This is a genomic window from Roseomonas sp. KE2513 (genome assembly GCF_016107305.1).
In the GTDB taxonomy this organism is placed as follows: domain Bacteria; phylum Pseudomonadota; class Alphaproteobacteria; order Acetobacterales; family Acetobacteraceae; genus Roseomonas.
Window position 1 is genome coordinate 1 of sequence record NZ_RCVR01000010.1, and the last position, 56144, is coordinate 56144.

The window sequence follows — 56144 nt, forward strand, 5'->3', positions numbered from 1 at the left end:
GGGTGATTACCTTCACTTCTGAACTTCTGCTCGGCCTGAGATAACTCGCTGCCGTTCAAACCAGAAGAAAGAACCACCGTTCGTCTGGGATCGATATAGGCGCCGATAGCGTCTGGATCAACCCCTCTTTTCGCCTTTCCGGAAGAAAACTTCCGGACCACCAAACATGTAACCGAAGACCTCACGGTCATCCTGCTACCAGCCAGGAAATCCTAACGGACTCACCAACCTTTTTCACAAGCCTCCATCTTCAAGATAATGCCGAAGCATCATCACGAAGCGAGGGAAGGTGAAAGATCGATGACTCCGCTGAACTGCGGAGCGGCGAAATACTTCCGCCGGCGCCGCCTTGCAAGTGCCTTCCGCCATGCTTGCAGGTAAGTCCTGCCGCTCCGTCGACGCAGACCGCCTGCTCAGCGGTCCCGCTCCTCCAGGGCGCGCGCAGCCTGCCTGGCTCGGCGAGCTGCGGTCCTGCTTGCTTCCTTGGCGTTTGTCGCCGGCCGCTCGGCACCGGTTTGCTCATCCTCCACAGGGCGACGGTGCCGGTGCCGCCGAGCGGACGGTGCGCTTCCAACGGTGCTGCTCGCCTCAGTCCGCTCCGCTTCCGCACCTGTGGAAGGCCGCGCGGCAACATGCCGGAGACGGGCGGAGCGAACCTCAGCCCCCTCCCCCGCTGCCCGCGGCCGTGGCCGGGTGGCCGGCGCCGGCTCTGGCGCCGCAGCCTGACGCTCGAAGCGAGGCGCGATGTCGTCGGCGACGTACTGGGCCACGTGCGGGGTGCGGACCACCTCGCGGTAGGTGTCGAGCGGCACGTTCAGGAACTCCTCCGCTCGGCCACCCCGCCGCACCATGCGCAGCCTCCCTGGCGCTGGCGGGTCGCCGCACCAGCGGGCGACGGCGAAATCATTGGAGACCAGGGTCGAGCTGCTGCAGGTCTCCGCCTTAGCGCCGCTGCCAGCGGACACCGCGAGAAGAAGGGCGAGGCCAAGAAGGAGGGGTCGGCTCATCAGGAACTGCTCTGCGGATGAAGGCGCGCAGCCATATCGGGGAAGCGGGGTGCCGGAAAGCCGTAGGTCGTTGATTTAGTGGGTGCCCACCTGCCCTGCCTGGAGGCGGTGGCCCGCCCGCACTACAATCTGTCCCCTGCCGGCTCCAACGGGGCCGCCACCCACGCCCGACACCAGAACCCTCCACCCCGAGCCCATGCCTGCCCAGATCGTCATCACAGAGAAGACCAGCCAGGCGAAAGACGTACGTGCCGCCGTCGGCGCGCGCTACGGCATGATCCTTCCAGCCGAGGGCCACCTCTTCGACCTCGTGGAGCCAGAGGAGGCCATGCCGGAATGGAAGCGCTGGTCCCCCATCCTCCTGCGCCCGGAGGGTCTCTACCCCACCAAGCCGGCCCATGGCGGCAACAAGGCCTCCAAGCTGAAGGCCATCCGCGAGGCCCTGCGCGGGGCGGATTGCGTCTGGCTCGCGACGGACTGCGACCGGGAAGGCCAGTTGATCGGTCAGGAGATCCTGGAGCACCTGAAGTATCGCGGCCGCGTCATGCGGGTGATCTTCACCGCCCAGGATCCGCAGACGATCCGCGAGGCCTTCGCGCGGGCACGCCCCAACGCCGAATACGCGCGCCTCTACGCCGCGGCCGTCGCCCGGCGCCAGGCGGACCAGATCTACAACCTCTCCCTCACCCGTACCGCGACCGTCACCCTCGCCCGCGGGGCCCGCAGCGTCATCGGCGTCGGCCGGGTGAAGACGCCGACGCTGGCCATCGTCTGCCGGCGGGAACTCGAGATCCGCAACTTCGTCCCGCAGGCCTATTTCGAGGTGGTCGCGACCGCCGATGCCGCGGCCGGCTCCCTCCGCCTCCGCCACGCCCCGAAGGAGCGCATCCTCAAGCGCGAGGACGCGGACGCCGTCGCAGCCATCGCGGAGGGCTTCGAAGGGCCGCTGAACGTCCGCGTGGAGGACAAGCGACAGGGCCCGCCCCGGCTGCACGACCTGCCTTCCCTCCAGAAGCTCTGCGGCTCCCGCTTCGGCTGGTCGGCCGCGCACACGCTGGAGGTGGCGCAGCAGCTCTATGACGGTGAGGGCAAAAAGGTCATCACCTATCCCCGCGCCGAGACGCGCTACCTGCCTGAGAACCTTATCCCCGACGTGCCGCGCATCGTGGCGGGCCTGCAGGTCGGCCGCGCCTTCAGCGAAATCCCGGTGCCGCAGCCCCCGGTCGTCCGCCGCGGGGCCTCCGGCCATTTCCACGACAAGGGCTTGGCCGGGGCCAGCCACCACGCCGTCATTCCCAACGTGAACACGGTAGAAACGCTGCGCGCGGTCTGGCCGCGCCTCACTTCGGACGAGCGGAAGCTCTTCGACGTGATCGCGCGCTCCTACCTCGCGGCCGTCATGCCCGATTTCCGTTACCGCCAGACCACCGTCACCATGGACGTGCGCGGCCATGCCTTCCGCGCCGCCGGCCGACAGCCGATCGAGCTGGGCTGGCGCGCCGCCTTCCCCAACTGGCAGCCGGCCGACGAAAAGGGCGAGGACGCACAGCTTCTCCCCCCACTGCGCGACGGCGAGCCCGCCCGGCTGCACGACGCGGCCGTCGAGGCGAAGGAGACGCGTCCGCCGCCGCGGTACAACGAGGGCACGCTGATCGAGGCCATGCAGAACGCCTGGCGCTTCGTGGAGGACGAGGCGCTGCAGGAGCGGCTGAAGGAGGCCAAGGGCATCGGCACGCCCGCCACGCGCGCCGAGATCATCCGGGGCCTGAAGGCGCAGGACTTTCTCGCCATCGACGGCAAGAACATCGTGCCGACGGAACGCGGCCTCTCCCTCCACGCCGTGCTGGAGCGCGCGGACCCCGCCCTCGTCGATCCCGGCGTCACCGCGCAGATGGAACGCCTGCTGGACGAGGTGCTGGTCGGCGAGCAGGAGATGATGGGCGCAATCGACGCCGTCTGCGCCCAGGCCAGCCGCATCATCGGCCGGCTGCAGGAGAATGCGGGCCCGGCCGATCCCGCACTGCTCGGCGGCGCCCGCCGCACGGGCGGCGCGGCCGGGGCGCCGACGCCCGCCATGAAGCGCTTCGTGGACAGCCTCGCCCGCCAGAAGGGGATCAAGCCGCCGCGCGGCTACACCACCTCGGCCGCCGCCTGCCGGGCTTTCCTCGACGAGCACGCCGCCAAGCGCGAGGCGTCGCCGACGGTCGGCGGCGACGCTCAACGATCCGTCCGCCGTGCGCCGCGCCGCGCCGCGCGCCCGGCCGAAGGCGCATCGGATACGCCTACGCCTCGGCAGAGAGGGACGCGGAAAGCAACGGGGAAATCCGCCGCTAGGCCCCGTGCGCGCCAGCCCGCCGCGTCCGGGCCGGAGCTGACGGAGGCTGAGACGCCGCTCCGCATCCCCTTCGGGAACAAGGAAGCGGCCATGAGCCTCGGTGCGCGGTACCGCGCCGGCGGTTGGTATGCTCCTGCCGGCACTGACCTGGACAGCTTCCGCGAGCGCGGGTGGCTCTGAGCGGGGAGTGAGGGAACACAGCGTCGCTGCCCGCTCTCTCTTTACCAAGTCGGCATTCGAAGGAACTTCTTGCAACCCCGCCAAAAGAGCCCATATTGGACGGGTCAGGTTTCGTTGTTTCGGTTTGCTTCCTCTGCCCTCACGGGTGTCAGGTTTGTTTCCGTTTCAAGGCGAAGGTGATCCGCTGGGTAATGTTGCCCCGCGGTTTTTCTTTTTTGATCGGATGCAACATCATGGCGACTGGTACCGTGAAGTGGTTCAACGCGACCAAGGGCTACGGCTTCATCCAGCCCTCCGACGGCTCGAAGGACGTCTTCCTCCACATCTCCGACGTGCAGCGCGCCGGCCTGGACGTGCGTGAGGGCGACAAGCTCGAGTACGACGTGCAGTCGGGCAACAACGGCAAGTTCTCGGCCGGCAACCTCCGCCAGGCCTGAGCCGCAGCGGCCGCCACGCCGGCGGACCAGCCGGCGCGGCGAAAGGCCGCCGTATGAAAAGGCCCTGGGCCGGAGAGATCCGGCCCGGGGCCTTTTGCATGAAGAACCCGTAACGTCAGGACCGCGCGAACCACTCCGGGCAGGGCAGCGGATGCCCATGCGCCTGGGCCTCCGCCCGACGCTCGTTGCTGAGCATGTAGGTGCAGTAATCATCGGCTGCGGCGTCGGCATCCATGTCGGCCGGGATCAGCTCGCTCGCCCTGATCGCGTCCGATATCGCCGCCCAATTGGCGGTCAACGAGATGTCGGACACGTCCGCCCCATTCCCCGTCCCGGCGGAGAGCCGGACCGCATTCACGATGATCGCGGTCTGCACGATCCATAGAAATTGCTCTTGTTTGGTCACAACCCGACTCTTTCCGGTCTCGGATGCGATGAGTCTGCACCGCACGCACAGAGCTGAAAAGCCGCCCTTCGTCCCCCGTGGCGGCTTGTGAACCACCTTTATAAGTAGCCTCGCGCGACGATCTGTCATCCTGTCCATCAGGATCCAAGCATGCGCTTTCTCATCCCGATCGCCCTTCTCGCCGCCCTGGTCGCCTTCCAGCGGCCGGACTGGGTCACGAACCTCGAGAACGGGCTTCGCCACGCGGCGCTCCGCCTCGGCGAGGTAGGCGGCGCCCCTGGGCCGGGGCGCGGCAGCACCGCCGACCGCGCCCCGGCTCGCGAGCCGGACCGCGCCGCCTCGCTCTCTGCGGTCGGCCGGGTGACGGAGGCGCAGGCCGACGCAAGAGGCATTGAAGAACAGCGCGACCTAACCGCCCGGGACCGGGTGCAGGCCCTGCTGCGCGCCGCCGCTGCCACCATGGCCGGCAGCGAGGCGATGGGAGAGCTGCGCAGCCTTCAGGACGCCCGCGCCCGCCTCGCCGAGTTGCGCGATCGTGCGGCGGCCGCCCGCATTGCCGGCAGCGACGCCACCGAGCTGGAGGCCCAGGCCTCCCGCGCCGGCGCCGAGGCCTCCCGCCTCACCGACGCCTTCGTCGCCAGGCTTGGGCAGATCGGTGTCACCATCTCGCGCGAAGCGGCGGAGAAGCTCGCGATCTCCGTCAACGGGGATGACGTGGTTGCCCTTCTTGCGGCCTACGCGAACGTGGAAAAGTTGGAGGCCGATCTCCGCGCGGCCGTTGCAGGCGCCGGCGACAACGAGGCGGTTCTGCGCCGCTACTACGGAATTCACGCCACGCTGCTGGCGGTGCTCGAGACGGTGCAGGCCGAGGCCGTTTCGCGCATCGACAACCTGCTCCTTCCGCGCCTCGACGCGATCGACCGCGAGACGCGGGACCTACGGAACGATGCCCAGGCCCGCCTGCGCCCGATGCGCGACGCGGGCCTGCGCGCCTCGCTCGAGGCCAACCTGCGCACGCAGGACCTGACGCTGCGCGCCACCGACCTCTACCGCCGCCACCTGCAGGACCAGCGGACGAGCCTCACCCAGGCCCTGGACCGGACGCGAGCGGCGCGCGGTGTGGCAGACAACACGGCGCGCACGGCAGCCCTTGCCTACGACGTGGCCGCGCTGATGCGAGCGGAGCGGGACTTCGGCGCCGTGATAGCCATCCGACCGCCTGTAATCCTTCCCTTCGAGGGCGAGGCGCTGCGCCGCGAGTTCGAGGGCCTCTCCCGCCGTCTCGGCGAGCAGCCCACGAGCTAAGCCCCATTCAGCTCCGCGGTGCGGAGAAGATAGTCGCAGCGGCCGTTATTGGCGCCTTCGAGCGCCAGCTCAGGCGCGCCCGGCGGCGCGTCGGTACGGCGCAGCACCGTCTCCCGCGTCACCAGCAGGCCCGGGCGATTGGTAATGAGCCGGAACAGCCCATTCTCCGCCGGCTGCAGCACCGCATCAACGATCTCGCCGCAGACAGCAGGTCCCCCGCGGGTCAGCTCCGCTCTCAGCCCCCGCGCCACCGGCGGCACGCCCGGCAGCGCCACGAGCAGCGAGCCCGGCGGCAGGGTGGGGGCCCGCAACTCCGCCTGGGGCATGGCGGCCGGCGGCGGCTGCTCGGTGGAGCAGGCGGCAAGCCCCGCGAGCGCCACCACCACCGGGATCCATCGGCGCATCAACCCGCTCCTCCGCTCCGCCACCTTACCGGTTTGGTCAGGCCGTGGCCGAATCCCCGGGCGGGGCGGCTTCCAGGCGGTATCCTAGTCCGCGCACCGTCTGGATCACCACCCCCGCCCCCGCCTGCCCCAGTCGCGCCCTGAGACGGTGGACATAGACCTCCACCGCGTTCGGCTGCACCGCCCGATCCAGCCCTGCAAGCCGCGCCTCCAGCGTCTCCTTCGCCACCGGACGCGGAGCGGCCCGGAGCAGCACCTCGAGCAATGTGCGCTCCCGCGGTGGGGGGTCGAAGGGGGCGTCGGCGACGGTCAGCGCGCGCGACAGCGGATCGAGCGAGAGGGCGCCCATCACCAGCGGCGCCGCCCCGCGCCCGCCACGCCGCCGCGCCGCGTTAAGCCGGGCGACAAGCTCCACCAGCGAGACCGGCTTGACCATGTAGTCGTCGGCGCCGAGGTCCAGACCTTCCACCACCTCGGCCACCTCGCCGCGGGCGGTCATCATCAGGACGGGCGGCGCGCCGGGGCGGTGGCGGAGGCGGCGCACGAGATCAATCCCGTCGCCATCCGGCAGCCCACGGTCGAGAACCACGGCGTCGTACTCGCCGGTTGCGAGCGCCGCCTCCGCCTCCTCGATCGAGCCGCCGGTATCCGCCTGCCAGCCCGCCCGCCGCAGCCCCTCCGCCAGCAACTGCGCGAGCCGCGCGTTGTCCTCCACGAGCAGGACCCGCATGCCCTCTTCCCCTCGGCAACCCCGCGGAGAGTGCGTCGGCGCCGGGGGCCGGACAAGCCGCGCCGCCGCCCGATGGGGGCGAGACAAGCTGCGCCCGGCGCGAGTAGCCTCATCCCATGGCCGCAGCTCCCCCGATCGCCGCCCCGGGCAAACCCTATAGCCTCGTCCTCCGCCTGGCCCTCGCCTACGCGGTGATCGGCTTCGGAGCACTGGTGATCGGCGGACTCATCCTGCACCACACCATTAACCGCGTGGTCTGGACCGAACACCAGCGGGGCATCCTCGCCTCCGGCAACGATCTGACCGAGCGGCTGGAGAAGGATGGGCTCGCTGGCCTCTCCCGCCCCATCCGCACGGAGGCTTCGCGCCGCTTCGACACATCGAGCGGCTCGATGCTCTACGCCGTCACCGATGCCCAGGGCCACCGCCTGGCCACCTCCCCCGGCGTACGGGAGCAGCTGCCGCGCGTGGAGGAAGACGGCTCGATCCCTTCCACCTTCAAGATCGGGCAGGACGGCACCCGCCTCTGGGGCGTCACCCGCTGGATCGACACGCCCGATGGCCGCCTGGCGCTCCAGATCGCCCAGGACATGGAGCGCTCCTATATCGTCCTCGACGACGTGCCTGCTGCGGCGTTGGGGCCCATCATGGCCGTGCTGGCGCTCGGCGCCGTGCTTCTCTTCATCGCGAATATCGGGCTGCTGATCCTTCTCTCGGCCCCCCTCCGCCGCGCGGCGCGCGAGGCGGAGCTGATCGGCCATGGCGGCCCGCCCCGGCTCGACGAGAGCGAGATCCCCCTTGAACTCCTGCCCCTGATCGAGGCCGTGAACGGCGCGCTGGACCGCCTCGACGACAGCCTCGAATGGCAGCGCGGCTTCTCGGCCGAGGTCGCGCACGAATTGCGCACTCCGCTCGCCATCATCCAGGCCGAGCTGGACCTGCTCAACGCCGACGAGGTGACGGACCGGCTGCGCCGCGACGTTCAGGAGCTCGCCCAGCTCGTCTCCGACCTGCTGGAGGCCGCCGAGGCCGCCCGCGACATGCCCGTGACCGAGGGTGCCTTCGATCTCGCGGAACTGGCCGCCGACACCGCCCGCCGCTTCGCCCCCATGGCCGAGCGCGAGGGCCATCCCGTGATCGCCCCCGCCAGCGGCGGCCCCATCTGGGTCCGGGGTGAGCGGGAGGCGATCGGCCGGGCACTGCGCAACCTGATGGACAATGCCCTCTCGCACTCGCCACCCGGTGGCGCGGTAACCCTGAGCCTCGGCGCACCCAGGAACGGCATGGCGGTGGTGGAAGTGGCTGACCAGGGCCGCGGCGTGCCGGAAGCCGAGCGGCGAAACGTGTTCCGCCGCCACTGGCGGGCGGGCGACACCCACCGGCGTGGCCTCGGCCTTGGCCTATCGATCGTGGAGCGCATCGTGCACGCCCATGGCGGCACGGCCGAAGTAGGCGATGCACCGGGCGGTGGCGCGGCCTTTTCGCTCCACCTTCCCCTGGCGCCTGCGCCAGCGGTTATTGCGGTGACGCAGGCGCCGGCCAGTCTGTCCGCGGGATGAGGGCTGTTCTTTCCTAATGCCCTTCCTGCGCGTGCAGTCGCCTCGGGTCAGTACCCGAGACGCACCGGCCGCAAGGCACCCCCAAATCAGAAAAAAAGATGATGGCGAGGGATCCGGAAGGAGGAAGAATTCCTTCTTCCTCTCCCCAGCCTCACTCGCGGAACAGTTCCAGGAAGGGCTCGCTCAGTCCTGCGCCGCGCGGTCGATGAAGAGGGCGCCGCCGGTCACCACGCGGGCGCCAGGGTTCAGCCCCTCCGTCACCTGCACCATGCCGTCGGACTGCAGGCCGGTCTTCACGCGGCGCATGATGAAGCGGTCGTCGCCCAGCGCCTCCCAGAGGGAGGTGGTGGCGCCGCGATAGATCAGCGCGCCCGCGGGCACGGCGACTGCCTCGTTCGCGTCGCCGACCGCAATGCGGAAGGAGGCGAACATCTCCGGCTTCAGCAGGTGGTCAGGATCCTGCACGGCGGCGCGCACGGTCAGGCGGCGGGTGGTCGCGTCCAGCGCGCTGGCCACATTGTCGATCCGCGCCTCGAAGCTCCGGCCGGGCAGCGCGTCCACGCTCACCTGCACCACCTGGCCGACGCGGACCAGCGGGGCGTCCATCTCGCGCACGCCAGCCACCAGCCACATCTGGGAGAGATCGGCGATGGTATAGATCGGGTCCGCGCCGCCGGCGTTCAGCCACTGGCCCGGGCCGATGCGGCGCTGCACCACGGTCCCGGCCAGCGGCGCCGTCACGGCCACCACGGCGTTCACGTGACGGGTGCGCTCGATCTCGGCAATGGAAGCAGCGTCGCGGCCGAGCACGCGCAGGCGGTCGCGTGCGGCGGCGAGGGTGGCCTCGGCAGTGCGCTGGTCGGAAAGCGCGTTCGCCAGATCGGCCTGTGCCTGCTCCAGGTCGCGGCGGGCAGCCGCCTTGGCGGCGAAGAGGTCGCGCTGACGGGTCTCGTTGCGGCGGAACAGGTCCACCTGGGTGCGCGCCTTGCCAGCGGCGTCCAGCGCGGAGAGGAGGTCGTTGGCCGCCCCGGTCAGGTCGGTCGTCTCGATCTCGAACAGCACGTCCCCGGCCTGGACCTGCTGGCCGGGCTGGGCCAAGGCGCGGACCACGCGGCCGGTATAAGGCGCGAAGATCGGGGTGGAGCGCTCCTCGTTGAAGGAAATGCGGCCCTCGGCCACGCGCTCGGGCCGAAAGGCGCGCGCCGCCACGGGCTCGACGCGCAGCAGCTTCGCTTCGGTGGAGGAGAGCTTGAAGGAGCCATCCGCCATGCGGCCCGTGTTGGAGGCGGCCTGGGCAGGGGAAAGCACAGCCGGCACCGCGGGCGAGCCGAGTTCCTTATAGGCGTAGAAGCCGCCGGCGCCGATCACGGCAAGACCGGCGAGCAGCAGCGGCAGGCGGCTGCGCGGCCGGGCGGCCGGGGTCTCGGGCACGGCTGGAGCCTGCTGCGGCGCGGCGCCGCCCACAATAGTCTGGACGGAGGCGGCCTCGGCGAGCTGAGGAGGGGTCAGCATGTTCATGGCCAGCACCTGCTACCTGGACAAAGGGGCGGGACGAGCGCGCTCGCCATCCCTGATCGTCTTATGCACCCCCTGCCTTACAAGCGGCTTACACGCCGATTTTCGCTCTTCCAGAGAGGCTTCGAAGGCCTCAGATCGACGCTGCCAGAGGTCGGCAGGGGTGTAGCAGCCCCAAGTTCCGGCTCTCGCCGCGCCATGATCCCCCCGCCCCGGGAGCCACCCCCTTGCGTCACCTCGTTGCTCAGTCACTCGAGCGCCGTCCGCTCGTGCTGCTGTTCTTCGTCGTCTTCATGGTGGTGGGCGTGCTCGGCTTCCAGCACCTGAACATCGAGGCGTATCCGGACCCGGTGCCACCCACCGTGGTGGTCATCACCCAGAACGCCGGCCAGAACGCCGAGGAGATCGAACGCACCATCACGATTCCGATCGAGGTGGCGATGTCGGGCCTGCCCAACCTGACCACGCTGCGCTCCACGAGCCTGTTCGGCCTCTCGGACGTCCGGGTCCAGTTCAACTTCAACTACACCTACGAGGAGGCGGTGCAGCAGGTGCTGAACCGCCTCGGCCAGCTCGGCGCTCTGCCGAACGGCGCCCAGCCCGGCATCTCCCCGGCCTCGCCCATCGGCGAGATCATGCGCTACCGCCTGGTCGGCCCGCCCGGCTATCCGCTGGAGGACCTCAAGACCCTTCAGGAGTGGGTGCTCGATCGCCGCTTCAAGCGCGTGCCAGGCGTGATCGACGTCACCTCCTTCGGCGGCATCTCCAAGACCTACTCGGTCCAGGTCGACCTCGGCCGGATGAACGCCTACGGCCTCTCGCTGCCGGCGGTGGTGGACGCCATCCGCAACGGCTCGGTCAATGTGGGCGCGGGCACGCTGAACGTCGGGCCGCAGTCGGTGGTGGTGCAGGGCATCGGTCTCATCCACTCGCTGGACGACATCCGCAACGTCGTCCTCGGCAGCCAGAACGGCAGCCCCGTTCTCGTCTCGGACGTGGCGACCGTCGGCGTGGGCAACCTGCCGCGCCTCGGCATCGCGGGCCATGAGAACGACGACGACGTGATGCTCGGCACCGTGCTGATGCGGCGCGGCGAGCAGACGCTGCCCACCATCCACGGTGTTCAGGCGGAGGTGAAGCGGATCAACGAGGGCGGCGTCCTGCCCCCCGGTGTGAAGATCGTCCCCCTCTACGACCGCGAGGACCTGGTGAACACGACCACCGTGAAGGTCGTCCACAATATCCTTGAAGGCGTGGCCCTCATCCTCGTCATCCAGTGGCTCTTCCTGGGCGATCTGCGCGGCGCGGCGGTAATCGCCGCTACCATTCCCTTCGCCTTCTTCTTCGCCGTGCTGATGATGATGGCGCGTGGGGAGAGCGCGAACCTGCTCTCCCTCGGCGCGCTCGACTTCGGCCTGCTGGTGGATGCGACGGTCATCATGGTGGAGAACATCTTCCGCCATCTTCATCTCGCCCGCCATCACCTGCCCCCCGGGCAGAAGCCCCGCCCGGTGCCGATGACGGTGCTCAAGGCCGCGAGCGAGGTGGACAACGCCATCCTCTTCTCGATCATGATCATCATCGCGGCCTTCATCCCGCTCTTCGCGATGGGCGGCATCGAAGGCCGCATCTTCGGCCCCATGGCCAAGACCTACGCCTACGCCATCGGTGGCGCGCTGCTGGCCACCTTCACCATCACCCCCGCGCTCGCCGCCACCTTCTTCAAGCCGGAGACGGAGGAGAAGGACACCTTCGCAGTGCGCGGCATCCGCTGGGCCTACACCCGGCTGTTCCACGGGGGCATGCGTCGCCGCGGGCTGACGATGGCCCTGGCCGGCGCCATGCTGCTGGGCAGCGTCGGCGCCATGACCCGCCTGGGCGCCGAGTTCCTGCCGACCCTGGAGGAGGGAAGCATCTGGCTGCGCGCCACCATGCCTTCCACCATCAGCCTCGAGGAGGGCAACCCGACCGCCAACCATATCCGGCGCGTGCTGATGGAGTTCCCGGAGGTGATCACCGTCACCTCCCAGCAGGGTCGGCCGGACGACGGCACGGACAGCGCCGGCTTCTTCAACGCCGAGTTCTTCGTCCCGCTCATCCCGCAGGAGAAGTGGACCACGGCGCCCGACCGTGACGGGCTGGTCGCCGCCATCAGCAAGCGGCTTGACGAAGAGTTCGCGGGCGTCGAGTTCTCCTTCTCCCAGGCCATTTCGGACAACGTCCAGGAGGCGGCCTCGGGCGTGAAGGGCGCCAACGCGGTGAAGGTCATCGGGCCGGATCCCGTGGTCGCCTCCCGCGTGGCCGATGCGATCCGGCGGGAAATGTCGCAGGTGCAGGGCATCGCCGATCTCGGCGTGCTGCTCAGCGTCGGGCAGCAGACCATGTCCATCAGCGTGGACCGTGCGAAGGCCGCGCGGCTGGGTCTGACGGTCAACGACGTGAACACCGCCATCTCCGCCGCCGTAGGCGGGCAGGAGGCCGGCAACTTCTACGAGCCCGGAGGTGACCGGAACTTCCCCATCATCGTCCGTCTCTCCCCGCGATTCCGCGACGGCATGGACGCGATCGGCCGCGTGCCGGTGGGCGGCAACGCCGTGCTGCGGGATGTCGCGCGCATCGAGATGGTCTCCGGCGCCTCCTACATCTACCGCGAGAACTCCTCCCGCTACGTGCCCGTCCGCTTCTCCGTCCGCGGCCGCGACCCGGCCAGCGCGGTTCTTGAGTCGCAGGAACGGGTGTCGCGCAACGTGGACCTGCCCCAGGGCTACCGCCTGGAATGGGTGGGCGAGTTCAAGAACCTGCAGGCGGCCGTCGCCCGGCTGATGGTGGTGGTGCCGATCGCGCTCGCGATCATCGCGGTGCTCCTCTACATCGCCTTCGGACGGCTTAGGGAGACGCTGATGGTCTTCGCCCTCCTGCCGCTCTCAATCTCCGGTGGCGTGCTCGCCCTCACCGTCGCGGGGCTGAACTTCTCCGTCCCGGCCGCGATTGGCTTCCTCGCCCTTCTTGGCATCACGGTGATGGAGGCGATCATCTTCCTCTCTTACTTCAACCAGCTGCGCGAGCAGGAGGGGATGTCCTGGACGCCGGCACTGACCCGCGCGGGCTTCGACCGGCTGCGGCCGGTGATGATGACCTGCTTCGCCTCCTTCTGCGGCCTGCTGCCCATGGCGCTCGCCCACGGCATCGGCGCGGACGTGACGAAGCCGCTCGCGATCGTGGTGGTCGGCGGGATTGGGCTCGTGCCGCTCTTCATCCTCGTCGTGCTGCCGGTGGCGGTGGACCTCACCGGTCGCCGCCGCGCGGCGCGGGAGGAGCGCGCGGAGATCGCCGCCGGCACCCGCACCGCTCCCGCCGAGTGACCACCCCTTCCTCGCCCGCTCGTCCCCGAGGCCTGACACGATGACCCGCCTGCCCCGCCACGCCGCCCGCGCGCTCCTCGCCGCGGGGGCTCTCGCCCCCCTGCTCGCGGCACCCGGCCGCGCGCAGGAGGCCCGGGCCCCCGCCGCCATCACTGCCCCGGCCGCGCCTGCCGCCGCCCCCGTTGGCCGGCCCACCCGTCCTGCCCGCACCCCGCGCAGCACTGCCCCGGCCGAGGCACCGCTGCCGATCCGCGCCCCGGCCTTGACGTTGCCGGAGGCGGAGGCACTGCTCGTGGATCGCAATCTCGCGGTCATCGCCGCCCGCCGCGGCGTGGACATCGCGCGCGCCCAGCGGCTGGTCGCCAACACCAACCCCGCCGGTAGCATCGGCTATGGCCAGACCACCGCGCAGGTGAACGAGGGCGGCCGCTTCCGCAGCTACAACGGCGAGCGCTACGTTTCCCCGCTCAACAACGCCTCACTGAACATCAGCTTCACCATCGAGCGGGGCGGCAAGCGGGAGTTGCGCACCCGCCTCGCGGACGAGCAGATCAGCGTCGCCGAGGCGCAGGTGCTCGATGCGCTGCGGGCCCAGGTCTTCACGCTGCGCCAGTTCTTCATCCAGGCGCTGCAGGCCCGCGCGAACCTCCAGGTGGCGCTGGCCAATCGCAACAGCCTGAATGGCACGGAAAACCTTCTCTCCCGCCAGGTGCGGGAAGGCGCGATCCCGGAATCCGATCTCCTGCGCTTCCAGGCCAGCCGCCTACCCTTCGAGCAGGATGTGGCCAACGCCGCGCAGTCCTACGCCGCCGCCGCCGCCCAGGTCGCGGCGCTCCTCGGGGTGGACGCCAGCCGCACGGCCGAGCCTGCCGCGCGCAACGCGGGGCGCGACCCCGTGCCCTCGATCCTCGCAGGCATGCCCTTCGACCTGCGCGGCCGCTTCGACGCGACGCCGCCGCTGGACCTGACGCGCGAGACCCTGGCCGAGGCGCTGCCGAACCGACCGGACGTGCTCGCCGCCTCCCGTGCCGTGAACGCCGCCGACGCCAACACACGCCTCGCCGAGGCCGGGCGCTCACGCGACGTGTCGATCAACGGCACCGTGACCCGCACGGAACTGAGCCAGGACCTACCGAACGCCAGCCGGCCGCTCCGCGCCAATGACACGCTCGGCATCGGCCTCTCCATCCCGATCTTCACCAGCCGGTTGACGGAGGGGAACATCGCCGTGGCCAGTGCCCAGCGCGGCCAGGCCCAGGCGCAGGCTCAGGCAGCGCTCGCCAATGCCCAGTCGGACCTGGCTGTGGCTTGGTCGGCCTATGTCCAGGCACGATCCCTGCTCGACCTGACCACCGGCAACGCCCTCGGCCGGGCGGAAGAGGCTTACCGCTCGACGGAGGCTGCCTACTCTGCCGGCGGCCGCACCCTGCTCGACACTCTGGACGCGCTTCGCACGCTGAACGCGACACGGGTGGCGGGGAACGCGGCGCGGGCCGCTTACCTCAACGCGCTGGCCGGGCTCGAACTCGCCAGTGGCATCGGGGGCATCGCGCCGCGGCTCTAGCCGCCCGATACGGCGATGGCGCGTGGGGGGTCTTGGAGCAGCCGCCGGGAGATCGTCGTCGTCGGCCGCTGAACGCCCGCGGCGCTACCCCTCGGCCGCCAGCATCGCCGCGTCGATCTGCTGGAGCAGCTGGGGGAAGTCCACGGGCTTGGGGTGGTAGTCGTTGCACCCTGCCTCCAGCATCCTGTCCCGGTCGCCCGACATCGCGTGGGCGGTCAGGGCGATGATCGGGATGCCCGCCGTGTCCGGGTCGGCACGGAGCGTGCGGGCAGCGGTCCAGCCGTCCATCACCGGCAGGTTCATGTCCATCAGCACGACGTCCGGCCGCTCGGCCCGTGCCATGTCCACGCCCTGCTGCCCGTCATGCGCCAGCACCACGTCGAAGCCGCGGCGGCGCAGCCGGCGGGAAAGGAAATCCCAGAGCTCCTCGTGATCCTCCACGAGCAGGATCTTCGTCATCGTGCGGCAGCCTCCGTCTCCGGCTGCAACGGGGGCGGAGGCGCCGGGTTCCCTGCCGCGCGTGCCGCCGCGATACGCCGCAGCTCGGAGAGCAGAGCGTCGGGCGGCTCGTCATCGGCGGGTAGCACGCGCCGGACCTGCCCGCGCAGCGCCTCCAACTCGGCCGGGGCCACCTCTCCCCCCGTCAGCGCGATCACGTGCAGGTGCCGCAGGTCCTCCCGCGCGCGTAGGCCGTGCACCAGCCGCAGCCCCTCCTCCTCCGGCCCGGGCACGGCAACGAGCACGAGGCCGACGGGCGGTGCCGCCGGGTCGGGCGCGGTCAGGCGGGTCATCGCCATCTCCGTGCCGTCCGCCTCCTCTACGGACCAACCCTCGCTCTCGAGCAGGTGGCGGAGCTCGGCCCGTGCCTCGGCCTCGGCCTCCACTACCAGGGCGGCGCCTGGGGCGCGGTAGCGGTCGAGCACGTTTCGCAACCGCTGCCACTGCACGGGCTTGATGAGGTAGTCCGCCGCGCCCAGAGAGACCGCCAGGGCCCGCTCCTGCACGATGGAGACCATCACCACCGGGATCTCAGCCAGATCGGGATCCGCCTTCAGTGCCGTTAGCACGGACCAGCCGTCCATGCGGGGCATCATGACGTCGAGCAGAATCGCGGTCGGGCGAAGCGCCTTCGCCAAGCGTAGCCCCTCTTCCCCGTCATGGGCGCAGCGCACGGCGAAGCCGTCGCGCACCACGAAGCGGGAAAGCAGCTCACGGGACGCCGCATCGTCGTCCACCACGAGGACAAGCCCGGCCTGCGTGCGCTCCTCCGCATCCGGCAGGGAGAGCGCCTCCGCCTGGGGCTCGGGGCCGGTCTCGGTCATGTCCATCGGCACGCGGATGGTGAAGGTGGTTCCCCGCCCCGGCTCGCTCTCCACGGCGATTCCGCCGCCCAGCAGGGTGCAGAAAGCCTTCGTGATGGCGAGCCCCAGGCCCGTGCCGCCGAAGCGGCGCGTGGTGGAGCTGTCCGCCTGGGTGAAGCGGGTGAACAGGCGGGCGAGCTGCTCCTGCGTCATGCCGATGCCGGTGTCGGAGACGCGGAAGGTGATCTCGCGCCGCCCCATCTCATCGCGCCCTTCCGTCGCCGAGAGCGTGACACGGCCCTTCTCCGTGAACTTGTTCGCATTGGAGAGAAGGTTAATCAGGCACTGCCGCAGCTTCACCTGGTCAGAATGCATGGTGCCGAGCCCCTCGGGCACCTGCACCTCCAGCGCGTTGCCCTTACCCTCCATCAGCGCCTGCACCGTCGCCACGGTCTCGGAGACAAGTGTGGAGACCGCAAAATCCTCTGCATGGGTCTCCATCCGCCCGGCCTCGATCTTGGAGAGGTCGAGCACGTCGTTGATGAGGGAGAGGAGGTGGCGCGCGTTGGCGCCGATCTTCCGCAGGTCCTTTGTCAGCGCCTCGCCGCCCTCAAGGTCCTCGGCCTCCTCCTCCAGCATCTCCGAGTAGCCGATCACGGCAGAGAGCGGGGTGCGCAGCTCGTGGCTCATATTAGCGATGAACTGGCTCTTCGCTCGGTTGGCATCCTCGGCCGCCTCACGCGCGAGCGTTGCCTCCTCCTGTGCCTCGCGCAGATCGGTCGCATCGGTGTTGGTGCCGAACCAGCCGGTGATGACGCCCCCGCCATTCTCGTCGGGATCGTCGCGGATCGGCACGGCCCGGCTGAGAAACCAGCGGTAGCCGCCATCGGCGCCGCGAAGCGGGAAGAAGTCCTCCCAGGGCTCGCCCGCCGCGATGGCCGCGCGGAAGCCGGCCTGCACGCGCTCGGCATGGTCGGGGTGCTGCACGGCCACCCAGCCGGAGCCCTTCATCGTCTCGAAGCTGGTGCCGGTGAACTCGTACCAGCGGCGGTTGTACCACTCGATCTCGCCCCCGGCGTCCGCCTGCCAGGCGAGCTGGGGCAGGGAGTTGGCAAGGGTGCGGAAACGCGATTCACTGCGCCGCAGCCGGTCCTCGGCGCGTCGCCGGCGGGTCACATCCGCCAGGATCAGCCCGGCCCCCTCCGCCCCTGCCCCGGAATGCGCGAGGGGGAAGAGCGTGGCCATGAGGTAGTGTCGCTCGCCCGGACGGTCGGGCGGAGCGGTCTCCACCTCCACCTCGGACTGCGCACGGCCGCCATCGAGCACGGCACGCAGCCGCGGAGCGATCCGTTCGCGTACTGCATCTGGCAGCGCGGGCATGGTGCCGCCAGCGGCACCCGACCGCGGCAGGCCCATCGCGCGTTCCCCGATATCCAACAGGGCCTGGTTGGCGTTCACGACACGCATGTCGGCGCCGATGAAGCCGAGGCCGACCGGTGCATTGGTCATCACCGCGTCCAGCAGCGCATTGGCCTGCCGCTCTGCCCGGCGCCGGGACCGGGCGTAGGCACCGAGCAACCCGCAGGCGAGCAGCGCGGCGCCGACCGAGATTCCCCAGAGGAGCAGGCCGCGCCGGTCGCTCGCGCGGTTCAGCGCCTCCACCTGCGTGCGGGCAGCCGCCTGCTGACGCGCCACCTCGGTGCGGATGGCGTCCATCGCCTCGCGCCCCTGGCCGGTCTCCACCTGGGCGCGGGCCTGCTCGTCGCCGCCCGCGCGGCGGAGCGCCACCGAGCGCTCGGCCAGCGCCTCCCGCCGGGCAATCAGCTCGCGCAGGCGGCCCTCGGCCGGCAGACCGGCCGGCCCACGGAGGCGCTCGACGGCCACGAGGCGCTGCTCCACCGCCACGAGCCCTTCCTCGTAGGGCTGCAGGTACTCCTCGCGCCCGACGATAAGGAACCCGCGCTGGCCCGTTTCCACGTCCTTCATGGCCGAGAGCACGCCCTCCAGGCCGACCACCAGCTCGTTCGCGGCATCGATCGCGGCCGCGTCCCGCCCGTTCAGCAGGGTGCCGACGGCGCCGGCGGCGACCGCCAGCAGCGCCAGCAGCGCCGCGACCATTGGAAGGCGTGGCAGCCCCCTGGCGCGGGAGAGAGGGCCGGGTCGGGGAGAGGCATCGGGCACGGGCGTTCCTTCGTTCCGGCGGCGATCGTGCCAGCCCGGCGTCCTGCGTTCACCGGCACCGCCGATGACGTTCCCGCGCGCAACGCCGGAAGGGGCTGGTGGGATGCCGAGGGGCGTGGCACGGCGCGGCCCTGCCCGAATGCCCGCCTGGAACGAATCGCGCCTGATGGCCCCGACCGAACGACGCCTGCCGCCGGCCCCCGCGTCCGGCAACCCCGTGGCAGGGGCGGCGATGCTGGTCTCGGCCGCCATCATCGTCGCCGCCCTCTATTTCGGGCGGGACGTGCTTGTGCCCCTCGTCCTCGCGGTAATTCTCGCCTTCGTCCTCGCGCCGGTCGCGAAGTCGCTGCAACGGGTAGGGCTGGGCAAGGGGCTCTCGGTGCTGGCGGCGGTGCTCGCGGCTTTCCTCGTGCTCGGGGCGATCGGCACGGCCCTCGGCGCGCAGGCGGCGGATCTGGCGGCGGAAATCCCGCGCTACGCAGCCGCCCTCCGCGCGAAGCTCGGTGCCCTGCAGGGCCTGGGCGACCTGCTTCGCCGGGCGCAGGACCTGCTCGGCGGCGGTGCGCCGGCGGCAACTGCCGGCGAAGCCGTGGTCGTCGCCAACAACCGCTCCGACGCGGCGCTGCTTGGCGTGCTCGGCAACGTGCTCGGCCCGCTGCTGCGGCCGCTGGCCACCGCCGGGCTCGTCATCATCTTCAGCATCCTTGTCCTTCTGTACCGCGAGGATCTGCGGGACCGCGCGATCCGCCTCGCCGGCGCGCGCGACCTGCACCGGACGATGACCGCGATGAACGACGCCGCCGGCCGCCTCTCGCGCCTCTTCCTGGCCCAGGTGGCGCTGAACGCCTGCTACGCGGTGGCGATCTCGGGCGTGCTGGCCGCGATCGGTCTGCCAAGCCCGCTGCTCTGGGGCATCCTGGCCGGGCTGATGCGCTTCGTGCCCTTTATCGGCACGCCGATCGCGATCACGCCCCCCCTGCTGCTCGCGGCCGCCATCGACCCCGGCTGGTCCACCGCCGTCGTCGTGCTCGCCGTCTTCCTTCTCTGCGGGCTGGTTATGGGACAGGTGCTCGAGCCGCTTCTCTTCGGGCGCCGCACGGGCCTCTCGCCGCTTTCGGTCGTGCTCGCCGCCAGCTTCTGGGCCTTCCTCTGGGGACCGATCGGCCTTCTCATCTCCACGCCCCTCACCGTTGGGCTCGTGGTCCTCGGCCGCCACGTTCCCCGCTTCGAGTTCTTCGACGTGATGCTCGGCGACCGCCCGCCCCTCCAACCGGAGGAGAGCTTCTATCAGCGCGCGCTCGAGGGTGACGCGGACGGGCTGGTGGCCCAGGCCCGCGAGTTCCTGGCCGAGGACGGCAACTCCCTCACGGCCTACGGCGACGGCGTGGCGCTGCAGGGCCTTGTCCTCGCCCAGACAGACTGGTCGCGCGAGGCGCTGGAGCCGGAGCGGCTGGACGTGATCCGTAACCAGGTCGGCACGCTGCTCGACGACCTCTCGGATCTCGGCGCGGCCGGGAACACCACCCTCCCCGCTCCCTGGCAAGCAGAGGGGTCGGTTCTCTGCATCGCCGGCCGCGGCCCCTTCGACCCACTAGCCGCGCGGCTCGCCGCCCTCGTGTTGCACCGGACTGGGCTCGGTGCCCGGGCGGAGACGAGCGCGGCCCTGGAGAACGCCAACTTGGCCCGGCTCGACCCCGCCCTGGTCCGTCTCTGTATCCTCTCGGTGCTGGAAGAGGGCAACAGCGTCGCCGGACTGCGCTACTTCCTCCGCCGCATCGCGCGCCAGCTTCCGGAAGCGAAGGTCATCGTCGGCCTCTGGGACGCACCGCCCGACAGCGCCATGCTTGCAGCCCTGCGCGAGGAGGGGCCGGCCGACGCGATCGTCACCTCACTCGGAGAAGCGGCGGCCCTAGGAGAGGCGATGGCGGCGCGCTGAGGCCGGTGCCAGCGGCCCAGCAAAAGGTCGCAAACGAACAGAAGAAGGTGGCGTAGGGCCTGAGGAGAGGAAGGATTCCTCCCTCCCCTCCCCAGAGTCACCGGCGATATCGGGCCAGAACCAGCCCGGCGCAGGCATTCAGCCCTTCAGGCTCTCCGGCACCTTCCCACCATTCTCCGCCAGCTTCTGCATCACCTGCTTCTGCAGCCAGATGTTCATCGAGGCGCTGTCCTCGGTGCTGCCGGTATAGCCCAGCTCGCCCGCCAGTTCCTTGCGATTGGCGAAGCTGCTGTCGAGGCCGAGCAGCTTCATCAGGTCCACGATGGAGGTCTGCCAGTTCAGCTGCTGCGGGTTCTTTGACGCCATGTCCTTCAGCACCGCCTCCACGTCCACCGGCTGGGACGGTGCGGCGCCGGCCGTGGTGGCCGGGGTGGGGGTGCCGGCATTGGCGTCGGTTGCGGTCGGCGCGATGCTGCCGATCCCGCCGGCCTCGGGCGTCGCCGCCGCGGCCTTGTGGCCGAAGATCTTGGACTTAATGGTCTCGAAAAGGCTCATGCTCAATCCTCCGTGGCCGTTACGGCTGCGGGGAGTGAACGGCCGCGGGCGGCAGGGGTTGTCCCCACGCGGGCTATCCCCCGCCCGGCCCTTCCTGATCCCGGCCGGCCCGGTCGCGGAAGCGGGCGCCGTGCAGTGGGTAGGCGGTGGTGTATTTCAACCGCTCCATCGCGAAGCGGGAGGTGACGTTGCGCATGGGAACGGCCTCGATCAGCCGCTTATAAAAGGAGTCGAACTCCGCCATCCCCGTCACGGCCACGCGCAGCATGTAGTCCACCTCACCGGCCATGCGGTGCGCCTCCATCACCTCCGGCATGGCCGAGATGGTCCTGGAGAAGGTGCGGAGCCATTCCGGCGTGTGGTCCCCCGCCTCGATCGCGACGTAGACGATGAGGTCCACGCCGATCTTCTCGGGGTCCACCAGGGCGACGCGGCGCGTGATCACGCCGCCCGCCTCCAGCTTCTGAACGCGCTTCCAGCAGGGCGTAGCCGAGAGCCCCACCTTGTCCGCCAGCTGCGCCACGGAAAGTGTCGCGTCCTCCTGCAGGAAGGCGACGATCTTACGGTCGATTTCGTCCATCATTGGCTAATGGCATCGGGGGCCGGGCGGCATAGACCGCCCGACGGCATCCATCAGCCCTGCCGGATCCACTCCGGCTCGTCCACGATGTCGAGGTCGGGCAGGTTGATCACCACCTCCTCCGTGCCGCTGCGCACGAGCGCGCAGTGCAGCACCTCGGTGGAGGAGGAGTTGATCTCCTGGTGCGGCACATAGGGCGGCACGAGGAAGAAGTCCCCCGCCTTCGCCTCGGTGATGAACTCCAGCCGGTCGCCCCAGCGCATATGCGCGGTGCCGGAGATAACGTAGATCACGCTCTCCAGGTGGCCGTGGTGGTGCGGGCCGGTCTGAGAGTTCGGCTCGATCCGGTTCGTGCCGGCCCAGAGCGCGGTGGAGCCGGTGCGGCTGCCGGAGATCGCGACCTCGCGGTTCATGCCCTTGGTCTCGGGCGTGTCGCAGCTCTTGGCCTGGGCGGGGATGTGGCGAATGCCCTTGTTCCGCCAGTCATAGCCCTGGGGGGGCTTGGCGATGCTGCCGTCAGGCATGGTCGTGTTTCCTTGTCATGCTTCCCCGCCGGCTCTCCGGCAGGGCGTTCCCCTTGATGGGGGCAGGGTTGCGGCCGGGTGCGGCCGGCGTCAAGCGCCGCGCAGGCCGGCCGCCACCGCATCATTAAAGGAGGAGTCGAGCAGGTCCTTCGCCTCGATCCGCTGCCGGACCAGCCGGGCGCGGGTGTAGAGATCGATGTTCTTCTGCTCGTCCACCGCCACGCTGTCGTCGATCGGCACCACGCGGGTGCGGGCGCGCTCAAACCAGCGCTGGGCGACGTTGGCCGGCACGTTCATCAGCCCGGACCAGGTCTGCGCATAGCCCGGCGCGTTCGCATTGGCCCATTGGCGCGCGGTGGCCAGGCGGCGCACGAACTCCGCCAGGTCCGGTCGGCGGGCGGCAATGGCATCCGTGCGGGCGGCCTGGAAGCCGAGGCCAGGGGTGATCCCCTGCCCGTCCACGATGATCCGCGCGCCCGACAGCACCTCCTCCTGCGAGACATAGGGCTCCCAGGTCGCCCAGGCCTCGACCGCGCCGCTTGTGTAGGCAGCCTTGGCGTCGGCGGGCAGGAGGAAGACGAAGCGCACGGCGTCGAGCGGCAGGCCGGCGGCCTCCAGCGCGGCGAGCACCACTTGGTGACCGATGGAGCCGCGCCCGGTCGCGATGCGCTTGCCCTTGAGGTCGGCGAGGGACTGCACAGGGCTGTCCTTCGGTACGATGATCGCAAGGCCACCACGGTTCTCCCGCGTGGCGGCGATCGCCTTGATGGGCACGCCCGCCGCGGCGCCGAAGGTGAAGGGCGCGTCGCCCACCAATCCCGTGTCGATCGCGCCCGCATTGAGCGCCTCCACGAGCGGGGCGGCGGCCGGAAACTCGCTCCAGGCAATGCGGTCGCCGAAGCCCGCGAGCTGGCCAGAGGCTTCCATCACCGCGCGCGCATTGCCGCGCTGGTCGCCCACCCGCAGCGGAGACTGCGCCCGAAGGATACGGGGCGCGGCGAGGAGGCCGGCGCCCGCGAGGAGAAGGCGGCGTCCAATCATTCTGCGGCCACCCCCACACGGCGCGCGAGGCGCTCGGCCACCAGCCGGCGCGTGGCCGGCAGCAGGGAGCGGCCGTACTCCACCGCGTCCTCCAGCGGGTCGAAGCCGCGGATGAGGAAGGTGGTCACGCCGAGGTCGTAGTACTCGAGGAAGGCTTCCGCCACCTGCTCGGGTGTACCGACGAGGGCGGTGGTGTTGCCGCGCGCGCCCGTCTCCCGCGCGATGGCGGTGTAGAGGCGCCCCTCCGGCCGGTCACCCAGCGCGGCAGCGGCCAGCAGGCGCTGCGATCCCGCGTTCTGCGGCCCTGCGTTGGCCGGGCCAAGTGCTGCCTGGCCGCGCACCTCGCGGATGCGGGCGAGGATGCCCTCCGCCTTTGCCCAGGCGGCTTCCTCCGTCTCCGCCAGAATTGGGCGGAAGGAGAGCGAGAAGCGCACCTGGTCCTGACGGCCATGCTTCGCCGCCTCGGCCCTCACGCGGCTCACGATCTCGCGCACCTGCGCGTGCGTCTCGCCCCAGAGGGCATAGACATCGGCGTGCCGCCCAGCGACGCGCAGCGCGGCTTCGGACGCGCCGCCGAAATAGACGGGGATGCGCGGCTGCTGCACGGTCCGCACGGCCGGTGAGGCGCCCTTGATGCGGTAGTAGTCGCCCTCATGATCCACCGGCGCCCTGGCACCCCAGACCGACTTCAGGATCGAGACATATTCGTCCGTCCGCGCGTAGCGCTCATCCTTGGAGAGCCAGTCGCCGTCCCGCGCCTGGTCGGCGTCGTCACCGCCGGAGATGACATGGATGGCGGCCCGCCCGCCCGTCAGCTGGTCGAGCGTGGCATAGGCGCGCGCCGCATTGGTGGGCGCGATGAAGCCCGGGCGGTGCGCGACGAGGAAGCCGACCTTCCTGGTGTGCGCCCCGGCATGGGCGGCGAGCTGCAGCCCGTCAGGCCCGTCCGAGTGCCAGCCGATGAGGATGCGGTCGAACCCGCCCTCGTCATGCGCCTGGGCAGAGGCGACAAGATAGCCGGGATCGACGGAGGGGCCGCGCGCCGGATGAATCTCCGACTGCTCGCGCGGCTGGACCATGCCGATGAATTCGACCCCATCGGCGGGAAGCGTATCGAGGCTCATGGCCTTGTCCTTTCAGAGGGAGAGCGCGGCGCGACCGGCCGCGAGAAGGGCGGCGTCGGGCTGCGGCGTGTGAATGCGGGCGCAGAGCACGTCGCGCAGATGCCGCTCCAGCGGATTGGCGCGGGAGAGACCATGGTTGCCGCAGAGGGCCACCGCCTCCTGCACCGCAGCGATGGCATTGTCGGCGGCAACGGTCTTCACGAGGCCGAGCCCGGTAGCGCCGCTGCCGCCCCCCGCGGCGCCGGCGATCAGATGCGCGTTGGTGAGGATCAGCGCCTCGATCCGCCCGACCGCCTCCTGCACGCGCGGCAGGGTGGCGAGCGGTGCGCCGAGATTGGCGGGCACCCGCGCGCGCAGGAACCCGAGCAGCCAGTCCCGCGCCGCCCGCGCGACGCCCGTATAGAGCGCGGCGATCAGCAGCGTGTTCCAGGCGACCGCGTCGGCATCGGGCGCCGCCCAGGCGGAGGGTGAGCGCAGTTCCAGCGCGTGTTCCTCAGGCAGCGCGACCTCCTCGAACACCACGTCGTGGCTGCCCGAGGCGCGCAGTCCGGCCTGATCCCAGGTCTCGACGATGCGCACGCCCGGCGCGCGCATCGGCACAAGGAAGAGGCCCGTACGCGGCGAGGCCTCGTCGGTCCGTGCCCAGACCAGCCCCCAATCGAGGGCCGGCGCGCCGGTGGAGTAGATCTTGCGGCCACTGAGGCGCCATCCATTGGCCAGGCGCCGCGCGGTGGTCGCGGGAAGCCCACCGCGCGCGGGCGTTCCAAGCTCCGGCTCCACCCGGAGGGCGTTCATCAACTCACCGCGTTCCACCGCGCCCTGGGCGATGCGGGCGCGGAGGGCGCGCGGCACGGCGGTGTTGCGCGCGAGGCCCCGGTGCTGGATGAGCTGCATCGCCAGCACCAGCGCGGTGGCCGGGCAGCCCTCCGCCACGGTGCCGACCAGCTCTGCCGCCCAGGAGAGGCCCATGCCATGCCCGCCGAATTCCGGCGGCACGGTCATGCCCAGCAGCCCGCCTTCGCGCAGCAGCGCGATGTTCTCGTGCGGGAAGCTGCCGTCCCGGTCGTGCCGCGCGGCGCCCGCGGCGAAGCGCTGCACCATCTCGCGCAGCGGGTCGGCGCGGCGGGGAAGAAGCGAACCGTCCATCAGGCGCGCGCCGCGAGCCGTGCGAAGCCACGGTCCCATAGCGGGGCGACATTCACGCGGCGCGGGATCACCCCGATGCGCGCGAACTCGTCCGCCACAGCCTGGTGCGAGGCGATGGCCGCATCATCCACCGGCGCGAGGCTGCGCGGTTGCGACACGTTGTCGAGCAGCGCCCGGATCGTCGCCTCTGGCACGTTCAGGGCCGATGCCTGGGCCGACGCGTATTCCGCCGGCCGCTCCTGGATGAAGGGCAGCGCGCGGCGAAGGCGGTCCAGCAGGTCCCGCGCCGCCTCCGCGCGCGCGGGCTCATCGGCGAGGCCGGCCCGGATGAAATAGGGATAGTTGCCCGAGAGGATCCCCGCTGCCGTCCGCAGCACCCGCGCGCCGCCCTGCCGTGCGACCGGCACGGAATAGCCGTAGATTGCCCAGGCATCGAGCGCGCCCGCCCGGAAGGCCGCCTGCCCGTCCGAAGGCGTGAGATTCACCAGCTGCACGTCGGAGAGCGAGAGCCCCGCCTCAGCGAGCATGCGGGAGAGATAGTAATGCGTGGTCGTCGCCCGCACGTAGCCGACACGCTTTCCCTTCAACCCCGCGATGTCATGGATGGCCGATCCTGCCGGCACGAGCACCACCTGCTCGTTCACGTCGCCGCGGATAACGGCGACGAGTTTCACGCGGGCGCCAGAGACGGCGGCGAAGGTCGGCGGGATCTCGCTCCCATAGGCAAGATCAAGTGCCCCGGCGCTCGCGGCCTCCACCATGAGGTTGCCCGAGCCGAACTCCGACCATTCGACGCGATAGGGCGTGTCGGCCAGCCCCGCGAGGCGCAGCAGCAGCGCGTCGCCCGCCTTGTACTGCGCGGCGCGCAGCGTGACCGGCCCCTGCGCTCGCGCGAGGGCGGGCATGGCGAGCGCGCCGAGGATCGCGGCGCGCCTTGTGAAGGGGATCGTCATGCGGCCTCCCGGATCACCTCGGCCTCAAGGCCGAGTTCGGAGAGGAGGCGCCGCCGCAGCGCGACGAAGCCGGCATCGCCGTGGCTACGCGGGCGCGGCATGTCCACGGCAATATCCGCCGCGATCCGCCCGGCGTCGAGCACCAGCACGCGATCCGCCAGCAGCACCGCTTCGTCCACGTCATGCGTGACGATCAGCGTGGTCGGGCCGTGCGCGCGCCAGAGGTCTAGCACCAGCGCGTGCATGCGAATGCGCGTGAGGGCATCGAGCGCGGCGAAGGGCTCGTCGAGCAACAGAAGGCGCGGCTCGCGCACCAGTGCCCGGGCCAGGGCCGCCCGCTGCGCCTCGCCGCCCGAGAGTGTGGCGGGCCAGGCCTCTAGGTGCCGCGCCAGCCCCACCTCGCCCAGCGCCCGCTCCGCCCTCTCCTTCGGGTCTGCGCCGGAAAGGCCGAGCGCGACATTCGCCCAGATCCGCTTCCAGGGCAGAAGACGCGGCTCCTGGAACACGGCGGCCACGCGATCCGGCAAGTCGATCGCGGCCTCCGCGGGCGCAGGATCAAGCCCTGCCAGGGTGCGCAGCAGCGTCGTCTTGCCCGAGCCGGAGCGGCCCAGCAGGGCGGTGAAGGAACCCGGCTCCAGTTCCAGGTCCAGGCCGTGCAGCACCGTGTTGCTGCCGAAGCGGCGGGTCAGGCCGCGCACGGAGACGTTGCGTTGGTCGCTCATGCCGCTCAGCCCTTGATCAGGTTGGGGCGCCAGGCGAGCGCCCGCCGCTCGACGGTCCGCACCAACGCATCGGCGAGGAGGCCAAGCAGCGCGTAGACCACCAGACCCACGACGATCACGTCGGTGCGCAGGAAGTCGCGGGCGTCGTTGATGAGGAAGCCGATGCCGGCTGTCGCGTTGATCTGCTCGGCGATGACGAGGCTTAGCAGGGCGCTGCCGAGGGCGTAGCGCAGGCCAACAAGCCCCGAGGGCAGCGCCCCCGGCAGCACGACGTGGCGGATCAGCCCGGCGCGATCAAGCCCGAAGACCCGGCCCGCTTCCATCAGCTTCGGATCGGTGCCGCGGATGCCCGCGAAGAGAGTGAGATAGACAGGAAAGGCGCTGCCGAGCGAGACGAGCGCGATCTTCGGCGCCTCGCCGATGCCGAACCAGAGGATGAAGAGCGGCACGAGCGCGAGGAAGGGCAGCGTGCGCAGCATCTGCATCGGCGCGTCGACGATCTCCTCCCCACGCTTCGAGAGCCCGGCGATGAGTGCGAGCGTCACGCCCGAGGACACGCCGATCACCAGCCCCGCCGCGACGCGGCCGAGGGAAACGAGCAGGTTGTGCGGCAGCTCGCCCGAGAGGATCAGCTCCCAGGCGGTCGCGACGATTGTCGTCGGCGCAGCCAGCGTGCGCGGCGCGATCAGCCCGGCCATGGAGGCGCCCTGCCAGAGCAGCAGGATCACGATCGATGAGGCGAAGCGCTTGTAGCGGGACAGGCCGAAGCCCGCGCCGTTCGGCGGGCGAACGGCCTCTCTCGGCCGCGCGGGCGCAAGGGCCCTGCGCGCGCCAATGGCGTGCGTATCGGACATGGGGAAGGCTCCGGCGGTGGGGTTGCCGCGCGAGGCGGCGCGAGATCGGGGCGGATCAGCCCCGACAGGACGCCGTGATGCCGGAGGGTGCGGCGCGGGCTGGCGTGTCGTTCATGCCCACAAAGCTATGAACGCAGCGCAGGGCGGGAAAGAGCGCGGTTTACCAAAGAAGGGGCAGCCCGTGGTCGCGCTGTTCTGCGCTGGGGCCGGCCGGGGGAATGCCATTCCCCCGGCCCATATAGGCGGCCTATTCGGCGTCCGGCTGGTGCTCCGGCGCCGCCGTGACGAAGGCCGGGTGCGCCTCGCAGGCCGCGACGGCGGCGCTGATTCGCGGCAGGTCTCCGATCTCGGCCCCGAAGCGGCGGGCATTACCGACCTGAGGGATGAGGCAGAGATCGGCCAAGGTCGGCGCCGCCCCGAAGAGAAAGGGGCCCTTCCCCGCGGCAACGAGCCGCTCGCAAGCCTCCAGCCCCTCGCGGATCACGCGGCGGGCCCAGCCCGTCACCTCCTCCTCCGGTAGGGAGAGCGCCCGCAGCGCCGCCAGCACCTTCAGGTTCTGCACGGGGTGGATGTCGCAGGCGATGGCCTGCGCGACGGCGCGGATATGCGCCCGCTCCAGCGCGTCGCCGGGCAGCAGGCGCGGCTCCGGCACCGTCTCGTCCAGCCACTCGCAGATCGCGAGCGACTGGGTGAGCACTGCGCCGTCATCCGTCTCCAGCGCGGGCAGCAGGCCCTGGGGGTTGAGGCGCAGGTAGTCCGGCGCGCGCTGCTCGCCCTTCCGAAGGTGATGAAAGGCGTGCTCCACCGCCACTCCCTTCAGGTTGAGAGCGATCCGCACGCGCCAAGCGGCGGAGGACCGGAAATAGCCGTGCAGCCGCATTCAGTACCTCGATCAATCAAGCGTGATATTCAGGTCGCGGATCAGCGGCAGCCAGGTGGCGCGCTCGCGCTCCAGCAGCGCCTCGAACTCGGTGGGGCCGCCGGTCAGCGTCTCGAGCCCGATCTGCTTCATCCGGCCGCGCACCGCCTCGTCGCGCATGGTGGCGTCCAGCTCCCGCGTGAGCTGCGCGACCAGGGCATCGGGCGTTGCCTTCGGCACCACCAGCCCCTGCCAGGCATAGGCCTCGAAGCCACGCAGGCCCAGGGCGGCTTCGACCGTCGGCACGGAGGGCTGCTCCTCCAGCGGCTGGGCGGAGAGCACCGCCAGCGCCTTCACGCGCCCCGAGCGTAGGTATTCGGCGCCCGAGGGATAGTCGAGCACCATCATCGGAACCGTGCCCGCGATGAGGTCGTTCAGTGCAGGCGCCGCACCGCGATAGGGAACATGGTTGAAGCGGACGCCCGCTTCACGCGACAGCCGCTCCAGCGCCAAGTGATGCGGCGAGCCGATGCCGGCCGTCGCGCAGTCGATCGAGCCGGGCGCTGCCTTCGCCTTGGCGATCAGCGCCTGAACCGTGTCCGCCGGCGCCTTCTCGCCCACCGCCAGGACCAGCGGGAAGCGCGCCATCAGACCCACCGGCCGGAAGTCGCGCACGGGATCGTAGGGCAGGCGCTTGAACAGCGCCGTGTTGAAGACGAGGGTGCCGTTGTCGGCGGAGAAGACGGTGTAGCCATCCGGCGGCGACTTCGCGACGGCCTCCGCCCCGATATTCGTCGCGGCTCCCGGCCGGTTCTCAACGACGATCGGCTGGCCCAGGCGGTTGGACAGGTTGGCGCCCACCAGCCGCGCCAGCGTGTCCGTCCCGCCACCCGCGGCATAAGCGACCACCCAGCGCAGCGCCCGCTCCGGATAGGCGGCGAGCGCCCTGGCGAGGGGCAGCGCCGCGAGGCCGGCGCCCAGCAGGGCGCGGCGGCCAGGGGTGAACTCTCTCATGGGTCGTCCCTTCCTCAGGCCGGCTCGTGCGACCGGCTTCGTGCGATGTGTCAGTTGGCCGGCAGAATGGTCGCTCGGCAATCCCCGAAGCCAATCGGGGCGAAGCCCTCGCGGCTGGCCTGGGCACGGAGGATGATCTCGTCTCCATCCTCCAGGAAGCGGCGCGTCTCGCCGGAGGGGAGCTGGACCGGCTCCTTCCCGCCCTTGCTCGCTTCCAGGAGGCTGCCGAAGCCGCCCTCGCCGGGGGCGGAGATGGTGCCGGAACCCAGCAGGTCCCCTGGGTTCAGGTCGCAGCCGTTGGAGGCGTGGTGCGCCACCATCTGCGCCACGGTCCAGTACATGTGGCGCGTGTTCGACAGCGCGATCCGGTGCGGCGCCATCCCCGCCTCTGCCATTCCAGGGGTGAGGATCAGTACCTCCAGCGCGATGTCGAAGGCGCCGCGCGCCTGGTCCTGCGGATCGAGCAGGTAGGGCAGCGGGGTTGGATCGCCTTCTGGGCGCGACGGCTGCGGGATGCGGAAGGGCTCCAGCGCCTCCGGCGTCACCACCCAGGGGGAGAGGGTGGAGCCGAAGTTCTTCGCGAGGAAGGGCCCTAGCGGCTGGTACTCCCAGGCCTGGATGTCGCGCGCCGACCAGTCGTTCAGCAGCCCGTAGCCCGCGACATGCGCCTCGGCCTCCGCCACCGGAATGGAATCGCCGAGCGCCGAGCCGGGCCCGATCCAGATGCCCATCTCCAGCTCGTAGTCGAGCCGCTCGCAAGGCGCGAAGCGCGGGGCGTCGTCGCCCGGCCCCTTCAACTGGCCCTTCGGCCGCCGCACCGGCGTGCCGGAGACGCGCAGGGAGGAGGCACGGCCGTGGTAGCCGATCGGCACGTATTTGTAGTTCGGCAGCAGCGGGTTGTCGGGGCGGAAGACCTTGCCAACATTCGTCGCGTGATAAATGCCGACATAGAAGTCGGTGTAGTCGCCGACCCGCGCCGGCAGGTGCAGCGTGCAGTCCCCTGCGGGGTAGAGATGTGGCTCCAGCGCGCCTCTTTCGCCGCTACCCTCTGCCAGCAGGGAGGAAAGCCGCGCCCGCAGTTCCCGCCGCGTCCCGGCGCCCAGCGCGAAGAGCGCGTTCAGCGTTCCGCCCACCGCCGCCTCCCGCACGTCCTCGGCCACCGGCGCGGCGGAGAGGTCGAGGACCCTGTCCCCGATCGCGACGCCCACCCGGGACGCCCCGCCGCCCGGTGGAGTGAAAACCCCCAACGGCAGGTTCTGGATCGGGAAGTCCGGGTGGCCGTTGGCCGAGGCCACCCAGCTGCGGAGGGATCTGTCGTGCGTCGCGTCGGTCATGCGGTGCGGTTGCTCAGCGCTGGTTCGGGTTGAAGTGCTTGCGCAGGCCCGCGCCGTAGCCGGCATAGTCCCGCTGGAACTGCGGCGCCTCGGCCGCGTAGCGCGTCACCCGCTGGGGCAGGCGCGTCTCGAGCATGAAGGCAAGCGTGTTTTCCAGCTTGTGCGGCTTCAGCTCCGCGTTGCTCGCGCCCTCGAAGGCCGCCATGTCGGGCCCGTGCGGCAGCATGCAGTTGTGCAGAGAGAAGCCGCCTGGCGTGAACCCCCCGCCGGTCTTGGCGTCATAAACACCCTCCACCAGCCCCATGAACTCGCTCATGACGTTCATGTGGTACCAGGGCGGGCGGAAGGTGTTCTCGGTCACCAGCCAGCGCTCGGGGAAGATGACGAAGTCGATGTTCGCCGTGCCCGGCGTCTCGCTCGGCGAGGTCATGACGGTGAAGATCGACGGGTCCGCGTGGTCGAACAGGATCGGCCCGACCGGCGAGTAGCGCTTCAGGTCGTACTTATAGGGCGCGTAGTTACCGTGCCACGCGACCACATCGAGCGGCGACTGCGCGATCTCCGTCCGCCACAGCACGCCGCCCCACTTCACCGTAAGGGTCGAGGGCACTTCCCGATCCTCATAGGCTGCGACGGGCGTGAGAAAGTCGCGCTGGTTCGCCAGGCAGTTGGCGCCGATCGGCCCGCGCTCCGGCAGGGTGAAGGCGCCACCGTAATTCTCGCAGAGATAGCCGCGCGCGGGGCCGCCGCGCAGCTCCACCCGCAGCTTCACGCCGCGCGGGATGACGGCGATCTCGCCCGGCGCGATGTCGATCACGCCGAACTCGGTCGCCAGCCGCAGTCCGCCCTGCTGCGGCACGAAGAGCATCTCCGCATCGGCGTTGTAGAAGTACTCTTCCTCCATGGAGCGGGTGACGAGATAGATATGCGCGCCCATGCCCGACTGTGCGCCAGCGTCGCCGGCCGTCGTGATGGTGCGGATGCCCTCAAGGAAGGAGATCTTCCCCTCCGGCAATGGGATCGGGTCCCAGCGGAGCGGCGCGAGCGGCAGCTCCACCTCCGCGCAGGGCGCGGTGCGCCACAGGCCCGCATCCACCCGCTCGAAGCTTCCCCAATGCGCGACGGTCGGGCGGATGCGGTAGAGCCAGGAGCGCTCGTTGGTCGCGCGTGGCGCGGTGAAGGGCGAACCCGAGAGCTGCTCAGCATAAAGTCCGTAGGCGCAGCGCTGCGGGGAATTGCGCCCGATCGGCAGGGCGCCGGGCAGGGCCTCGGTCTCGAAGCCGTTGCCGAAGCCCGGCATGTAGCCGGTCTCGTTCCTCGTCAGCGGCTGCGGGGTGAAGGGGGCGTTCATGATGGGGCTCCTCTCTATCCGTCCAGCTCAGCGGACTTCATCTCGGTGCCGTGCTCGAGCGCGCGCCACATCTCCACGTCGCGCTCGGCGGTCCAGATGCGCGGATGATCGAGACCCTTGGCCTCATCATAGGCGCGGGAGACATCGAAGGGCATGCAGTGGTCGAAGATCACCCAGTGCCCGTATTTGGGCCGCATGGCCGACATCGCCTCGTCGTAGACCTGCTTCAGCGAGTGGCCTGCGGCCACGCCCCGCTTCGCGATCCCGAAGAGGTCCGAGGTGAAGTCGGCCGTGCCGCGCAGCCCCTCCTCGATGCTCCCGGGCGTGGTGAGCGAGTTGCCGCGGCCAGGAACGAGCGCCACCGGCTTCAGCGCCCGGATCGCCTCCAGCGTGCCCGGCCAGTCCGCGAAATGCGCGTCGCCGCAATAAGGCGTGGCACCGTACTCCACGCAGTCGCCGGAGAAGAGCACGCGCTCCTTCGGCAGCCACACCACCGTATCGCCGGCCGTGTGGGAGCGGCCGATATGGATAATCTGCACCTCTCGCTTGCCCATCCACAGCGTCATCCGCTTCTGGAAGGTCACGTGGGGCCAGGTCAGGCCGGGAATGCTCTCCTTGCCGCGGAACAGGCGGGGGAAGCGGCCAATCTCGCTGTCCATGTCCTGCTGGCCGCGCTCGACGATCAGGTCGCGCGTGACCTCGGAGGCAATGATCTGCGCTCCCTCGTAGCCGGAGGCACCAAGGACGCGCACTGCGTGGTAGTGCGAGAGCACGACATGCGTCACCGGCTTGTCCGTCACGGTGCGGATGCGCGCGATCACGTCCGCCGCCATGCGCGGCGTCGCCTGGGCATCGACGACCAGCACGCCCTCGTCCCCGATGACCACGCCCGAATTTGGATCTCCCTCGGCCGTGTAGCCGTAGAGGCCCGGGCCGAGCTCGTCGAAGGAGATCGTCTTGTCGGCGAGATCGGTGGTGCTGGCGAAGCCGGACATGGCAAATCCTCTCCTATGTGCGGGCGGCAATCGTATTGTCGATGCCATCGGGCTCGATCCCCCGCCGCGCCCGCGCCATGGCCTCACGCAGCACGGAGAGGTCCCCGATATGGTTGCAGAGCAGCAGGATCAGTCGCGCATCCACCTGCCGGCTCTGCTCGGGCGCAAGACCCTGGTGGATGGACAGCAGCGCCTCGTAGAAGTCGTCGGGGGAGGCGATGTTGGGCTCGGTGTTCAGCATCACGCCCTCCCCACCGCACGGTCGAGAGCCGCACAAATCGCCTCGGGATCGAAGCGCCGCCAGCGAGCGCAGACATGCTGGTCCGGGCGGATGAGGTAGGTGGTGCCGGGCAGCGCGTCGTAGCGGCGCGCGGCGACTCCCTCCGCGTCCTCGTCAGGGGTCACGTTCACCAGGCGGAGCGGCGGCAGGGTTTCTGGCACGGGCGGTGGCGCCTCGCCGAAATGCAGCAGCACGAAGCCTCCGCCCAGTCGCCGCAGCAGCCAGTTCGGGGCGCCCTCCCGCATCAGCGGCGCGTCCAGCGCCGGCGCCCCCGGCATCATCGTGCCCGCGAAGTCATCCGTGTCCGCGGTGTTGAGCGGCGAAGCACGGTAGGTGCTCGGCAAGGAGAGGCGCCCGCTGTTCACCAGGCGCCGGGCGAAGGCGCAGTCCCGCGCCAAGTCCAGTGTCGCGTCCCGGAAGGCGCGGCTCGCCTCGTTCTTCGGCGTGATGAAGTCGGTCGAGCGCGTGGAATTGAGGATATTTTCGTCCGCCGCCGCCACGCGCTCGTCGTCATAGCTGTCCAGCAGCGTAGCGGGAGCCTCCCCCCGCAGCACCAGCGCCAGCTTCCAGGCGATGTTCTCGGCATCCTGCACGCCGCTGTTCGCACCACGCGCGCCGAAGGGCGAGACGCCGTGCGCCGCATCCCCCGCGAAGATCACCCGGCCGTGCCGGAAGCGCGCCATTCGGAGGCAGGAGAAGGTGTAGACGCTCACCCATTCGAGATCGAACGCAGCGTTCTCGCCCAGCAGGGCCCGCACGCGGGTGATTACCCGTTCAGGGGCGCGCTCCGCCTCCGGGTCGGCGTCCCAGCCGAGCTGGAAATCGATGCGCCACACGCCGTCCGGCTGGCTGTGCAGCAGCACGGACTGGTTGGGGTGGAAGGGCGGATCGAACCAGAACCAGCGCTCCGCCGGGAAGTCGGCCTTCATGCGGACATCGGCGATGAGGAAGCGGTCGCGGAAGGTGCGGCCCTTGCTCTCCAGACCCAGTGCCCGCCGGATCGGAGAGCGCGCGCCGTCAGCGGCGATCAGGTAATCGGCGAGGATCCGGTACTCGCCCTCGGGCGTTTCGACCAGGAGTCCCACGCCCGCCTCGCCCGGCTCGACCGCGGTGACCTTGTTGCGCCAGCGGATCTCGAGGTCCGGCAGCGCCCGGGCGCGGTCCAGCAGGAAGCCTTCCACGTAATATTGCTGCAGGTTGACGAAGGCCGGCCGCTCGTGCCCACCCTCTGGCAACAGGTCGAAGCTGTAGACGGGATGGTCACGGTGGAAGACGCGCCCGCGGTTCCAGGTGACGCCCTTCTCCACCATCGCGTCGCCGCAGCCCAACCGGTCGAAGATTTCGAGCGTGCGCTTGGCGAAACAGATCGCGCGGGATCCGGTGGAAAGGCTGCTGTCGTCATCCAGCAGCAGCACACGCAAGCCGGATTGTGCGAGGTCGATCGCGGTCGCCAACCCCACGGGCCCCGCGCCCACTACCACCACGGCGTGCCGCACAACCTGGAGCGAGGACTGGTCCGGGGAGCGACGGTACTCGAAGCGGAGCGACTGGTAGTCGACGTGCATGGCCCGCAACCCTCCCCTTCGTCCCGGCCTTGGCGGCCCTCCTGAAAGGGGCAAATATCATCTCATCTGAGACGATACAAGGATTCCAAAGTGCCACGCTCCCCTCCTCCAGGTCCGGCCCCGCTGCGTCTCGCCGAGTTCCTGCCCTACCGGCTTTCCGTAGTGGGGGAGACGGTCAGCCGCGCCTTCGCCGACCGCTACGAGGCCGAATTTGGCCTTTCCATCCCCGAATGGCGCGTCATGGCCATCCTTGGGGAAGGCGAGCCGCTCTCCACTCAGGAGGTGATCGTCCGCAGCGGGATGGACCGCGTGAAGGTCAGCCGCGCGGCCATCCGCCTGGCGGCGAAGTCGCTCGTCGCCCGCACCCCGCACCCGCAGGACCAGCGCGCCCATATCCTGCGCCTGGCGCCGAAGGGCCTCTCCCTCTACCGCCTCATCGTTCCACGCGCCCGCACCCTCCAGGCCGCGCTGGCGGAGGCCCTGACCGCGGAGGAGCAGCGCGTGCTGGATGTCATCCTTGGCAAGCTGCACCGGCGCGCGGCCAGTCTCCGCGGCTGGAAGGACGAGGTGTCAGACCCAGGCCTCGAGTAGCTCATCCGTCCGCACTGTTTCCACCTGCTGACCGAAGCGCTCGCGGTAAAGGGTCAGCAGCGCGTCATGCGTTCGGTCGGAGGATGAGCAGACCGCATCCGTCGGCACCACCACGCGGAAGCCGCGGTCCACTGCGCCCAGCACCGCCGCGAGGACGCAGACATCAGTTTCTGCTCCCGTCACGATGAGCGTGTCCGTGCCCCATTCCTTCAGCAGTGCGTCAAGCTCCGGCTGCAGCCATGGGGAGTAAACCTTCTTGTCCACCACCTGCGCGGGCGGCACCAGCCGCGCCAGGGTGGGCAGCAACTCCACGGCCTCAGGTGGCAGCGCCTCCAGGGTCACGCTGTCCCATCGCTCGTAGTAGCGGCGCCAGGTCCCCTCCCCCTCTCCTGGCCGGTCCGCGGGGATGAAGCGGGTAAAGACGGTCCGCTCGGGGTGGGCGACCGCGATCCGCTCCACCACGGGCAGCGTCTTGATCATCCAGGGTGCGTGCCAGTCCGTGCGATCGGCGAAGAGGCGCTGCATGTCCACGCAAAGATGCGCGCACCGGTCCGAGAGCGGCCCGTAGCGAAACCCGTTCTCTTCTTTCATAGCACCCCTCTGTTGTTCTCTCGGATGGAACGACGCCAGCCGGTCAGGGATGCAGCTCGACCCCAGCGCACGGCCCCGTGATCACGTCGCCGCAGGCCTGACAAGGTGCAAGAATCAGGCGCCTCCCGCCCCGTTGCCCCTGCTCCATACCCCGCGGACCTGCCTCGAGTTGACCGGATGACTGGCCGGCGCCCTGTCCGCTGCCACAAACGGAGTCGCCTTTGTCAGAGGCCATTACGTCCCGCATCAAGGAGGACTCGCCGAACGCCCTGGGCACCAGCTGGGACGGCAAGGGCACCAACTTCGCGCTCTTTACCGCCAACGCAACGAAAGTGGAGGCTGCATCTTTGACAGCACCGACGGGAAGGAGATCGATCGCGTCGAGTTGCCGGAATACACGAACCAGATCTTCCACGGCTACCTGCCGGACGTGGCTCCCGGCACCTTCTACGGCTACCGCGTCCATGGTCCCTATGAACCCGAAGCAGGCCATCGCTTCAATCCCAGCAAGCTGCTGCTGGACTCCTATGCCCGCGCCCATGCCGGCGAGCTGACCTGGAATCCTTCCGTCTTCGGCCACAAGATGGAAACCGGCGACGATCTGACCTTCGACGAGCGCGACAGCGCCGCCTTCATGCCGAAATGCGTCGTGTGGACCCGAGCTTCGACTGGCAGGGCGAGCCCGGGCGGCAGTTCGTTCCTTGGGACCACACCATCACTTACGAGACCCATGTGAAGGGCTTCACCCGCCTGCACCCGAAATGTCCGGCAGGACCTGCGCGGCACCTGTGCAGGGTTCGGGCAGAAGCCGGTGGTGGACGATATCAAGTCGCTCGGCGTCACCTCAATCGAGCTGCTGCCGGTCCACGCCGTCATCAACGACGACTTCCTGCTCAACCGCAACCTGGTGAACTACTGGAGCTTCAACACCATCGGCTTCTTCGCGCCCGACCCGCGCGACGCATCGGACGTGTCGAACTTGCTGCGCGAGTTCAGGAACATCCAGAAGAAGGACCGCTCCCTCATTTGCTTCACGCAGAAGCTGACGGGCCTGCGCCACAACTATCCAATCCTGCGCCGCACCCGCTTTCTTACCGGTGAATACAATGAGGAGTTGGGCGTCAAGGATGTCACTTGGATCAACGCCAACGGTTCCGAGTTGCAGCAGGGCGAATGGGAGGATGCCAGAATGAAGTGCTTCGGCATTCTGATGGATGGCCGAGCCCAGATCACGTGCACCCGCAAGCGCGGTCAGGACGCGATGCTGCTGATGATCAGCAACGGCCACCACGACGTCGTGGAATTCACCCTGCCAGGGTCACCGGGCGGCAAGTGCTGGTCGCTGCTGGCAGATAGCAATCTTCCGGACGAAGCGGAGGAGCCGAGCTTCAATGTCGGGCACGCCTATGAGACCACCGCCCGCTCCGTGCTGCTCTTCCTGCTAACGCCGGAGGAGGCGCCGGCCAGCGCCTGATCAACCCCTCCGACGCGGCGGACATCCTGCCACGACGGAAACTTGGGCAGTTCAGGACTGGAAGGGCAAAGGAAGAAAAGCCGCCATCAATCCGCTCCGCCGCCCCTCGCCGCTGCCCCTGCGGGCCGTCCACCAAGTGCCGCTTCCCGCTGGAAGGCCCATCGCAGTGTCCGCGCGATCCCGAGCGTCCCCGCCCGCACCAGCGGTCCGCTGAGCGCCGGACCAGACAGCCCGTGCATCCGTCGCGCCCATGGCGGCAGCAGGTCTACCCCGGCCTGGAGCGCGAGTTGCTGCAACGGCTCGGCCATCCGGCTCGGTGCGGGCTGGCTGAGGACGAGGCGGGCGACCTCCCGTGTCCGGTAGTCGCTCCGCAGAGCAGGCCGGGTGGCCGTAATCAGCGCCATTGCCTCGGCACGGCTCTGCGGCACCGGATCGGCCCCTAGCGCCCTGCCGACCCGCGCCATTTCCTTGAAGTAGCGGTCCTGGTCGGCCGCCGGCATGGCCGGGTCGGCGTAGCGGATCCAGGCATCAAGGAAGCTGACCGTTTCGGTCACATGCACCCAGGCCAGCAGCGCCGGGTCGTTCGCCTCATAGGGCGTACCGTCCGGCAGGGTTCCCCGGATGTGGCCGTGGATGCCTCTTACCCGGGCAATGGCGGCCTCCGCCTCGGCCCGGGCGCCATAGGTGGTCACGGCGATGAACCGCGCCGTGCGCCGCAGCCGCCCGTGCATGTCCGCCCGGAAGTTGGAGTGGTCCCAGACCCCCGCCAGCACCGCCGGGTGCAGCATCTGGAGAAGGAGCGAGGCCACCCCTCCCACCATCATGGAGGTGACGTCCCCATGAACCCGCCAAGCGACTGAATCTGGGCCGAAGAGCCCGTCCGGCTGGCGGATGACCGGTCGCTCGCCGCGCTTACGGTCGTTGAACAGCGCCGCAACCTGGGCGGCGATCGCCCCCTTGAGCGGCCGCGAGACGAGGCTGCCGAAGGAGTCGGCCGGCATCAGCAGCGCTCTCCAGCGTCCGGCAGGGGGCCGGGAGGCACCGGGAAGCGGCCGGAAGGGGACGAAAGCGTCATCGGCAGTCAACGGCGGAGGGGCAACCGCGTTGCCGGACGTGCCGCTCATGCCCCTCGCAGCCAACGCTCTGGCTCCAGACAGGAGACGCATAACAATATTATTCCGATAAACTATCAGTGTGCTTTTAGTGCATGTCGCAGTGTGGCGTAACACGACAGAACGACCAGTACTAGGTTTTTTTTCCTTCTCTTCACGGATTTGAGAGCACCTGATCAGCAATTCATCGCCTTGGTGGGAACCGTTTCGGTTTCATGCCTGTGTGCTGCCCGGCTCGTTTGATAGCGCTCCGCCCAGCCGCACGCCGGCAGCAGCGCTCACCCAGCGACGCGCCGTGCCGGATAGCAACAATGGGAAAGAAGAGCAGCCATGGGCACCCTCTCGGTTGGCGCAGGACAGCAGTTTTCGACCATCGCTTCCGCCATCGCTGCGTCGCGTGATGGCGACACCGTCGCCATTCAGGCCGGCACCTACACGAACGACTTCGCGTCCGTGAACACGAAGATCACCATCGAAGGGGTGGGTGGCCTGGCGCGCCTTAATGCGACCGGAAACATCCCGAATGGTAAGGGTATTCTGATCACCAACACCGACGTTACCATCAAGGATCTCGCCTTCTCGGGCGCGACGGTCGCGGATGGCAACGGCGCGGGAGTCCGCTACCAGGGCGGGAACCTGACGATTGAGGATTCACTTTTCGAGAATAATCAGAACGGCCTCCTCGCCAACCCGGTGTCGAACGGCACGATCACGATCAGAAGCAGCGAGTTCAACCATAACGGCGTCGGCGACGGCCGCACGCACAACCTCTATGTCGGTGAGATCGCCAAGCTCACCATCGACAACAGCTACTTCCACGACGCGGTCATCGGCCACGAGATCAAGAGCCGCGCACACGAGACGATCGTCACCAACAGCCGCATCGCCGAGGGTCCCGACGGCACCGGCAGCTACTCCGTTGACGTGCCGGATGGCGGCAAGGTGGTAATCGCGAACAACGTCATCCAGCAGGGCGCGCGTTCCGACAATCCGGGGATGATCCACTTCGGCGGCGAGAACGGCCCCTATCCGGGCTCCAGCATCTCCGTCACCGACAACACCGTCATCAACCACTTCGTCTCGCCCAGCGCCTCGCTGCTGCTGAACGAAACGAGCGCTCCGGCGTATGTCTCCGGCAACTCGGTCTTTGGCCTCCCGAACCAAGTGGTGTCCGGCGTCGCGGATGTCGTCAACACGATCAAGCTCGCCGTGGCGCCCCTGCTAGACCTGTCGCACCCCTATAACGGCCAGGCTACGCCCGCTCCGGTCGCAACGCCCGCCCCCGCGCCGGTCGTCACGCCCGACCCCGTGCCCGCGGCCGGAACGGACCATCCCGCCCCTGTGACGACGCCCGCGCCGGTGCCCGCACCAGCCCCCGTGCCGGCACCGTCCCCGGTCGCGGCACAGCCGGTAGCCGGCCCAGGCGACCTCGTCCTCCACGTTTCCGAGGATGCCTGGCAGGGCGACGCGCAGTTCATCGTGACGATCGACGGCCAGCAGTCGGGCGGCATCCGCACCGCCACCGCTTCCCACGCCGCGGGCCAGCACAACGACGTCGTGATCTCCGGCTTGGCCGAAGGCCAGCACACGGTAGGGATTACCTTCCTGAACGATGCCTGGGGCGGCACGGACTCCACCGACCGCAACCTTTATCTCGACAGCATCAGCTACGCAGGGAAGGAGACCGCGGTGAACGCCGCCCTCTACAGTGCAGGCACCGCGACGGTCACGGTCGGCGACGCGCCCGCCCCAGCCGCGGCTCCGGCTCCGGCTCCGGCTCCGGCTCCGGCTCCGGCTGGCAACGCGCCTGCACAGACCAGCCACAGCTTTACCCTGCGCCTCTCGGAGGATGCCTGGCAGGGCGACGCGCAGTTCGTCGCGATCGCTGATGGGAGGCAGGTGGGCAGCGGCGCGGTAACCGCCTCCCACGCTGCGGGGGCGACGCAGGACTTCACCTTCAACGTTGACAACGCGCCTTCGAACATCACCGTCGCCTTCATGAACGACGCCTATGGCGGCACCGCAGCGACCGACCGCAACCTCTACGTGGACGGCATCAGCGTGGACGGGCACGAAGTGGCCGGCGCGAACGCGGCGCTCCACAGCTCCTCGATCGTGAACTTTCACATCGACCCCTGGGGCTGACAGCAAAGGGGGGGGGCGCCGGTCGGCGCCCTCACCTGCCAGCCCCAAGGAGTGGCGGCCCGGCATCAGGCGCGCTCAGGCCGCTCCTCCGCACTCTCCGTGCCTTCCCCAGCCGGCCCTGCGGCCTCCCCGGCCGCAGCCGCCTTCTCCAGCTTCTTCTGCGCCTTCGCCTGCGCCTTCAGTTCCTTCGCCTTTTCGCGCTGGCTACGCTCGAAATCGTAGTTCGGCTTCCGCATGCACCACCTCATCCTTCCTGGGTCGCGATCACGCGGCCGGCGCAAGCTTAGCGTGCATGGCGCCTGCCCCTCAACGCCCCTGCCCCACCACCCCTCCGCCGCAGCGGTCCCTCAGCGGGAAGTGGCCCGCGCCGGCCGCCCTGCCGCCCGGGCAGCCTAGAAAGAGGAGCGAGATGCGGACGAGCCACACGCATTCGCTTCAGATCTCCCCCCTCCCCTGCCCCGGCAGCGGTATGGTCGGCATCACTTTATGCCTCGGCAAGTGGCAGCAGGCGGCCGCAACCGGCGCCTGGACACCATTTGACGACGTTCCGACTGATCAGTCGGAAATCGCCTGGAGGAAGAAGCGCCAAGCCGTCCACGCCGCGCTGGACCATGGGGTGGCGGTGCTCGTCCACTGCAAGGACGGCCTCGGCTGCGCGGGTCTCGTGCCCTCCCGCATCCTCGTGGAGCGGCACGGCGCCACAGCAGGCTATCGCCCCCGTGCGCGCCAGCTGCCCTGGCGCAATCAAGACGCAGGGGCAGGAACACCACGTGCTCAGCCTGAGCGGAGTTCCCCGGACTAGTGGACGAATTCGTCCCTGTACTGCCGCACGACCCCGTCGAAGTCGCCGTCGCGCGTGAAGCCCAGCGCCAGCGGCCGCGTGACGTCGAAGTCGCCGGGCCAGGAGCAGACGATGTCGGCCACGCGCTTCTCCGGCTCCTGGCTGACCAGCGCGCGCGCGGCGGCGCCACCCACCCGCTCCAGGCTCTCCAGCATCTCCCCCGCCGTGACGCAGATGCCCGGCAGGTTCAGCGTGCGCCAGGGGCCTATCCACGCCCCCTCCACGGCCATGGCGTGCACGAGGTTCTCCACCACCGCATCCGGGGAGGAAAGCCATAGCCGCGTGCCCACCGGTACTGGCAGGTTCGAGGCGACGCCCGCCAACGGCTCCCGGATGATCCCGCTGGCGAAGGAGGAGGCCGCCGAGTTCGGCTTGCCCGGCCGCACGACGATGGTCGGCAGTCGGCACACCCGCCCGTCCACGAAGCCCCTGCGGGAGTAGTCGTTGACCAACAGCTCCCCCATCGCCTTCGCCGCGCCATAGGAGGAGGCGGGCATGGGCGCCAGGCTCTCCGGCACCACGACCGGCATCTCGCCGCCGAAGACCGCGACGGAGCTGGCAAAGACGAAGCGCGGCGCATGCCCGGTGGCCCGCGCCGCTTCCAGCAGGGCGCGCGTGCCGTCGAGGTTCACGCGCATCCCGACGTCGAACTCCGCCTCCGACTGCCCGCTCAGCACCGCCGCCAGGTGGAAGACGCCAACCGTTTCCGCATCGATCACGCGCCCCGCCAGAGCGGGATCGGCGATATCCCCGACCACCGAGGAAACCCGCGCATCCTCCACCGGGCAGGGCGCGAGATCGACCGAGAGCACGCCCTCGAAATCCGGCAGCCCGTCCTTGCTCCCGCGCGCGGCCAGCAGAGCCCGGATCACCCGGCTGCCGAGGAAGCCCGCGCCGCCTGTGACAACGATCCACATTCCGGCCTCAACGCGCCTTGTAGGGGGCAAACCAGCCGAGCCCGGCCGTCGTCTCACCCCGCGGATTGTACTCGCAGCCGATCCAGCCCTTGTAGCCCACGCGGTCCAGCACGCCAAAGAGGTGCGGGAAGTTCAGCTCCCCCTCGTCCGGCTCGTGGCGGTCGGGCACGGAGGCGACCTGCACATGCGCGAAGCGCCCGGCCAGCTTCTCGATCAGCTTGCTCAGATCACCATCCATGATCTGGGCGTGATAAAGGTCGAACTGCAGCGAGACATTAGGTCGCCCCACGCGCTCGATCAGCGCGATCCCGTCCATCTGGTGATTGACGAAGTAGCCGGGCATGTTGCGCGTGTTGATCGGCTCCACCACAAGCGTGACGCCCTCCGCCGCCGCGGCATCGGCCGCGAAGCGGAAGTTCTCGATGAAGGTCGCCTCGCAGGCCGCACGGTCACGATCGCCCGTGATACCGGACATGCAGTGCAGCAGTGGGCAACCGAGCGCCTTCGCGTAGCGCAGCGCCACCGGCACCGTCTCCCGGAACTCCGCCTCACGCCCGGGAATGGCGGCCATGCCGCGCTCGCCCCCCGCCCAGTCCCCCGGCGGCATGTTGAACAGCACCTGCGACAGCCCGGCCGCCCGCAGCCTCTCCGCCACCGCCTCCGGCGCGTGCTCGTAGGGAAAGAGGAACTCTACCGCCTCGAAGCCCGCAGCGGCCGCCGCGGCGAAGCGGTCGAGGAAGGGCAGCTCCGTGAACATCATCGAGAGATTGGCGGCAAAACGCGGCATGTTCCTGCTCCTTCTCCGGCTCGGCCGGCCCTGTCCTGCGCCCCGATCGAGAGGCCCGCTTCAAACTACCCCAGTTTGCCGCGGGCGGAACCTGAGGCACGACGCTCAGGCATCCCGGTCTCCGGGCAGCTTGATGCCGGCAAAGGTCCTGATCACCGCCGCATCGGATTCCCGCCCGTGGCCCGCGTTGCTCGCATTGGCGAACATCCCGTAGGCCGTGCTTGCCAGGGGCAGGGGGAAGTTCAGCGCCAGCGCCGTCTCCGTCACCAGCCGCAGGTCCTTCACGAAGATGTCCACGGCGGAATGGGGCGTGTAGTCGCCTTCCACCACCTGCTTCATGCGGTTCTCGAACATCCAGCTGTTCCCCGCGGCGTGGGTCACCACCTCGTACATCGTGTCGAGCGGGATGCCGGCGCGCGCGGCCAGCGCCATCGCCTCCGCCCCCGCCGCGATGTGAACGCCAGCCAGCAGCTGGTGCACGATCTTCACGGTGGCGCCGAGCCCGATCTCCGCCCCGACCTCGTAGACCTTGCCCGCCACCGCATCGAGCACCGGCCGCAGCCGGTCGAAGGCGGCGCGCGGCCCGGCGGCCATCACCGTCATCTCCCCCGCCGCCGCCTTCGCCGCCCCGCCCGAGACGGGCGCGTCGAGCACCAGCAGCCCCATCGCCTCCAGCCGCGCGGCGATCTCCCGCGAATCGGCGGCCGAGATGGTGGCGGAGACCATCACCCCCGTTCCCGGCCGAAGTCGCGCGGCCAACCCACCCGGCTCGAACAGCACCGCCCGGCACTGTGCGGCATTCACGACCAACAGCAGCACCCCGTCCAACTCGCCCGCGAAGGCTGCGGCATCGTTCCCGCTGGCCTCCGCCCCTGCCTCCCGCAGCGACGCGCAGGTGGCGGGGTTCACGTCCAGGCCATAGGTCGCCAGCCCGGCAGCAATGCAGGAGCGGGCCGCACCCATGCCCATGGAACCGAGTCCGACCACGCAGACCCTGTACCGGTTGCCGTTCATGGGGACGTCCTCGGCTGATCTTGCATTTGTGAAACATAAACGACCGGCGCAGCGCAGCGGAACGCCCGGTCCGGAGCCGCCGGCAATACAGCCCGCTCCGCCCCGGCCCGCAAGCCATCGCGCAAGGGGTGCCCGCCGGGATCACTGTTGCATTGCCTCGCGCGCCCTGCGTAGGCTTGGGTCAACAAAGCTGGAGGATTGTCCCAATGGTAAACCTGGGGCCGCGCGCCCGCCACATGTCCTAGCGGACCGCTGATGGCTTCGGTCGAGATACGCGGCGTCCGCAAGAACTTCGGCGCCACACCCATTCTGCACGGCGTGGACCTGAACATCGCGGACGGCGAGTTCTGCGTTCTGGTCGGTCCTTCAGGCTGCGGCAAATCCACCCTGCTGCGGATGATCGCGGGCCTCGAGAACATCAGCGGCGGCGAGATCGTCATCGGCGGCCGCGTGGTAAACAACGTCCCGCCGAAGGACCGGGACATCGCCATGGTGTTCCAGAACTACGCCCTCTATCCGCATATGACAGTGCGGGAGAACATGGCCTTCTCGCTGCGCCTGGCGAAGGCGCCGAAGGAGGTGATGGAAGCCGAGACGGCCCGCGCCAGCCGCATCCTTGGGCTCGACCCCCTGCTGGACCGTTACCCGCGCCAGCTCTCGGGCGGCCAGCGCCAGCGCGTGGCCATGGGCCGCGCGATCGTGCGCCACCCGCAGGTCTTCCTCTTCGACGAGCCGCTCTCCAACCTCGACGCGAAGCTGCGGGTGCAGATGCGTGGCGAGATTAAGGACCTGCACCAGCGGCTCCGCACCACCACCGTCTACGTCACCCATGACCAGATCGAGGCCATGACCATGGCCGACAAGATCGTGGTGATGCAGGGCGGCCGCGTGGAGCAGATCGGCACGCCGCTCGAGCTATACGACCGCCCCGCCAATCTTTTTGTAGCCGGCTTCATCGGCAGCCCTGCCATGAACTTCCTCCCCGGTCAGATCAGCGACGGCGGCTTCCGCCCTGATGGTATCGACGGCGCGACCAGCCTTCCCCTTCCCGCCCGCGCCGAGGCGGGCCAGCCCGTCGTCTATGGCATCCGCCCGGAGCACCTCCGTCTCGACGAGAACGGCATCCCCGTCATCGTCCAGCTCGTGGAGCCGACGGGGTCGGAAACCATGGTCACCGCACGGCTCGGCGATTCGACGCTTGTCGGCGCCTTCCGCGAGCGTGTCACGGCGCGCGTCGGCGACACGCTCCGCATCATGCCGGATCCCGGGCTCGCGCACCTGTTCAACAAGGGGACCGGCACGCGCCTCGGCGCCTGATCGCTTCCGCCACCAAGAAGAAAAGAGAGGGAGAAACCTAAGGATGAACCGGATCACCCGCCGCGGCACGCTGGCGCTCGGCGCCGGCGCCATGGCCGCCACCACCTTCGGCGCCCGCGCCGCCGTGCCGGTCAAGGACGCGACAGCGCCGCGGCAGCCGCTAGAGAACGGCGCCACCCTTCGCGTCCTGCGCCCGACGAAGTTCGTCGACGCGGACGAGACGATCTTCCGCGAGAACACCGCCAAGTTCACCGCCCAGACCGGCGTGCAGGTGCGCGTAGACTTCGCGGGCTGGGAGGATCTCCGCCCGCAGACCGCGGTTGCCGCCAATACCGGCGCCGGCCCCGACGTGGTGGTCGGCTGGGCCGACGATCCGCATATCTACGCCGACAAGCTGCTCGACCTGACGGAGCTCGCCGGCTATCTCGGCCAGAAATACGGCGGCTGGCTCGCGCTGCCCCAGCGCTTCGGCAAGAAGTGGGGCACGGAGCAATGGATCTCCCTCCCTATGGGTGGCACCGGCGCACCTTGCGTCTACCGCATCTCCTGGGCGAAGGAGGCGGGCTACGACAGCATCCCCACCGACCACGAGGGCTTTCTCAAGCTCTGCCAGAACATGAAGCGGAACGGGCATCCCGCCGGCTTCGCGCTGGGCAACGCCGTGGGCGACGGCAACGCCTATTGCAACTGGCTCCTTTGGTCGCATGGCGGCATGGTGGTGGACGAGGCCGGGAAGGTCGCGATCAACAGCCCGCAGACCATCGCGGCCCTTCGCTACGCGAAGGAACTCTACCAGACCTTTATTCCCGGCACGCTCTCCTGGGGCGACGTGAACAACAACCGCGCCTATGCGGCCGGTGAGATCGGCGTCACCCAGAACGGCGTGTCGATGTACTTCTCGCTCAAGAACGACCCGCGCACGGCCGCCATTGCCGAGGACACGGGCATGATGCGCATGCCCACCGGCCCCGCCGGCAAGATGGCGGAGAACGTGCTGCTGCTGAACGCCATGGTGTTCAAGCACAGCCGTTACCCGAACGCCGCGAAGGAATACCTCCGCTTCATGATGGAGCAGGAGCAGTACGACCCCTGGCTCATCGGCTGCGGCGGCTACTGGTCCCACCCGCTTGCCGCCTATGCCGAGAGCGAGGTTTGGAAGAGCGATCCCAAACTCGCCGTCTACCGCGACACCAACACGGTGGAGTTCTGGTCGGGCTACAAGGGCCCGATCGGCGTCGCCTCCGGCTCGGTCGCGGCCGACTACGTGGTGGTGCAGATGTTCGCCGCCGCCTCCTCCGGCCAGTCCACTCCCGAGGAAGCGGTGCGCGAGGCCGAGCGCCGCACCCGCCGCTACTACCGCTCCTAATCGGGCAGGAGCGCCGCGGGCCCGCCCGCGGCGCCACCCGATTCCACAAGGAGGCCCTCATGGCCGACACAACCGCCGCGGTGCCCTGGAACCCGAGGCGCTCCGCGCCCGGGGCCCTCGCCCGCCTCCTCGACAACAAGGCCTTCCTTGTCTTCCTCTGCCTGCTGCCGGCGGTGGGCCTGCTGCTCGTCTTCCTCACCTACCCGCTCGGCCTCGGCATCTGGCTTGCCTTCACCGACACCCATATCGGCCGCGGCGGCGAATTCGTTGGCCTGGAGAACTTCGAGTCCCTCTGGTACGATCAGGTTTTCTGGAACGCCGTCTTCTACACGGTTTTTTACACGCTGGTCGCAACCGTCCTAAAGTTTGGCCTCGGCCTCTGGCTCGCCCTGCTGCTGAACGAGAACGTGCCCTTCAAGTCGCTCATCCGCGCCATCATCCTGATGCCCTGGATCGTGCCGACGGTCCTCTCGGCTATCGCCTTCTGGTGGATGTTCGACGCGCAGTTCTCGATCATCTCCTACGTGCTGGTGGACGTGCTGGGCTGGCGCGACAGCTACATCGACTTTCTCGGCACGCCCTGGCACGCGCGCTGGTCGCTTGTCTTCGCCAATGTCTGGCGCGGCATCCCCTTTGTCGCGATCTCCCTCCTGGCGGGGCTGCAGACCATCTCGCCCTCGCTCTACGAGGCCGCGCTACTGGACGGTGCCTCCTCCTGGCAGCGCTTCACGAAGATTACGGCGCCCTTGCTGATGCCTATCCTCTCGGTGGTGCTCACCTTCTCCGTGCTCTTCACCTTCACGGACTTCCAGCTCGTCTATGCCATTACCCGCGGCGGGCCGATCAACTCCACCCACCTCATGGCCACGCTGGCCTTCCAGCGCGGCATTCCCGGCGGCCAGCTCGGCGAGGGGGCGGCCATCGCGGTCTCCATGATCCCCTTCCTCGTCCTGGCGACGCTGTTCAGCTACTTCGCCCTCTCCCGGCGCAAGTGGCAGCAAGGAGGCAATGATGAGTAACTCCACGGAGGAGGGCGCGATCCTCTCCTGGCAGTCGGCCCCGCGCCGGCTGGTCACGCTCTACCTGCCCCTGGCCCTCTTCGTGTTCATCCTCCTGTTCCCCTTCTACTGGATGACGATCACGACCTTCAAACCGAACGCGGAGCTCTACGACTACAAGAACTTCAACCCTTTCTGGGTGGTCCATCCCACCCTCGCGAACATCAACAAGCTCCTGTTCGAGACCTCCTATCCGCGCTGGCTGATGACCACGATGCTGGTCGCCATCTGCTCAACCGTGCTCGCGATCTTCGCCTCGGTGCTGGCGGCCTATGCCATCCAGCGGCTACGCTTCCGGGGTGCCAACGCGGTGGGGCTCGCGATCTACATCGCCTACCTCGTGCCGCCCTCGATCCTCTTTATTCCGCTCGCGACGATGGTCTTCCAGCTCGGCCTTTTCGACAGCCCACTGGCGCTCATCCTCACCTACCCGACCTTCCTGATCCCTTTTTGCACCTGGCTGCTCATCGGCTACTTCAAGTCCATTCCCTACGAACTGGAGGAGTGCGCGCTCATCGACGGCGCGTCACGGCTGCAGATCCTCCGGCGGATCACGCTGCCCCTGGCGGTGCCTGGCCTGATCAGCGCCGGCATCTTCTCCTTCACCCTCTCCTGGAACGAGTTCATCTACGCACTTGCCTTCATCTCTTCCTCGGAGAAGAAGACCGTGCCCGTCGCCATCCTGACGGAGCTCGTGCAGGGCGATGTCTACCAGTGGGGCTCGCTCATGGCAGGCTCCCTGCTCGGCTCGTTGCCGGTCGCGATCTTCTACTCGTTCTTCGTGGACTACTACGTCTCCTCGCTCACCGGCGCGGTGAAGGAGTAGCTAGCCTCCGCGAGAGCCCGCGCCCTGTCGAATGGTGCCGTCGCGCTGCGGCACCTCCACCGGCGAGATCTCCACTGGCGCGACCCCATCCTCCAGCATGCCCAGCTGCTGCGCGGTGCGCGGGCTCACATCGAGGATGCGGCCGCGGACGTAGGGTCCGCGGTCCTCTACCTCCACTGTGGCAGTGCGCCCCGTCTCAAGATTTTTCACCCGAGCCGTCGTGCCCAGCGGCAGGGTCCGGCTCGCGGCGGAGTTGGAGTTGACGGAGAAGCGCTCCCCATTCGCCATCCGCCGCCCGTTCAACCCCCGGTGGTAATGCGACGCCCGACCCCGCTGCACACGGCCAGATGTGTCGTCGCCCGGCCTTGCGCGCTGCTCCTGGGCCCTGGGTTTTGCCGCTTCGGCCGGCGCCGTCGCGGAGAGGGACGCCGCCGAGACGGCCGCCGCGAATGCCAGCAGGGCGAATGCCTTGCCCATGTAGAGCCTCCTGTCCCGATGCTTCGGATGCGGCGCGGTGTCCCGCGCGCAGGCGGTGGAAACGCCCCCTCTCTCGGATGGATGCCCCATCGCCCTGATCCTTCCGCTCCCCGTCCAACCGCCTCCGGTGCCCGGCGTTGATCCAGCAGTAGAAGCCAGGTGAACCGATTTGCGCGCCCTGCTCGTCCTCGCCGCACTCCTTGGCGGCCCTGCCCTCGCCCAGCCCGTCGCGCCGGACGCCTCGGGCGGCGCACGGCGCGGCCAGGCCTCGGTCTTCGCCCCCGCGCTCGCCGGCCGCCGGATGGCCGATGGCGGCACGGTGGAACTGAACTCCGACAGCGCGGCGAGCGACGCGCTCCCCCTCGGCAGCACGGCCCGTGTACGCAATCTCCGAAACGGCCGCATCGCGATCGTGCGTGTCCGCGATCGCCTGCCCACGTCGGGGCGGCGCATCATCAGCGTCAGCCCGAAGGTCGCTCAATTCCTTGGCATGCCCGTCAACGGCGTCGCGCAGGTTGAGGTCGCGCCGCTCGCCGTGCCGCAGCGCGACGGCAGCATCAAACTCGGCGCGGGCACCGGCCTCGCAGGCCGCCGCGCTCGCATCGTCGAGCCACCGCGCTGACGCAGCACGATTGACCGCATACTGAAAGAGCGCGACCCTCCCGCTGCAATTGACGCATGGCCGCCCCCTTTACGGAGGGCAGCGCCGCGCGCGTCATCGGCAGCGCTCGGAGCACCTCATGCCCAACATCCCGATCACCCTCGCCCTCTCCGAGTACGACCACGTCCGCGACGTGCTCGACGGCACTGTTCCCGTTCCCGGCGCCGACCTCACCGTGCTCCGCATGCCCGTGGAGGAGATCTTCTACCGCTTCACCTTCCACCGGGAGTGGGACGTGTCGGAGATGTCCTTCGCGAAGGTCATCTCCCTCATGTCCCAGGGCGATGACACGCTTGTTGCCATCCCGGTCTTCGTCTCCCGCATGTTCCGCCACTCCTCCTTTTACGTGCGTTCGGACAGCGAACTCACCGATCCTTCCCAGCTCGCGGGCAAGCGCATCGGCGTGCCGGAATGGGCGCAGACCGCCGCCATCTACTCCCGCGGCATCATCGCCCACCGCTATGGCGTGGATCTCTCCAGCATTGATTGGTTCCAGGCCGGCGTGAACGATCCTGGCCGCGTGGAGAAGGTGAAGCTCGACCTCCGCGGCGGGTTGAGGCTCACCCCCGTGAAGGACCGCTCGCTGTCCCAGATGCTGCTCGACGGCGACCTCGACGTCGTTCTCTCAGCCCGTCCACCCGCGCCTTTCCTGGAGAACCGAGGCATCCGCCGCCTCTTCGCTGACTACCGCTCCGAGGAGGAGCGCTTCCTGCGCGACACCGGGATCTTCCCCATCATGCACGTCGTCGTCATCCGTCGGGAGGTCTACGACCGGCACCGCTGGCTCGCGCTCAACCTGATGAAGGCGCTGGAGACGGCACGCGACCGCTCCCTCACGCGCATGTCCGACATCACCCTTTCCTACTTTCCCGTTCCCTGGATTGCGGAGCGAGCGCGCGCGGCGCGGGAGATGATCGGCGGCGACGGCTGGCCCTATGGCGTGGAGGACAACCGCGCGACGCTCGATGCCTTCACCACCTGGGCCTATGAGCAGGGCGTCTGCCACCGCAAGCTTGACCCTGCCGAGATCTTTGCGCCGGAGACGCGAAGCCGGTTCAAGGTATGAGGTGACTACTCGGGCTTGATCCCGATCTCCCGCACAAGGGCGCCGTACTTCTCCGTATCGTGGCGGATGAGTTCGGCGAAGCCCTCGGGCGTGGTGATCAGCGGTTCCAGCCCGCCCGCCGCTTCCAGCCGCCCCTTCACCGCCGGCTCGGCCAGGGAGGCGTTGATCTCCTCCCTCAGCTTCGCGATCACTGGCGCCGGCGTCCCGGCAGGCGCGAAGACGCCGAGCCAGATCAGCACCTCGTAGCTCGGGAAAAACTCTCCGATCCTCGGCAGGTCAGGAAAAGCTGGCGACCGCTTCGGCCCTGTCACCGCGATCGCGCGCAGCCGCCCCTGCTGGATGAGCGGCGCGGAGGAGGTGCCCGAGAAGACGGCCGCTGTGTCCCCGGCAACGGTCGCCGTCACAGCCGGCGTGCCCCCACGGAAGGGCACGTGCAGCATGTCGATCCCGGCCCGCCGCATCAGCATCTCCATCGCCAACTGGTGCTGGCTGCCCGACCCGCCGGAGGCATAGGCGAGCGGCGGGTCGCTTCGCCGCGCGAGGGCGATGAATTCCTCGAAGTTCCGCACCGGCAGGGAAGGATTGACCGAGAGCACGAACTGGTTCGCCGCCACGCTCGCGACCGGGATGAGGTCGGTCGAGACGTTGAAGGGCGCGCGCTCGTAGATCGCGGGATTCACTGCGATCACGGTGTCCTGCGCGAAGAGCAGCGTGTATCCGTCGGGACGCGAGCGCACCGCAGCTTCCGTCGCGATCTGCCCGTTCGAGCCCGCGCGGTTCTCGATCACCACCGGTTGCCCCAGTCGCTCCCCCAGCCGCTGTGCGAGGATTCGCGCCGCCACGTCCGGTGCGCCGCCGGGCGGAATGGTGACAAGCATGCGGAGCGGCCGATCTGGATAAGGCGCCTGCGCCTGCGCCTGCGCCTGCGCCATGCCGAAACCAAGCGCGGCCGGGGCCGCAAGCAGGCTGCGTCGTCTCATGGTCCCGAACCTTTCCACCCCTGTTCTTGGCCACGAGGCTAAGCGCTCTCTGGAGCGGCGGCTACGGCCCCGTGATGTGCCGCAATGTCACTGACGCTCGATCCGGGCCTCGTCGATCGCCGCACCCCAGCGCGCATCCTCTCGCCGGCGAGCCCTTCATCCTCCGTCGCCGCACCGACGGACCCGGCATCTACGACGCCATACTCGGCGGATTGCAGCGCACAGGATTTATGCCGTGCGTGGTGGACGAAGCCTCTCGCATCAGCACCGCCATCAATCTCGTCGCGGCGGGGCGCGGTCTTACCATCGTCCCCGCCTCGATGCGCGTGCTGCACCGCGACATCGTCGCCTACCGTCCGTTCGCCTCCGGCGCGCTGCCGCGCTGGCCGTGGCCGGAGAGGGCTAGCCCGGGCGCCCCCCTGTTCATCCCTCGGCGTTCCGCCATAGGCTGCGGCAGGACGAAGCGGGAGGAAACAGCATGCCGCGCGATGACCTGGAGACCGGCGGCGCGAAATCCCGCGCCGAGGCGATGGACCGGCCCGTGCCCGCCACTCCCGCCGACAACCGCGCCTGGGGCAGCGACGCCATCGCAGACGTGCTGCGCGCCCTCGACATCCCCTTCATCGCGCTCAATCCTGGGGCCAGCTACCGCGGCCTGCACGACAGCCTCGTCAACCGCCTTGGCAACACCGCGCCGCAGATGCTCGTCTGCCTGCACGAGGAGCACGCGGTCGCCCTCGCGCAGGGCTACTACAAGGCCTCCGGCCGGCCCATCGCAGCCGCCCTGCACAGCAATGTCGGCCTCATGCACGGCACCATGGCCATCTATAACGCCTGGTGCGACCGGGTGCCCGTGCTCGTCCTCGGCGCCACGGGCCCAGTGGACGCCGCCCGCCGTCGCCCGTGGATCGACTGGATCCACACCGCCCAGGACCAGGGCGCGCTGATCCGCCACTACACGAAGTGGGACGCCCAGCCCGCCTCGATCCCCGCCGCGCGCGAGGCCCTGCTGCGCGCCCATCAGATCATGAACAGCGCGCCGCGCGGCCCGGTCTACGTGAACCTCGACGCGGCCATCCAGGAACAGGCGCTGGACTCGCTTCCTGCCCCGCCCGACGTCTCACGCTACGCCGCCCCCGCGCCCGCGGCTCCCGACCCTGGGCTGCTCGCCCGCGCCGTCACCCTCCTTTCCGGCGCCACGAACCCGCTCATCCTCATGGGGCGCACCGGCCGGACCACCGAGGCCTGGGAGCAGCGCGTGAGGCTCGCCGAGGCCCTCAGCGCGAGGGTCGCGACCGACCTCAAGCTTCCCGCCACCTTCCCCACCGACCACCCGCTGCACGCGGCTGCGCCCGGCACCTTCGCGGCCCCTGCCCTGCAGTCGGCGATGCGAGAGGCCGACGTGATCCTCGCCCTCGACTGGATCGACCTCGGCGGCACCCTCCGCGCGGCCGGCGCCGAGGAAGCCGGTCCCCGTATCATCCAGGTCTCGCCCGACCAGCGCCTGCACAATGGCTGGAGCTTCGATCACGGCGGCCTGCCCCCCGCCGACCTCAACTTCGACAACGAGCCGGACGTGGTCGTCGCCGCCCTTCTCGCCTCCCTGCCGGCGAAGCCGACCGCAGCGCCGAGGCCCGCCGCCGTCGCCGCCCCGGCGGCGCAGGGTGGCACCCTCACCATTCCTGGCCTTGCCGCCTCCCTTCGCCGCAACACCGAGGGGCGCAAAATCACCCTCATCCGCATTCCCCTCGGCTGGGACGGCGGGCTCTGGCACTTCAACCACCCGCTCGATTACCTCGGCCAGGACGGCGGCGGTGGCATCGGTAGCGGGCCCGGCATGTCCGTGGGCGCGGCGCTCGCGCTCCGTGAATCCGGCCGCCTGCCCGTCGCGGTGCTCGGCGACGGCGACACGATGATGGGCCTCTCCGCACTCTGGACCGCCGCCCATTACCGCGTGCCGCTCCTCGTCATCGTCTCCAACAACCGCTCCTTCTTCAACGATGAGGTCCACCAAGAGCGCGTCGCGAAGGAGCGCGGCCGGCCCGTCGAGAACAAGTGGGTGGGACAGGCGATCTCCGACCCCGACCCCGATTTCGCGAAGCTGGCGGAGAGCCTTGGTCTTCTCGGCGTCGGTCCGGTGGAGGACGAGGCCGCGCTCGACGCTGCCATCGCCCGCGCCGTCGCCCATGTGGAGGCCGGCGGCACGGCCCTCGTCGATGCCCGCGTGGCGCCCGGCTACGCCCCCGCCATGGCCTCCGCCCTCACGCGCGAGCCGCGGCGGGACTGACCACGGACCAAGGCCGCCGCCAGAGCGGCCCGGAAGGAAGGAGGAGGCGAATGCCCGAACAGGACTACACGCGCCCCGGCCGCGCCGCGGCGCTCACCCGCCGCGCGGCGCTGCTGCTCGCCGCCCCCGCCCTGCTGCGGCGGCGTGCCCTCGCCCAGGGGGGCACGCCCTGGCCATCGGACAAGCCGGTCCGCCTCATCGTCACCCTCGCCCCCGGCGGCACGGCCGACTTCCTCGCCCGCAGCCTTTCCCAGCGGCTCCAGGAGGTGACGGGCAACAGCTTCGTCGTCGAGAACCGCACGGGCGGCAGCGGGGCGGTCGGCTGGCAGGCCGCCGCCCGCGCGGCACCCGACGCGACCACCCTTCTCGTGATCGACAACTCCCTGCCCATCGCCGCCGCCGCAGGCCGCGACATCGGCTTCAACTTCGCCCGCGACCTCGAGCCGGTCCGGCTCCTCGCGCAATACGCCCCGATCGTGGTGGTGAACCCGAGCCTGCCCGCCGCCGACCTTCCGGCCTTCGTCGAATACGCCAAGGCCCGCCCCGGTCAGCTCTTTTATGGCAGCAACGGCATCGGCAGCGTGACGCACCTGCAGACCGAACTGTTGCAGGCCGCCACCGGCATGCGCCTCAACCACGTCAGCTACCGCGGCATGGCCCAGGCCGCGACCGACCTCGTGGGAGGCCAGGTCCAGCTCTTCCTACCGGTCTTCCCCACGGTTGCCGGCCAGCTCCGCGGCGGCGCCCTGAAGCCGCTGGCGGTCGGCACCGAGGGCCCGCGCGTGCCCGCCCTGCCGAACGTGCCCAGCGCGCGCGAGCAGGGCATCGACTTCGCCGAGCAGACCTGGTTCGGCCTAATGGCCCCGCGCGGCATCCCGCCGGAGGCGATGGCCGCTATGGGGGCCGCTCTGGCGAGCGCCTGCGCGGGCGAGGCCTTCCGCCGCCGCCTGGAGGAGGGCGGCGCGACCGTGCCCGAGAACCCGCCCGCCTTTGGCGAGACCGTGACGCGGGAGGTCGCCCTCTGGACGCGCGTCTTGCGCGAGCGAAACATCGTGCTCGAATAGCCCCTCGCCGGAAGGGCGGGTATTCGGCGTTTTCGTTCCATTAGCTGGAAGCATCCCCCTCTCCCGTGCGTTGTGCCGGCAGTTTCCCCTCCCACGAGGGGGCTGCCGGAGAATGTCCATGCAAGTTCCTATCAAGCGCGCCATCGAACGGGTGCCCGGCGGTATGATGGTCGTGCCCCTCGCCGTCGGGGCTCTGATCGCCACCTTCCTCCCGGATACCCCGAAGTTCTTCGGCTCCTTCACCGGCGCCCTCTTCTCGGGGGCGCTGACTATCCTCGCGGTCTTCTATGTCTGCATGGGGGCCAGCATCGACTTCAAGGCGACGCCATACATCCTGAAGAAGGGCGGCACGCTCTTCGGCACGAAGGTGGGCATCGCCATCATCCTGGGCGTTATCTTCGGCCAGATCCTGGGCGAGGCCCCGGTGGAGGCCGGCATCTTCGCAGGCCTC

General features: G+C 69.6%; 52 protein-coding genes and 1 pseudogene (1 of these 53 running past the window's edge). 22 read left to right on the forward strand and 31 right to left on the reverse strand.

Annotated elements, in window-relative coordinates:
* Window positions 1-413 precede the first annotated feature (413 nt).
* A complete protein-coding gene (locus D9599_RS11935) occupies window positions 414-1007 on the reverse strand; it encodes a hypothetical protein (RefSeq protein ID WP_198381468.1) in 594 nt (197 codons plus the stop codon).
* Window positions 1008-1203: 196 nt separating this feature from the next.
* On the opposite strand from D9599_RS11935, the gene D9599_RS11940 reads away from it, so the two are divergent.
* Together D9599_RS11940 and D9599_RS11945 are read left to right on the forward strand one after the other, a co-directional pair.
* On the forward strand, window positions 1204-3522 hold the full coding sequence (locus D9599_RS11940) for a type IA DNA topoisomerase (protein ID WP_232480420.1): 2319 nt from the start codon (window positions 1204-1206) through the stop codon (window positions 3520-3522).
* 233 nt (window positions 3523-3755) lie between these two features.
* Window positions 3756-3959, forward strand: a complete 204-nt coding sequence (locus D9599_RS11945) for a cold-shock protein (protein ID WP_043834995.1) — start codon at window positions 3756-3758, stop codon at window positions 3957-3959.
* Between the two features lie 115 nt (window positions 3960-4074).
* Here the strand turns inward: D9599_RS11945 and D9599_RS11950 are convergent, their stop codons facing one another.
* Window positions 4075-4365 carry a hypothetical protein gene (locus D9599_RS11950; RefSeq protein WP_198381469.1) on the reverse strand — a complete coding sequence of 97 codons (291 nt, stop codon included), beginning with the start codon at window positions 4363-4365 and terminating at the stop codon, window positions 4075-4077.
* 150 nt (window positions 4366-4515) lie between these two features.
* On the opposite strand from D9599_RS11950, the gene D9599_RS11955 reads away from it, so the two are divergent.
* Window positions 4516-5670 (forward strand): hypothetical protein, encoded by a 1155-nt coding sequence (locus tag D9599_RS11955; protein WP_198381470.1) that lies wholly within the window; start codon window positions 4516-4518, stop codon window positions 5668-5670.
* Here the strand turns inward: D9599_RS11955 and D9599_RS11960 are convergent.
* Both D9599_RS11960 and D9599_RS11965 read right to left on the reverse strand, forming a co-directional pair.
* Window positions 5667-6074 (reverse strand): hypothetical protein, encoded by a 408-nt coding sequence (locus D9599_RS11960; RefSeq protein WP_198381471.1) that lies wholly within the window; start codon window positions 6072-6074, stop codon window positions 5667-5669. The genes D9599_RS11955 and D9599_RS11960 overlap by 4 nt on opposite strands.
* A gap of 37 nt (window positions 6075-6111) precedes the next feature.
* Window positions 6112-6804: a response regulator transcription factor gene (locus D9599_RS11965; protein ID WP_198381472.1), complete on the reverse strand. Its 693-nt coding sequence runs from the start codon at window positions 6802-6804 to the stop codon at window positions 6112-6114.
* Window positions 6805-6920: 116 nt separating this feature from the next.
* On the opposite strand from D9599_RS11965, the gene D9599_RS11970 reads away from it, so the two are divergent.
* Window positions 6921-8363, forward strand: coding sequence for a HAMP domain-containing sensor histidine kinase (locus D9599_RS11970; RefSeq protein WP_198381473.1), 1443 nt, complete (start codon window positions 6921-6923; stop codon window positions 8361-8363).
* 183 nt (window positions 8364-8546) lie between these two features.
* Here the strand turns inward: D9599_RS11970 and D9599_RS11975 are convergent, their stop codons facing one another.
* Window positions 8547-9881, reverse strand: coding sequence for an efflux RND transporter periplasmic adaptor subunit (locus D9599_RS11975; RefSeq protein ID WP_198381474.1), 1335 nt, complete (start codon window positions 9879-9881; stop codon window positions 8547-8549).
* Between the two features lie 224 nt (window positions 9882-10105).
* On the opposite strand from D9599_RS11975, the gene D9599_RS11980 reads away from it, so the two are divergent.
* Both D9599_RS11980 and D9599_RS11985 read left to right on the forward strand, forming a co-directional pair.
* Window positions 10106-13240, forward strand: coding sequence for an efflux RND transporter permease subunit (locus D9599_RS11980; protein WP_198381475.1), 3135 nt, complete (start codon window positions 10106-10108; stop codon window positions 13238-13240).
* Between the two features lie 40 nt (window positions 13241-13280).
* Window positions 13281-14804 (forward strand): TolC family protein, encoded by a 1524-nt coding sequence (locus tag D9599_RS11985; protein WP_198381476.1) that lies wholly within the window; start codon window positions 13281-13283, stop codon window positions 14802-14804.
* Between the two features lie 84 nt (window positions 14805-14888).
* On the opposite strand, the gene D9599_RS11990 is transcribed toward D9599_RS11985, so the two are convergent.
* The gene (locus D9599_RS11990) at window positions 14889-15263 is read right to left on the reverse strand and encodes a response regulator (RefSeq protein WP_043834985.1); all 375 of its coding nucleotides are present in this window, start codon (window positions 15261-15263) and stop codon (window positions 14889-14891) included.
* Window positions 15260-18286, reverse strand: a complete 3027-nt coding sequence (locus D9599_RS11995; RefSeq protein ID WP_198381477.1) for an ATP-binding protein — start codon at window positions 18284-18286, stop codon at window positions 15260-15262. Before D9599_RS11995 ends, D9599_RS11990 begins: the two co-directional genes overlap by 4 nt.
* 166 nt (window positions 18287-18452) lie before the next feature.
* On the opposite strand from D9599_RS11995, the gene D9599_RS12000 reads away from it, so the two are divergent.
* A complete protein-coding gene (locus D9599_RS12000; RefSeq protein WP_198381478.1) occupies window positions 18453-20222 on the forward strand; it encodes an AI-2E family transporter in 1770 nt (589 codons plus the stop codon).
* A gap of 138 nt (window positions 20223-20360) precedes the next feature.
* Here D9599_RS12000 and D9599_RS12005 read toward each other — a convergent pair whose 3' ends face one another.
* From D9599_RS12005 to D9599_RS12080, 16 genes are all read right to left on the reverse strand, one after another.
* A complete protein-coding gene (locus tag D9599_RS12005; protein WP_198381479.1) occupies window positions 20361-20777 on the reverse strand; it encodes a DUF3597 domain-containing protein in 417 nt (138 codons plus the stop codon).
* Between the two features lie 73 nt (window positions 20778-20850).
* The gene (locus tag D9599_RS12010; protein ID WP_198381480.1) at window positions 20851-21360 is read right to left on the reverse strand and encodes an Lrp/AsnC family transcriptional regulator; all 510 of its coding nucleotides are present in this window, start codon (window positions 21358-21360) and stop codon (window positions 20851-20853) included.
* Between the two features lie 50 nt (window positions 21361-21410).
* Entirely contained in the window at window positions 21411-21881 is a 471-nt protein-coding gene (locus tag D9599_RS12015) for a cupin domain-containing protein (protein ID WP_198381481.1), read from the reverse strand.
* A 90-nt stretch (window positions 21882-21971) separates the two neighbouring features.
* Entirely contained in the window at window positions 21972-22922 is a 951-nt protein-coding gene (locus D9599_RS12020) for an ABC transporter substrate-binding protein (protein WP_198381482.1), read from the reverse strand.
* Window positions 22919-24046 (reverse strand): LLM class flavin-dependent oxidoreductase, encoded by a 1128-nt coding sequence (locus D9599_RS12025; protein ID WP_198381483.1) that lies wholly within the window; start codon window positions 24044-24046, stop codon window positions 22919-22921. The genes D9599_RS12020 and D9599_RS12025 overlap by 4 nt, the downstream gene beginning before the upstream one ends.
* Before the next feature lie 12 nt (window positions 24047-24058).
* Window positions 24059-25192, reverse strand: coding sequence for an acyl-CoA dehydrogenase family protein (locus D9599_RS12030; RefSeq protein ID WP_232480421.1), 1134 nt, complete (start codon window positions 25190-25192; stop codon window positions 24059-24061).
* Window positions 25192-26145, reverse strand: a complete 954-nt coding sequence (locus D9599_RS12035) for an ABC transporter substrate-binding protein (RefSeq protein ID WP_198381484.1) — start codon at window positions 26143-26145, stop codon at window positions 25192-25194. The genes D9599_RS12030 and D9599_RS12035 overlap by 1 nt, the downstream gene beginning before the upstream one ends.
* The gene (locus D9599_RS12040) at window positions 26142-26867 is read right to left on the reverse strand and encodes an ABC transporter ATP-binding protein (RefSeq protein ID WP_198381485.1); all 726 of its coding nucleotides are present in this window, start codon (window positions 26865-26867) and stop codon (window positions 26142-26144) included. Before D9599_RS12040 ends, D9599_RS12035 begins: the two co-directional genes overlap by 4 nt.
* A 5-nt stretch (window positions 26868-26872) precedes the next feature.
* Complete coding sequence (locus tag D9599_RS12045; protein ID WP_198381486.1) at window positions 26873-27721, reverse strand: ABC transporter permease; 849 nt, start codon at window positions 27719-27721, stop codon at window positions 26873-26875.
* Window positions 27722-27968: 247 nt separating this feature from the next.
* The gene (gene maiA / locus D9599_RS12050; protein ID WP_198381487.1) at window positions 27969-28601 is read right to left on the reverse strand and encodes a maleylacetoacetate isomerase; all 633 of its coding nucleotides are present in this window, start codon (window positions 28599-28601) and stop codon (window positions 27969-27971) included.
* Window positions 28602-28613: 12 nt separating this feature from the next.
* On the reverse strand, window positions 28614-29594 hold the full coding sequence (locus tag D9599_RS12055) for a tripartite tricarboxylate transporter substrate binding protein (RefSeq protein WP_198381488.1): 981 nt from the start codon (window positions 29592-29594) through the stop codon (window positions 28614-28616).
* A 50-nt stretch (window positions 29595-29644) separates the two neighbouring features.
* Window positions 29645-30928 (reverse strand): fumarylacetoacetase, encoded by a 1284-nt coding sequence (fahA, locus tag D9599_RS12060; protein WP_198381489.1) that lies wholly within the window; start codon window positions 30926-30928, stop codon window positions 29645-29647.
* A gap of 13 nt (window positions 30929-30941) precedes the next feature.
* Window positions 30942-32279, reverse strand: coding sequence for a homogentisate 1,2-dioxygenase (hmgA, locus tag D9599_RS12065; RefSeq protein ID WP_198381490.1), 1338 nt, complete (start codon window positions 32277-32279; stop codon window positions 30942-30944).
* A gap of 14 nt (window positions 32280-32293) precedes the next feature.
* Window positions 32294-33274, reverse strand: coding sequence for an MBL fold metallo-hydrolase (locus D9599_RS12070; protein WP_198381491.1), 981 nt, complete (start codon window positions 33272-33274; stop codon window positions 32294-32296).
* A gap of 13 nt (window positions 33275-33287) precedes the next feature.
* Window positions 33288-33515, reverse strand: a complete 228-nt coding sequence (locus tag D9599_RS12075; RefSeq protein ID WP_198381492.1) for a DUF2783 domain-containing protein — start codon at window positions 33513-33515, stop codon at window positions 33288-33290.
* Window positions 33515-35119 carry an FAD-dependent oxidoreductase gene (locus D9599_RS12080; protein ID WP_198381493.1) on the reverse strand — a complete coding sequence of 535 codons (1605 nt, stop codon included), beginning with the start codon at window positions 35117-35119 and terminating at the stop codon, window positions 33515-33517. Before D9599_RS12080 ends, D9599_RS12075 begins: the two co-directional genes overlap by 1 nt.
* Before the next feature lie 90 nt (window positions 35120-35209).
* Between D9599_RS12080 and D9599_RS12085 the strand changes: the two genes are divergently transcribed.
* Window positions 35210-35710, forward strand: coding sequence for a MarR family transcriptional regulator (locus tag D9599_RS12085; protein WP_309228615.1), 501 nt, complete (start codon window positions 35210-35212; stop codon window positions 35708-35710).
* Here D9599_RS12085 and D9599_RS12090 read toward each other — a convergent pair.
* Complete coding sequence (locus D9599_RS12090; RefSeq protein WP_198381494.1) at window positions 35690-36301, reverse strand: cysteine hydrolase family protein; 612 nt, start codon at window positions 36299-36301, stop codon at window positions 35690-35692. The genes D9599_RS12085 and D9599_RS12090 overlap by 21 nt on opposite strands.
* A gap of 385 nt (window positions 36302-36686) precedes the next feature.
* Here D9599_RS12090 and D9599_RS31335 point away from each other — a divergent pair, with 385 nt between their 5' ends.
* Window positions 36687-37037 (forward strand): hypothetical protein, encoded by a 351-nt coding sequence (locus D9599_RS31335; RefSeq protein WP_232480422.1) that lies wholly within the window; start codon window positions 36687-36689, stop codon window positions 37035-37037.
* Between the two features lie 78 nt (window positions 37038-37115).
* Entirely contained in the window at window positions 37116-37775 is a 660-nt protein-coding gene (locus D9599_RS31340) for a hypothetical protein (protein ID WP_232480423.1), read from the forward strand.
* An 86-nt stretch (window positions 37776-37861) separates the two neighbouring features.
* Here the strand turns inward: D9599_RS31340 and D9599_RS12100 are convergent, their stop codons facing one another.
* Window positions 37862-38776 (reverse strand): oxygenase MpaB family protein, encoded by a 915-nt coding sequence (locus tag D9599_RS12100; protein WP_198381495.1) that lies wholly within the window; start codon window positions 38774-38776, stop codon window positions 37862-37864.
* A gap of 441 nt (window positions 38777-39217) precedes the next feature.
* Between D9599_RS12100 and D9599_RS12105 the strand changes: the two genes are divergently transcribed.
* Complete coding sequence (locus tag D9599_RS12105) at window positions 39218-41032, forward strand: carbohydrate-binding domain-containing protein (RefSeq protein WP_198381496.1); 1815 nt, start codon at window positions 39218-39220, stop codon at window positions 41030-41032.
* A gap of 65 nt (window positions 41033-41097) precedes the next feature.
* Here D9599_RS12105 and D9599_RS12110 read toward each other — a convergent pair whose 3' ends face one another.
* Entirely contained in the window at window positions 41098-41268 is a 171-nt protein-coding gene (locus tag D9599_RS12110; protein WP_198381497.1) for a hypothetical protein, read from the reverse strand.
* 173 nt (window positions 41269-41441) lie between these two features.
* Here D9599_RS12110 and D9599_RS12115 point away from each other — a divergent pair, with 173 nt between their 5' ends.
* Window positions 41442-41834: a hypothetical protein gene (locus D9599_RS12115; RefSeq protein ID WP_198381498.1), complete on the forward strand. Its 393-nt coding sequence runs from the start codon at window positions 41442-41444 to the stop codon at window positions 41832-41834.
* On the opposite strand, the gene denD is transcribed toward D9599_RS12115, so the two are convergent.
* The 3 genes from denD to ltnD all read right to left on the reverse strand — a co-directional run bounded on the left by denD (window position 41831) and on the right by ltnD (window position 44591).
* On the reverse strand, window positions 41831-42790 hold the full coding sequence (denD, locus tag D9599_RS12120) for a D-erythronate dehydrogenase (RefSeq protein WP_198381499.1): 960 nt from the start codon (window positions 42788-42790) through the stop codon (window positions 41831-41833). The genes D9599_RS12115 and denD overlap by 4 nt on opposite strands.
* 7 nt (window positions 42791-42797) lie before the next feature.
* On the reverse strand, window positions 42798-43577 hold the full coding sequence (gene otnI, locus D9599_RS12125; protein ID WP_198381500.1) for a 2-oxo-tetronate isomerase: 780 nt from the start codon (window positions 43575-43577) through the stop codon (window positions 42798-42800).
* Between the two features lie 105 nt (window positions 43578-43682).
* The gene (gene ltnD, locus D9599_RS12130) at window positions 43683-44591 is read right to left on the reverse strand and encodes an L-threonate dehydrogenase (RefSeq protein WP_198381501.1); all 909 of its coding nucleotides are present in this window, start codon (window positions 44589-44591) and stop codon (window positions 43683-43685) included.
* A 255-nt stretch (window positions 44592-44846) separates the two neighbouring features.
* Here ltnD and D9599_RS12135 point away from each other — a divergent pair, with 255 nt between their 5' ends.
* Genes D9599_RS12135 through D9599_RS12150 form a run of 4 tightly spaced genes read left to right on the forward strand, consistent with a single transcriptional unit; the run spans window position 44847 to window position 49158 of the window.
* Complete coding sequence (locus D9599_RS12135) at window positions 44847-45908, forward strand: ABC transporter ATP-binding protein (RefSeq protein WP_198381502.1); 1062 nt, start codon at window positions 44847-44849, stop codon at window positions 45906-45908.
* A 43-nt stretch (window positions 45909-45951) separates the two neighbouring features.
* Entirely contained in the window at window positions 45952-47274 is a 1323-nt protein-coding gene (locus D9599_RS12140) for an ABC transporter substrate-binding protein (protein ID WP_198381503.1), read from the forward strand.
* Window positions 47275-47333: 59 nt separating this feature from the next.
* Window positions 47334-48293 carry a carbohydrate ABC transporter permease gene (locus D9599_RS12145; RefSeq protein WP_198381504.1) on the forward strand — a complete coding sequence of 320 codons (960 nt, stop codon included), beginning with the start codon at window positions 47334-47336 and terminating at the stop codon, window positions 48291-48293.
* Window positions 48286-49158, forward strand: coding sequence for a carbohydrate ABC transporter permease (locus D9599_RS12150; RefSeq protein WP_043834946.1), 873 nt, complete (start codon window positions 48286-48288; stop codon window positions 49156-49158). Before D9599_RS12145 ends, D9599_RS12150 begins: the two co-directional genes overlap by 8 nt.
* Here the strand turns inward: D9599_RS12150 and D9599_RS12155 are convergent, their stop codons facing one another.
* Window positions 49159-49635 (reverse strand): septal ring lytic transglycosylase RlpA family protein, encoded by a 477-nt coding sequence (locus D9599_RS12155; protein ID WP_198381506.1) that lies wholly within the window; start codon window positions 49633-49635, stop codon window positions 49159-49161. It lies immediately after the preceding gene.
* 169 nt (window positions 49636-49804) lie between these two features.
* Here D9599_RS12155 and D9599_RS12160 point away from each other — a divergent pair, with 169 nt between their 5' ends.
* The gene (locus tag D9599_RS12160) at window positions 49805-50257 is read left to right on the forward strand and encodes an RlpA-like double-psi beta-barrel domain-containing protein (RefSeq protein ID WP_198381507.1); all 453 of its coding nucleotides are present in this window, start codon (window positions 49805-49807) and stop codon (window positions 50255-50257) included.
* A 118-nt stretch (window positions 50258-50375) separates the two neighbouring features.
* On the forward strand, window positions 50376-51362 hold the full coding sequence (locus D9599_RS12165; protein WP_198381508.1) for a hypothetical protein: 987 nt from the start codon (window positions 50376-50378) through the stop codon (window positions 51360-51362).
* A gap of 5 nt (window positions 51363-51367) precedes the next feature.
* Here the strand turns inward: D9599_RS12165 and D9599_RS12170 are convergent, their stop codons facing one another.
* Window positions 51368-52342 carry a tripartite tricarboxylate transporter substrate binding protein gene (locus D9599_RS12170; protein ID WP_198381509.1) on the reverse strand — a complete coding sequence of 325 codons (975 nt, stop codon included), beginning with the start codon at window positions 52340-52342 and terminating at the stop codon, window positions 51368-51370.
* Window positions 52343-52416: 74 nt separating this feature from the next.
* Between D9599_RS12170 and D9599_RS32440 the strand changes: the two are divergent.
* The 4 genes and pseudogenes from D9599_RS32440 to D9599_RS12190 form a co-directional block, all read left to right on the forward strand.
* Window positions 52417-52710 (forward strand): annotated as a pseudogene (locus tag D9599_RS32440) (LysR substrate-binding domain-containing protein); the annotation flags it as partial.
* Between the two features lie 110 nt (window positions 52711-52820).
* Window positions 52821-54629 carry a thiamine pyrophosphate-binding protein gene (locus tag D9599_RS12180; RefSeq protein WP_232480424.1) on the forward strand — a complete coding sequence of 603 codons (1809 nt, stop codon included), beginning with the start codon at window positions 52821-52823 and terminating at the stop codon, window positions 54627-54629.
* A 50-nt stretch (window positions 54630-54679) separates the two neighbouring features.
* Complete coding sequence (locus D9599_RS12185) at window positions 54680-55693, forward strand: tripartite tricarboxylate transporter substrate binding protein (protein ID WP_198381510.1); 1014 nt, start codon at window positions 54680-54682, stop codon at window positions 55691-55693.
* A gap of 118 nt (window positions 55694-55811) precedes the next feature.
* On the forward strand, window positions 55812-56144 hold the start of the coding sequence (locus tag D9599_RS12190; RefSeq protein WP_198381511.1) for a 2-keto-3-deoxygluconate permease. The gene runs 654 nt beyond the window's last position; the window shows 333 of its 987 coding nt (coding positions 1-333); it begins with the start codon at window positions 55812-55814; its stop codon lies beyond the right edge, outside the window.

Coding starts and splice junctions, on each gene's coding strand:
- D9599_RS12170 (WP_198381509.1), bottom strand. CDS start 52,342: ATGAGACGACGCAGCCTGCTTGCGGCCCCGGCCGCGCTTGGTTTCGGC.
- D9599_RS12070 (WP_198381491.1), bottom strand. CDS start 33,274: ATGTCCGGCTTCGCCAGCACCACCGATCTCGCCGACAAGACGATCTCC.
- D9599_RS12005 (WP_198381479.1), bottom strand. CDS start 20,777: ATGAGCCTTTTCGAGACCATTAAGTCCAAGATCTTCGGCCACAAGGCC.
- ltnD (WP_198381501.1), bottom strand. CDS start 44,591: ATGAACGGCAACCGGTACAGGGTCTGCGTGGTCGGACTCGGTTCCATG.
- D9599_RS12155 (WP_198381506.1), bottom strand. CDS start 49,635: ATGGGCAAGGCATTCGCCCTGCTGGCATTCGCGGCGGCCGTCTCGGCG.
- D9599_RS12020 (WP_198381482.1), bottom strand. CDS start 22,922: ATGATTGGACGCCGCCTTCTCCTCGCGGGCGCCGGCCTCCTCGCCGCG.
- D9599_RS12045 (WP_198381486.1), bottom strand. CDS start 27,721: ATGTCCGATACGCACGCCATTGGCGCGCGCAGGGCCCTTGCGCCCGCG.
- D9599_RS12100 (WP_198381495.1), bottom strand. CDS start 38,776: ATGCCGGCCGACTCCTTCGGCAGCCTCGTCTCGCGGCCGCTCAAGGGG.
- D9599_RS11985 (WP_198381476.1), top strand. CDS start 13,281: ATGACCCGCCTGCCCCGCCACGCCGCCCGCGCGCTCCTCGCCGCGGGG.
- D9599_RS11940 (WP_232480420.1), top strand. CDS start 1,204: ATGCCTGCCCAGATCGTCATCACAGAGAAGACCAGCCAGGCGAAAGAC.
- D9599_RS12055 (WP_198381488.1), bottom strand. CDS start 29,594: ATGAGAGAGTTCACCCCTGGCCGCCGCGCCCTGCTGGGCGCCGGCCTC.
- D9599_RS11935 (WP_198381468.1), bottom strand. CDS start 1,007: ATGAGCCGACCCCTCCTTCTTGGCCTCGCCCTTCTTCTCGCGGTGTCC.
- D9599_RS11965 (WP_198381472.1), bottom strand. CDS start 6,804: ATGCGGGTCCTGCTCGTGGAGGACAACGCGCGGCTCGCGCAGTTGCTG.
- D9599_RS12025 (WP_198381483.1), bottom strand. CDS start 24,046: ATGAGCCTCGATACGCTTCCCGCCGATGGGGTCGAATTCATCGGCATG.
- D9599_RS12010 (WP_198381480.1), bottom strand. CDS start 21,360: ATGATGGACGAAATCGACCGTAAGATCGTCGCCTTCCTGCAGGAGGAC.
- D9599_RS12015 (WP_198381481.1), bottom strand. CDS start 21,881: ATGCCTGACGGCAGCATCGCCAAGCCCCCCCAGGGCTATGACTGGCGG.
- D9599_RS12075 (WP_198381492.1), bottom strand. CDS start 33,515: ATGCTGAACACCGAGCCCAACATCGCCTCCCCCGACGACTTCTACGAG.
- D9599_RS12040 (WP_198381485.1), bottom strand. CDS start 26,867: ATGAGCGACCAACGCAACGTCTCCGTGCGCGGCCTGACCCGCCGCTTC.
- D9599_RS12000 (WP_198381478.1), top strand. CDS start 18,453: ATGGCCCCGACCGAACGACGCCTGCCGCCGGCCCCCGCGTCCGGCAAC.
- D9599_RS11960 (WP_198381471.1), bottom strand. CDS start 6,074: ATGCGCCGATGGATCCCGGTGGTGGTGGCGCTCGCGGGGCTTGCCGCC.
- D9599_RS12115 (WP_198381498.1), top strand. CDS start 41,442: ATGCGGACGAGCCACACGCATTCGCTTCAGATCTCCCCCCTCCCCTGC.
- D9599_RS12150 (WP_043834946.1), top strand. CDS start 48,286: ATGAGTAACTCCACGGAGGAGGGCGCGATCCTCTCCTGGCAGTCGGCC.
- hmgA (WP_198381490.1), bottom strand. CDS start 32,279: ATGAACGCCCCCTTCACCCCGCAGCCGCTGACGAGGAACGAGACCGGC.
- D9599_RS12030 (WP_232480421.1), bottom strand. CDS start 25,192: ATGGACGGTTCGCTTCTTCCCCGCCGCGCCGACCCGCTGCGCGAGATG.
- D9599_RS12180 (WP_232480424.1), top strand. CDS start 52,821: ATGCCGCGCGATGACCTGGAGACCGGCGGCGCGAAATCCCGCGCCGAG.
- D9599_RS12105 (WP_198381496.1), top strand. CDS start 39,218: ATGGGCACCCTCTCGGTTGGCGCAGGACAGCAGTTTTCGACCATCGCT.
- maiA (WP_198381487.1), bottom strand. CDS start 28,601: ATGCGGCTGCACGGCTATTTCCGGTCCTCCGCCGCTTGGCGCGTGCGG.
- D9599_RS11970 (WP_198381473.1), top strand. CDS start 6,921: ATGGCCGCAGCTCCCCCGATCGCCGCCCCGGGCAAACCCTATAGCCTC.
- D9599_RS12185 (WP_198381510.1), top strand. CDS start 54,680: ATGCCCGAACAGGACTACACGCGCCCCGGCCGCGCCGCGGCGCTCACC.
- D9599_RS12110 (WP_198381497.1), bottom strand. CDS start 41,268: ATGCGGAAGCCGAACTACGATTTCGAGCGTAGCCAGCGCGAAAAGGCG.
- denD (WP_198381499.1), bottom strand. CDS start 42,790: ATGTGGATCGTTGTCACAGGCGGCGCGGGCTTCCTCGGCAGCCGGGTG.
- D9599_RS11975 (WP_198381474.1), bottom strand. CDS start 9,881: ATGAACATGCTGACCCCTCCTCAGCTCGCCGAGGCCGCCTCCGTCCAG.
- D9599_RS11945 (WP_043834995.1), top strand. CDS start 3,756: ATGGCGACTGGTACCGTGAAGTGGTTCAACGCGACCAAGGGCTACGGC.
- D9599_RS11990 (WP_043834985.1), bottom strand. CDS start 15,263: ATGACGAAGATCCTGCTCGTGGAGGATCACGAGGAGCTCTGGGATTTC.
- D9599_RS12135 (WP_198381502.1), top strand. CDS start 44,847: ATGGCTTCGGTCGAGATACGCGGCGTCCGCAAGAACTTCGGCGCCACA.
- D9599_RS12090 (WP_198381494.1), bottom strand. CDS start 36,301: ATGAAAGAAGAGAACGGGTTTCGCTACGGGCCGCTCTCGGACCGGTGC.
- fahA (WP_198381489.1), bottom strand. CDS start 30,928: ATGACCGACGCGACGCACGACAGATCCCTCCGCAGCTGGGTGGCCTCG.
- D9599_RS12140 (WP_198381503.1), top strand. CDS start 45,952: ATGAACCGGATCACCCGCCGCGGCACGCTGGCGCTCGGCGCCGGCGCC.
- D9599_RS12080 (WP_198381493.1), bottom strand. CDS start 35,119: ATGCACGTCGACTACCAGTCGCTCCGCTTCGAGTACCGTCGCTCCCCG.
- D9599_RS12035 (WP_198381484.1), bottom strand. CDS start 26,145: ATGACGATCCCCTTCACAAGGCGCGCCGCGATCCTCGGCGCGCTCGCC.
- D9599_RS12165 (WP_198381508.1), top strand. CDS start 50,376: ATGCCCAACATCCCGATCACCCTCGCCCTCTCCGAGTACGACCACGTC.
- D9599_RS12145 (WP_198381504.1), top strand. CDS start 47,334: ATGGCCGACACAACCGCCGCGGTGCCCTGGAACCCGAGGCGCTCCGCG.
- otnI (WP_198381500.1), bottom strand. CDS start 43,577: ATGCCGCGTTTTGCCGCCAATCTCTCGATGATGTTCACGGAGCTGCCC.
- D9599_RS11955 (WP_198381470.1), top strand. CDS start 4,516: ATGCGCTTTCTCATCCCGATCGCCCTTCTCGCCGCCCTGGTCGCCTTC.